This is a genomic window from Geodermatophilus sp. SYSU D00705, assembly GCF_054050135.1.
The window spans coordinates 1-44,833 of record NZ_JBJGYT010000034.1; the positions used below are offsets into that span (position 1 = coordinate 1).

Annotated in this window: 50 protein-coding genes; 34 read left to right on the forward strand and 16 right to left on the reverse strand. The window is 75.6% G+C overall.

Translation table 11 applies throughout. The features are described 5' to 3' along the window. Nucleotides 1–138: 138 nt before the first annotated feature. Nucleotides 139–426, forward strand: a complete 288-nt coding sequence (locus ACI78Q_RS19810) for a DUF2516 family protein (RefSeq protein ID WP_456925157.1) — start codon at nt 139–141, stop codon at nt 424–426. A gap of 3 nt (nt 427–429) precedes the next feature. Here the strand turns inward: ACI78Q_RS19810 and ACI78Q_RS19815 are convergent, their stop codons facing one another. Then, on the reverse strand, nt 430–630 hold the full coding sequence (locus tag ACI78Q_RS19815) for a PspC domain-containing protein (protein ID WP_456925158.1): 201 nt from the start codon (nt 628–630) through the stop codon (nt 430–432). 23 nt (nt 631–653) lie between these two features. On the opposite strand from ACI78Q_RS19815, the gene ACI78Q_RS19820 reads away from it, so the two are divergent. Further along, nucleotides 654–1,166 (forward strand): O-acetyl-ADP-ribose deacetylase, encoded by a 513-nt coding sequence (locus ACI78Q_RS19820; protein ID WP_456925159.1) that lies wholly within the window; start codon nt 654–656, stop codon nt 1,164–1,166. Here ACI78Q_RS19820 and ACI78Q_RS19825 read toward each other — a convergent pair. The 3 genes from ACI78Q_RS19825 to ACI78Q_RS19835 form a co-directional block, all read right to left on the reverse strand. After that, nucleotides 1,156–2,016: a spermidine synthase gene (locus ACI78Q_RS19825; protein WP_456925160.1), complete on the reverse strand. Its 861-nt coding sequence runs from the start codon at nt 2,014–2,016 to the stop codon at nt 1,156–1,158. The two genes, ACI78Q_RS19820 and ACI78Q_RS19825, sit on opposite strands and share 11 nt — an antisense overlap. Then, a complete protein-coding gene (locus ACI78Q_RS19830) occupies nt 2,013–2,771 on the reverse strand; it encodes a maleylpyruvate isomerase family mycothiol-dependent enzyme (RefSeq protein WP_456925161.1) in 759 nt (252 codons plus the stop codon). Before ACI78Q_RS19830 ends, ACI78Q_RS19825 begins: the two co-directional genes overlap by 4 nt. Before the next feature lie 96 nt (nt 2,772–2,867). Further along, nucleotides 2,868–3,728: a class I SAM-dependent methyltransferase gene (locus ACI78Q_RS19835; RefSeq protein ID WP_456925162.1), complete on the reverse strand. Its 861-nt coding sequence runs from the start codon at nt 3,726–3,728 to the stop codon at nt 2,868–2,870. 34 nt (nt 3,729–3,762) lie between these two features. Here ACI78Q_RS19835 and ACI78Q_RS19840 point away from each other — a divergent pair, with 34 nt between their 5' ends. Continuing rightward, a complete protein-coding gene (locus ACI78Q_RS19840) occupies nt 3,763–4,770 on the forward strand; it encodes a UDP-N-acetylmuramate dehydrogenase (protein WP_456925163.1) in 1,008 nt (335 codons plus the stop codon). A 140-nt stretch (nt 4,771–4,910) separates the two neighbouring features. Here the strand turns inward: ACI78Q_RS19840 and ACI78Q_RS19845 are convergent, their stop codons facing one another. Next, nucleotides 4,911–5,696: an SDR family oxidoreductase gene (locus ACI78Q_RS19845; RefSeq protein ID WP_456925164.1), complete on the reverse strand. Its 786-nt coding sequence runs from the start codon at nt 5,694–5,696 to the stop codon at nt 4,911–4,913. Between the two features lie 123 nt (nt 5,697–5,819). Between ACI78Q_RS19845 and mshA the strand changes: the two genes are divergently transcribed. The 3 genes from mshA to ACI78Q_RS19860 are packed head-to-tail and all read left to right on the forward strand — an operon-like array spanning nt 5,820 to nt 9,255. Continuing rightward, nucleotides 5,820–7,130 (forward strand): D-inositol-3-phosphate glycosyltransferase, encoded by a 1,311-nt coding sequence (gene mshA, locus ACI78Q_RS19850; RefSeq protein WP_456925165.1) that lies wholly within the window; start codon nt 5,820–5,822, stop codon nt 7,128–7,130. Continuing rightward, nucleotides 7,127–7,669, forward strand: a complete 543-nt coding sequence (locus tag ACI78Q_RS19855; protein ID WP_456925166.1) for a YbjN domain-containing protein — start codon at nt 7,127–7,129, stop codon at nt 7,667–7,669. The genes mshA and ACI78Q_RS19855 overlap by 4 nt, the downstream gene beginning before the upstream one ends. Beyond that, complete coding sequence (locus tag ACI78Q_RS19860) at nt 7,666–9,255, forward strand: MFS transporter (RefSeq protein ID WP_456925167.1); 1,590 nt, start codon at nt 7,666–7,668, stop codon at nt 9,253–9,255. Before ACI78Q_RS19855 ends, ACI78Q_RS19860 begins: the two co-directional genes overlap by 4 nt. On the opposite strand, the gene ACI78Q_RS19865 is transcribed toward ACI78Q_RS19860, so the two are convergent. Continuing rightward, nucleotides 9,228–9,986, reverse strand: a complete 759-nt coding sequence (locus ACI78Q_RS19865; protein WP_456925168.1) for a class I SAM-dependent methyltransferase — start codon at nt 9,984–9,986, stop codon at nt 9,228–9,230. The two genes, ACI78Q_RS19860 and ACI78Q_RS19865, sit on opposite strands and share 28 nt — an antisense overlap. A gap of 58 nt (nt 9,987–10,044) precedes the next feature. On the opposite strand from ACI78Q_RS19865, the gene ACI78Q_RS19870 reads away from it, so the two are divergent. Both ACI78Q_RS19870 and ACI78Q_RS19875 read left to right on the forward strand, forming a co-directional pair. Next, nucleotides 10,045–10,344: a hypothetical protein gene (locus tag ACI78Q_RS19870; protein WP_456925169.1), complete on the forward strand. Its 300-nt coding sequence runs from the start codon at nt 10,045–10,047 to the stop codon at nt 10,342–10,344. A gap of 34 nt (nt 10,345–10,378) precedes the next feature. Next, nucleotides 10,379–11,140, forward strand: coding sequence for a phosphoglyceromutase (locus tag ACI78Q_RS19875; protein WP_456925170.1), 762 nt, complete (start codon nt 10,379–10,381; stop codon nt 11,138–11,140). A 65-nt stretch (nt 11,141–11,205) separates the two neighbouring features. On the opposite strand, the gene phoU is transcribed toward ACI78Q_RS19875, so the two are convergent. Continuing rightward, nucleotides 11,206–11,862 carry a phosphate signaling complex protein PhoU gene (gene phoU / locus ACI78Q_RS19880; protein WP_456925171.1) on the reverse strand — a complete coding sequence of 219 codons (657 nt, stop codon included), beginning with the start codon at nt 11,860–11,862 and terminating at the stop codon, nt 11,206–11,208. A 273-nt stretch (nt 11,863–12,135) separates the two neighbouring features. Here phoU and ACI78Q_RS19885 point away from each other — a divergent pair, with 273 nt between their 5' ends. Next, on the forward strand, nt 12,136–13,416 hold the full coding sequence (locus ACI78Q_RS19885) for a sensor histidine kinase (protein WP_456925172.1): 1,281 nt from the start codon (nt 12,136–12,138) through the stop codon (nt 13,414–13,416). Next, nucleotides 13,413–14,093 (forward strand): winged helix-turn-helix domain-containing protein, encoded by a 681-nt coding sequence (locus tag ACI78Q_RS19890; protein WP_456925173.1) that lies wholly within the window; start codon nt 13,413–13,415, stop codon nt 14,091–14,093. Before ACI78Q_RS19885 ends, ACI78Q_RS19890 begins: the two co-directional genes overlap by 4 nt. Before the next feature lie 19 nt (nt 14,094–14,112). On the opposite strand, the gene ACI78Q_RS19895 is transcribed toward ACI78Q_RS19890, so the two are convergent. Both ACI78Q_RS19895 and ACI78Q_RS19900 read right to left on the reverse strand, forming a co-directional pair. Next, entirely contained in the window at nt 14,113–14,322 is a 210-nt protein-coding gene (locus ACI78Q_RS19895; protein ID WP_456925174.1) for a DUF3072 domain-containing protein, read from the reverse strand. A gap of 45 nt (nt 14,323–14,367) precedes the next feature. Next, a complete protein-coding gene (locus ACI78Q_RS19900; RefSeq protein ID WP_456925175.1) occupies nt 14,368–14,586 on the reverse strand; it encodes a hypothetical protein in 219 nt (72 codons plus the stop codon). 81 nt (nt 14,587–14,667) lie between these two features. On the opposite strand from ACI78Q_RS19900, the gene ACI78Q_RS19905 reads away from it, so the two are divergent. Continuing rightward, entirely contained in the window at nt 14,668–15,666 is a 999-nt protein-coding gene (locus ACI78Q_RS19905; protein WP_456925176.1) for a helix-turn-helix domain-containing protein, read from the forward strand. 93 nt (nt 15,667–15,759) lie between these two features. Here ACI78Q_RS19905 and ACI78Q_RS19910 read toward each other — a convergent pair whose 3' ends face one another. The 3 genes from ACI78Q_RS19910 to ACI78Q_RS19920 all read right to left on the reverse strand — a co-directional run bounded on the left by ACI78Q_RS19910 (nt 15,760) and on the right by ACI78Q_RS19920 (nt 19,711). Further along, nucleotides 15,760–16,602: a class I SAM-dependent methyltransferase gene (locus ACI78Q_RS19910; protein ID WP_456925177.1), complete on the reverse strand. Its 843-nt coding sequence runs from the start codon at nt 16,600–16,602 to the stop codon at nt 15,760–15,762. A 4-nt stretch (nt 16,603–16,606) separates the two neighbouring features. After that, nucleotides 16,607–18,739, reverse strand: coding sequence for a bifunctional MFS transporter/dTMP kinase (locus tag ACI78Q_RS19915; RefSeq protein ID WP_456925178.1), 2,133 nt, complete (start codon nt 18,737–18,739; stop codon nt 16,607–16,609). Nucleotides 18,740–18,862: 123 nt separating this feature from the next. Further along, nucleotides 18,863–19,711 carry a hypothetical protein gene (locus ACI78Q_RS19920; RefSeq protein WP_456925179.1) on the reverse strand — a complete coding sequence of 283 codons (849 nt, stop codon included), beginning with the start codon at nt 19,709–19,711 and terminating at the stop codon, nt 18,863–18,865. 126 nt (nt 19,712–19,837) lie between these two features. Here ACI78Q_RS19920 and ACI78Q_RS19925 point away from each other — a divergent pair, with 126 nt between their 5' ends. Together ACI78Q_RS19925 and ACI78Q_RS19930 are read left to right on the forward strand one after the other, a co-directional pair. Further along, nucleotides 19,838–20,785, forward strand: coding sequence for a Ppx/GppA phosphatase family protein (locus ACI78Q_RS19925; protein ID WP_456925181.1), 948 nt, complete (start codon nt 19,838–19,840; stop codon nt 20,783–20,785). Beyond that, nucleotides 20,782–21,540 carry a hypothetical protein gene (locus ACI78Q_RS19930; protein ID WP_456925182.1) on the forward strand — a complete coding sequence of 253 codons (759 nt, stop codon included), beginning with the start codon at nt 20,782–20,784 and terminating at the stop codon, nt 21,538–21,540. Before ACI78Q_RS19925 ends, ACI78Q_RS19930 begins: the two co-directional genes overlap by 4 nt. Before the next feature lie 26 nt (nt 21,541–21,566). On the opposite strand, the gene ACI78Q_RS19935 is transcribed toward ACI78Q_RS19930, so the two are convergent. After that, complete coding sequence (locus ACI78Q_RS19935; RefSeq protein WP_456925183.1) at nt 21,567–22,133, reverse strand: type 1 glutamine amidotransferase domain-containing protein; 567 nt, start codon at nt 22,131–22,133, stop codon at nt 21,567–21,569. A gap of 58 nt (nt 22,134–22,191) precedes the next feature. Between ACI78Q_RS19935 and ACI78Q_RS19940 the strand changes: the two genes are divergently transcribed. The 6 genes from ACI78Q_RS19940 (at nt 22,192) to ACI78Q_RS19965 (ending at nt 26,677) form a co-directional block, all read left to right on the forward strand. After that, nucleotides 22,192–22,935 (forward strand): hypothetical protein, encoded by a 744-nt coding sequence (locus ACI78Q_RS19940; protein ID WP_456925184.1) that lies wholly within the window; start codon nt 22,192–22,194, stop codon nt 22,933–22,935. Continuing rightward, entirely contained in the window at nt 22,932–23,756 is an 825-nt protein-coding gene (proC, locus tag ACI78Q_RS19945) for a pyrroline-5-carboxylate reductase (protein ID WP_456925185.1), read from the forward strand. Before ACI78Q_RS19940 ends, proC begins: the two co-directional genes overlap by 4 nt. Before the next feature lie 251 nt (nt 23,757–24,007). Continuing rightward, nucleotides 24,008–24,349 carry a helix-turn-helix domain-containing protein gene (locus ACI78Q_RS19950; RefSeq protein ID WP_456925186.1) on the forward strand — a complete coding sequence of 114 codons (342 nt, stop codon included), beginning with the start codon at nt 24,008–24,010 and terminating at the stop codon, nt 24,347–24,349. Between the two features lie 211 nt (nt 24,350–24,560). Next, complete coding sequence (locus ACI78Q_RS19955) at nt 24,561–24,659, forward strand: 30S ribosomal protein bS22 (RefSeq protein WP_012854759.1); 99 nt, start codon at nt 24,561–24,563, stop codon at nt 24,657–24,659. A gap of 10 nt (nt 24,660–24,669) precedes the next feature. Next, complete coding sequence (locus tag ACI78Q_RS19960) at nt 24,670–25,776, forward strand: NAD-dependent epimerase/dehydratase family protein (protein WP_456925187.1); 1,107 nt, start codon at nt 24,670–24,672, stop codon at nt 25,774–25,776. After that, a complete protein-coding gene (locus ACI78Q_RS19965; RefSeq protein WP_456925188.1) occupies nt 25,769–26,677 on the forward strand; it encodes a lysophospholipid acyltransferase family protein in 909 nt (302 codons plus the stop codon). Before ACI78Q_RS19960 ends, ACI78Q_RS19965 begins: the two co-directional genes overlap by 8 nt. Before the next feature lie 101 nt (nt 26,678–26,778). Here the strand turns inward: ACI78Q_RS19965 and ACI78Q_RS19970 are convergent, their stop codons facing one another. The 3 genes from ACI78Q_RS19970 to ACI78Q_RS19980 all read right to left on the reverse strand — a co-directional run bounded on the left by ACI78Q_RS19970 (nt 26,779) and on the right by ACI78Q_RS19980 (nt 29,699). Beyond that, complete coding sequence (locus ACI78Q_RS19970) at nt 26,779–27,693, reverse strand: HAD family hydrolase (protein WP_456925189.1); 915 nt, start codon at nt 27,691–27,693, stop codon at nt 26,779–26,781. Nucleotides 27,694–27,802: 109 nt separating this feature from the next. Continuing rightward, on the reverse strand, nt 27,803–28,948 hold the full coding sequence (locus ACI78Q_RS19975; protein WP_456925190.1) for a DUF5667 domain-containing protein: 1,146 nt from the start codon (nt 28,946–28,948) through the stop codon (nt 27,803–27,805). A 109-nt stretch (nt 28,949–29,057) separates the two neighbouring features. Beyond that, nucleotides 29,058–29,699 (reverse strand): ECF subfamily RNA polymerase sigma factor, BldN family, encoded by a 642-nt coding sequence (locus tag ACI78Q_RS19980; protein ID WP_456925191.1) that lies wholly within the window; start codon nt 29,697–29,699, stop codon nt 29,058–29,060. 190 nt (nt 29,700–29,889) lie between these two features. On the opposite strand from ACI78Q_RS19980, the gene ACI78Q_RS19985 reads away from it, so the two are divergent. The 15 genes from ACI78Q_RS19985 to ACI78Q_RS20055 all read left to right on the forward strand — a co-directional run bounded on the left by ACI78Q_RS19985 (nt 29,890) and on the right by ACI78Q_RS20055 (nt 44,649). After that, nucleotides 29,890–31,425: an AMP-binding protein gene (locus ACI78Q_RS19985; RefSeq protein ID WP_456925192.1), complete on the forward strand. Its 1,536-nt coding sequence runs from the start codon at nt 29,890–29,892 to the stop codon at nt 31,423–31,425. Next, nucleotides 31,418–31,666 carry a glutaredoxin family protein gene (locus tag ACI78Q_RS19990; RefSeq protein ID WP_456925193.1) on the forward strand — a complete coding sequence of 83 codons (249 nt, stop codon included), beginning with the start codon at nt 31,418–31,420 and terminating at the stop codon, nt 31,664–31,666. The genes ACI78Q_RS19985 and ACI78Q_RS19990 overlap by 8 nt, the downstream gene beginning before the upstream one ends. A 400-nt stretch (nt 31,667–32,066) precedes the next feature. Next, nucleotides 32,067–32,726, forward strand: coding sequence for a redox-sensing transcriptional repressor Rex (locus ACI78Q_RS19995; RefSeq protein ID WP_456925194.1), 660 nt, complete (start codon nt 32,067–32,069; stop codon nt 32,724–32,726). Further along, the gene (locus ACI78Q_RS20000; RefSeq protein ID WP_456925195.1) at nt 32,723–34,084 is read left to right on the forward strand and encodes a glutamyl-tRNA reductase; all 1,362 of its coding nucleotides are present in this window, start codon (nt 32,723–32,725) and stop codon (nt 34,082–34,084) included. The genes ACI78Q_RS19995 and ACI78Q_RS20000 overlap by 4 nt, the downstream gene beginning before the upstream one ends. Further along, nucleotides 34,081–35,031, forward strand: a complete 951-nt coding sequence (gene hemC, locus ACI78Q_RS20005; protein WP_456925196.1) for a hydroxymethylbilane synthase — start codon at nt 34,081–34,083, stop codon at nt 35,029–35,031. The genes ACI78Q_RS20000 and hemC overlap by 4 nt, the downstream gene beginning before the upstream one ends. Before the next feature lie 115 nt (nt 35,032–35,146). Then, on the forward strand, nt 35,147–36,694 hold the full coding sequence (locus ACI78Q_RS20010; RefSeq protein ID WP_456925197.1) for a uroporphyrinogen-III synthase: 1,548 nt from the start codon (nt 35,147–35,149) through the stop codon (nt 36,692–36,694). Between the two features lie 73 nt (nt 36,695–36,767). Then, the gene (gene hemB, locus ACI78Q_RS20015; protein WP_456925199.1) at nt 36,768–37,757 is read left to right on the forward strand and encodes a porphobilinogen synthase; all 990 of its coding nucleotides are present in this window, start codon (nt 36,768–36,770) and stop codon (nt 37,755–37,757) included. 2 nt (nt 37,758–37,759) lie between these two features. Next, complete coding sequence (locus ACI78Q_RS20020; protein WP_456925200.1) at nt 37,760–38,248, forward strand: hypothetical protein; 489 nt, start codon at nt 37,760–37,762, stop codon at nt 38,246–38,248. After that, nucleotides 38,245–39,618, forward strand: a complete 1,374-nt coding sequence (gene hemL, locus ACI78Q_RS20025) for a glutamate-1-semialdehyde 2,1-aminomutase (RefSeq protein WP_456925201.1) — start codon at nt 38,245–38,247, stop codon at nt 39,616–39,618. Before ACI78Q_RS20020 ends, hemL begins: the two co-directional genes overlap by 4 nt. Further along, nucleotides 39,618–40,256 carry a histidine phosphatase family protein gene (locus tag ACI78Q_RS20030; protein ID WP_456925202.1) on the forward strand — a complete coding sequence of 213 codons (639 nt, stop codon included), beginning with the start codon at nt 39,618–39,620 and terminating at the stop codon, nt 40,254–40,256. The genes hemL and ACI78Q_RS20030 overlap by 1 nt, the downstream gene beginning before the upstream one ends. Then, a complete protein-coding gene (locus tag ACI78Q_RS20035) occupies nt 40,253–40,828 on the forward strand; it encodes a TlpA family protein disulfide reductase (RefSeq protein ID WP_456925203.1) in 576 nt (191 codons plus the stop codon). Before ACI78Q_RS20030 ends, ACI78Q_RS20035 begins: the two co-directional genes overlap by 4 nt. Beyond that, entirely contained in the window at nt 40,828–41,673 is an 846-nt protein-coding gene (locus ACI78Q_RS20040; RefSeq protein WP_456925204.1) for a cytochrome c biogenesis CcdA family protein, read from the forward strand. Before ACI78Q_RS20035 ends, ACI78Q_RS20040 begins: the two co-directional genes overlap by 1 nt. Further along, nucleotides 41,670–43,319, forward strand: coding sequence for a cytochrome c biogenesis protein ResB (resB, locus tag ACI78Q_RS20045; protein ID WP_456925205.1), 1,650 nt, complete (start codon nt 41,670–41,672; stop codon nt 43,317–43,319). Before ACI78Q_RS20040 ends, resB begins: the two co-directional genes overlap by 4 nt. After that, nucleotides 43,309–44,253 carry a c-type cytochrome biogenesis protein CcsB gene (gene ccsB / locus ACI78Q_RS20050; RefSeq protein WP_456925206.1) on the forward strand — a complete coding sequence of 315 codons (945 nt, stop codon included), beginning with the start codon at nt 43,309–43,311 and terminating at the stop codon, nt 44,251–44,253. The genes resB and ccsB overlap by 11 nt, the downstream gene beginning before the upstream one ends. A gap of 117 nt (nt 44,254–44,370) precedes the next feature. After that, on the forward strand, nt 44,371–44,649 hold the full coding sequence (locus tag ACI78Q_RS20055; protein ID WP_456925207.1) for a hypothetical protein: 279 nt from the start codon (nt 44,371–44,373) through the stop codon (nt 44,647–44,649). The last annotated feature ends 184 nt before the right edge of the window (nt 44,650–44,833 follow it).

Here is a 44,833-nt window from a genome sequence, read left to right on the forward strand (position 1 = left end):
GCCCCGGAGCGCACCGCGCTCCGGGGCCCTGTGCCGTCCCGTGACCGGTGGTCGCCGGCCCCCCTGATGGGGTGGCGGCGTGCCTGAGAACACCGCGAGTGCCCCGGACGGCGGCCCCGCGGCGGGTACCCTCCGGACATGCTGTCCTTCGACGGGGTCATCTACCTGGGGCTGTACTACGGAGCCCTGGCGCTGACCGCGTACGCGCTCGTCGACGCGCTGATCCGGCCGGCCGCCGGCTACGTCGCCGCTGGCAAGCTGACGAAGCCCGCCTGGGCCGCGATCACCGGCCTCGCCGTCCTCGTCGTGTTCTGGCAGGGCCCGATGAGCTTCCTCGGGCTGCCGGCCATCATCGCGGCGATCGTCTACCTGGTCGACGTCCGGCCCGCGGTGCGCGGGCTGCGCCGGGGCGGCAGCAGCTGGTGACCGTCAGCCCCGGTCCGCGGGCATGACGATCCACAGCACCAGGTAGGCGATGAACTGCGGGCCGGGCAGGATGCACGACAGCACGAACGCCAGGCGCAGCCCGGTGGTCGACAGGCCGTAGCGCCGGGCGATCCCCGAGCAGACACCGGCGATCACCTTGTGCTGGGTGTCGCGGCGGAGCGGTGGGCGGACGGGCGAGGTCATGCGCCCGACCCTACGGTTCGAGCGTGCTCCTGCGGGCGGTCCTCGGCGACATCACGCAGGCCGACGTCGACGTCGTCGTCAACGCGGCCAATCCCGGTCTGCTCGGCGGGGGTGGGGTGGACGGCGCGATCCACGCGGCGGGCGGTCCGGACGTCCTCGCGGAGTGCCGGGCCCTGAAGGCCGGCCTGCCCGGCGGCCGGCTGCCCCGCGGCTCCGCCGTGGCGACGACGGCCGGCCGGCTGCCCGCCCGCTGGGTGGTGCACACCGCCGGGCCGATCTGGTCGGCCACCCGGGACCTGTCGGCGGTCCTGCGCTCCTGCTACACCGAGAGCCTGCGGGTCGCCGACGGCCTGGGCGCGCGCTCGGTGGCCTTCCCCGCGATCTCGGCCGGCGTCTACGGCTGGCCGCTGGAGGACGCCGCCGTCCAGGCGGTCGCCGGGGTGCGCGCCGCCGAGGTGGAGCACGTGCAGGAGGTGCGCTTCGTGCTGTTCGGCGACGCCGCGCTGGCGGCGTTCGAGGCCGCGCTCAGCGGCTGAAGACGCCCTCCGGGGGCTCGGGCGAGGCGACGGCGTCGGCGTCGTGCACCGGCTGCACCTTCCCGGCGAACCGGTCGAGGTCGGCGCCCTCCACCACCCGGCTGGGCATGGGGTCCCCGGCGCAGCGGCGCACCAGGGCCGCGATCGGCAGCTCGGCGTCCGAGGCGACCGCCACGAGGTTGCCGAAGCGGCGGCCGCGCAGCGTGCCGGGCTCGGCCAGCAGGCACACGTGCGCGAACACCGCGCGCAGCGTGGCGGTCTGGGCGCGGGCGAAGCGCAGCGGCGGCCCGTCGGCGACGTTGGCCGCGTACACCCCGCCGGGGCGCAGCACCCGCCGCGCCTGCTCGGCGTACTCGACGCTGGTCAGGTGCGCGGGCGTCCGGGCGCCGGCGAAGACGTCGCTGACCACCACGTCGGCGCTCCGGGCCGGCAGCGCCTCCAGGCCCGCGCGGGCATCCGCGGCGCGGACCCGGATGCGCGCGCCGCGGGGGAGCGGGAGGTGGGCGCGCACCAGGTCGGTGAGCTGCTGGTCGATCTCCACGACCCGCTGCCGCGAGCCGGGGCGGGTGACCGCGACGTAGCGGGGGAGGGTCAGCGCCCCGCCGCCCAGGTGGACGACGTCGATCGGCGCCCCCTTCTCGCCGGCGAGGTCGAGCACGTGGCCCATGCGGCGGACGTACTCGAACTCCAGGTGCGACGGGTCCTCGAGGTCGACGTGCGACTGCGGCGTCCCGTCGACCATGAGCACCCAGGAGCCGTCGCGGTCGGCGTCGCCGAGCAGCTCGGCCGTGCCGCCGTCGACGGGCGTGGGGCCCGGGGGGACGACCTCCGGAACGGGACGACGGCTCATCGGCCGCGCAGCAGGGCCTCGGCGGCGGGCTCCCCGTCGACGGTGACGTCGGCCGGGCGGCCCCACAGCCGGCGGAGCAGGGAGGCGGCGGGCGCCTCCAGCCGGGCGTCGGCGGGGCCGTCGTCGTCGCGCACCTCGACGACGCCGTCGGTGAGGCGGACCAGCCACGTGCGGCCGGTGTCGGTGCTGTGCACGGCGACGCTCGCGGTGGCGGTGGCCAGCGGCTCGGTGTGCGCCCAGCGGGGGACGACGACCCGCAGCAGCTCGTCGACGCCGTCCTCGGCCAGGTCGGGGTCGACGGCGGTGAGCGGAACGCCGGCGGCGCCCTCGAGGTCCATCCGGTGGACCACGAGCTCGTGCGCCTGCCGGCGGGCCCAGGAGGCGGCGGTCTTCTCCGCGGCGGGGCTCATGTGCCAGCACGGGGAGTCCGGGGGCGTGTCGCGCAGGGCGTGCAGCAGGCCGGTCAGGCCGGCGGCGTACCAGTCGACCAGCCCGTCCTCCGGCGGGACCGGCGGCGGGGCGGGCCGGTCGGCGGTGCCGGCGCGCACGATCGCGGTGGCCCACCGGTGCACGGCGCCGAGGTGGCCGACGAGGTCGCGGACGGTCCAGGCGGGCACCCACGGCACCGGGGTGCTCCAGTCTGCCGCTGTGAGCCCGGCGTCGACCTCCTGCACCAGGACGCCGAACCGCTCGCCCTCCTCGACGACGGCCTCGATGCAGCGCTGTCGCAGGGGTTCACCGACCAGGGACGTCACGCTCCCATCGTGCCCGAGCCCGGCGAGATCGCCGATCTCGCGTGGTGGCGGGGGCGCATCGCCACGAGATCGCCGATCTCGCGTGGTGGGCCGGGCTCAGGTGGGGGCGACGGCCGACCAGCGCACGGTGACCTCGCCGTGCCGCCACCGCCGCGAGGAGCCGACGAACGGCCAGCCCTGGTCGGCCAGGGACTGGACGGCGGCGGTCCAGCGCTGGCGCGGGCCGAAGGTGGACAGCCCGGCGGCGGCGGCCCAGGCGGCGTCGAACGCGCGCAGGAACTCGTGCACCGGCTGGCCCGGCACGTTGTGGTGGATCAGCGCCTTGGGCAGCCGTTCGGCGAGGTCGGAGGGCTCGTCGAGGTCCGACACCCGCGCCGACAGCGTGAGGGTGAGCGGCCCGTCGGCGTCCAGGGCCACCCACGCCGCCCGCCGTCCCCACTCGTCGCAGGTGCCCTCCACGAGCAGCCCGCCCGGGCCGAGGGCGGCGCACATGGTCTCCCAGGCGCGGCCCGCGGACTCCTCGTCGTACTGGCGCAGCACGTTGAACGCCCGCACCAGCACCGGGTGCAGCCCGGCCAGCTCGAACCCGCCCACGCGGAAGTCCACCCGCGGCGGGTCGCGGTCGTACGCGACGGCGGCCACCCGCGCGGGGTCGATCTCCAGGCCGACGACCTCCAGGCCGTGGACCTCCGGACCGAGCCGGTCGGCCATCTCCAGCGTGGTCACCGCCGAGGAGCCGTAGCCCAGGTCGACGACGAGCGGCCGGGCGGCGTCGCGCAGCCGGGGGACCTGGGTGGCCAGCAGCCAGCGGTCGATGCGGCGCAGCCGGTTGGCGTTCGTGGTGCCCCGCGTCGGCAGGCCCAGTGCCCGCGCGCGGCCCGCCGCCAGGCGGGGGTTGGCCTTCTTCGGGGTGAGGACGGCCCGGCGCTTGTGGTCCCCGCCTCCCGCCTCGCTCACCGGTCCAGAGCGTAGACCCGGTTAGCGTGGAGCCGTGCACGTCCGACGGAACGCCCCCCTCGCGGAGCTGACGACGCTGGCGGTGGGAGGTCCCGCCGAGCGGCTTCTCGAGGTCACCGACGCCGGTGAGCTGGTCGCCGCCGTCCGCGACGCCGACGAGGCCGGCCGGCCGCTGCTGGTGCTCGGCGGCGGCTCCAACCTGATCGCCCCCGACGACGGCTGGCCCGGGGACGTCGTCGCCGTCCGCAGCCGCGGGGTGCAGCGCAGCGGCGGGCAGCTGGTGGTCCAGGCCGGCGAGCCGTGGGACGACCTCGTCGCCGCCACCGTCGAGCAGGGCCTGGCCGGCATGGAGGCGATGTCGGGCATCCCCGGCTCGACCGGCGCCACCCCGGTGCAGAACGTCGGCGCCTACGGCCAGGAGGTGGCGCAGGTCCTCACCTCGGTGCGGGTGTACGACCGGGCGGAGAAGGCCGAGCGGGTGCTCACCCCGGCCGAGTGCGGGTTCGCCTACCGCGACAGCCGGCTCAAGCGCGAGCCCGGCCGGTTCGTCGTCCTGGAGGTCGGCTTCGCGCTGGAGCCCGGGGCGCTGTCCCGGCCGGTCGGCTACGCCGAGCTGGCCCGCCGGCTGGGCGTCGAGCTCGGGGAGCGGGCGCCGCTGGCCGACGTCCGCACCGCGGTGCTGGAGCTGCGCCGCGGCAAGGGCATGGTCTGGGACCCGGCCGACCCCGACAGCCGCAGCGCCGGCTCCTTCTTCACCAACCCGATCGTGCCCGCCGCGCAGTCGGTCGAGGGCTGCCCGAGCTGGCCGGCCGGCGACGGGCGGGTCAAGCTCAGCGCCGCCTGGCTGGTGCAGCACGCCGGGTTCGGCCGCGGCACCCGCGAGGGCCGCGTCGGGACGTCGTCCCGCCACAGCCTGGCCCTGACGACGGCCGACGGCGCCACCGCGGCCGAGCTGCTGGCCTTCGCCGACAAGGTGGTGACCACCGTGCGGGAGCGCTTCGGCGTCACCCTGGAGCGCGAGCCGACCGCCGTCCGGCCCTGACGCCGGCCACGGACGCGCGGTTCCGAGTGGCGGTCCGGGAACCCTGCCGGGTGAGCAACTCCGGGGACCATGCGCTCTGAGCGGCCGGGCGACCCGCACCGTCCCCGGAGTTGCTGCAGTACCCGGCCGAGGGCGTCAGCTCAGGACTCGCGGTGCACCTTGTGCTGGGCGGCCTGGGCGCGGGGGCGGACGACGAGCAGGTCCACGTTGACGTGGTGCGGGCGGGTGAGGGTCCAGGCGATGCAGTCGGCGACGTCCTCGGCGACCAGCGGCGCGCGCACCCCGCGGTAGACCGCCTCCGCCTTCTCCTGGTCACCCACCCGGTTGAGGGTGAACTCGTCGGTCTTCACCATCCCGGGTGCGATCTCGACCACACGCACCGGCTGGTCGAACAGCTCCAGCCGCAGGGTCTCGGCCAGGGTGTGCACCGCGTGCTTGGCCGCCGTGTACGACGCCCCGCCCTCGTAGCTGATCAGGCCCGCGGTGGAGCCGACGAACAGCAGGTCGCCCGCGCCGGAGGCGATGAGCGCGGGCAGCAGCGCCTTCGTCAGCCGGACGGTGCCCAGCACGTTGACCTCGTAGGTGCGGGCCCAGGAGTCCAGGTCGGCCTCGGCCACCGGGGCGGCGTCGAAGGCCCCACCTGCGTTGTTGACCAGCACGTCCACCCGGTCCAGCGCGCCGGTGAACTCCGCGACCGAGGCGGGGTCGGTGAGGTCCAGGGGCAGCGCCCGGGCGCCGATCTCCTCGGCCAGTGCGGTCAGCCGGTCCATGCGCCGGGCACCGAGGACGAGGTCGAACCCCTCCGCCGCGAGACGCCGCGCGGTGGCCGCGCCGATGCCGCTGGAGGCGCCGGTGACGACGGCGGTACGGCCCTGACCGGGCAGGACGGCGGGACCGGAGGGAGACTGGGGTGAGGGGCCGGGCATGAACCCCATCCTGGCGCTGTTGCAGGATGGAGAGTCGAGCGGGTGCCGTCCGGTGCCCACAGCCGAGGCGGGAGGTCGGACGTGGCCGCTCGCCGACGTCCCCGGTCGGCCGTGCCCCGGCGCGTGGCGACGCTCTCGGTGCACACCAGCCCGCTGGACCAGCCCGGCGCCGGTGACGCCGGCGGCATGAACGTCTACATCGTCGAGGTCTCCCGCCGGCTGGCCGCCCGCGGCATCGAGGTCGACGTCTTCACCCGCGCCACCTCCAGCGACCTGCCGCCGGTGGTCGAGATGAGCCCGGGCGTCACCGTGCGGCACGTCAGCGCTGGTCCGTTCGAGGGCCTGGGCAAGGAGGACCTGCCCGGGCAGCTGTGCGCCTTCACCGCCGCGGTGCTGCGTGAGGAGGCCCAGCACGAGCCCGGCCACTACGACGTCGTCCACTCGCACTACTGGCTGTCCGGCCAGGTGGGGTGGCTGGCCCGCGACCGGTGGAGCGTCCCGCTCATCCACACCGCCCACACCCTGGCCAAGGTGAAGAACGCCGCGCTCGCCGCCGGCGACCGGCCCGAGCCGCAGGGCCGGGTGATCGGTGAGGAGCAGGTGGTCGCCGAGGCCGACCGGCTGATCGCCAACACCGACGACGAGGCCCACCAGCTGGTCGACCACTACGCCGCCGACCCGCGCCGCACCCTCGTCGTCCCGCCCGGCGTCGACCTCGACCGGTTCACCCCCGGCGACCGGACGGCGGCCCGCCGCGGGCTGGGCATCGCCGACGACGCCGTGGTGCTGCTGTTCGTGGGGCGCATCCAGCCCCTCAAGGCGCCCGACCTCCTGCTGGAGGCCGCCGCGCGGATGCTGGCCGACGACCCCGCGCTGCGCGACCGGCTGCAGGTGCACGTCATCGGCGCACCCAGCGGCTCCGGTCTGGAGGCGCCCCGCCAGCTCGAGCAGCTGGCCGCGCAGCTGGGCATCGCCGACCTGGTCCGCCTCCTGCCGCCCCAGCACGCCGAGCGGCTGGCCGAGCACTACCGGGCCGCCGACGTCGCCGTCGTCCCCAGCCACAACGAGTCCTTCGGGCTGGTGGCGCTGGAGGCGCAGGCCTGCGGCACCCCGGTGGTCGCCGCCGCGGTCGGCGGCCTGCGGACGGCGGTCCGCGACGGGGTCTCCGGGGTGCTCGTCGAGGGCCGTGACCCGGCCGACTACGCCGCCGCCATCCGGTCGGTCCTGGGCCGCCGCGAGCTGCTGTCGGCCGGTGCCCGCCGGCACGCCGGCGCCTTCTCCTGGGAGCGCACGGTGGACTCCCTGGTGGCGGCCTACACCGCCGCGGCCGAGGAGATGGCGGTCGCCGCACGGCAGGTGGCGTCCGGCCCGGTGCTGCGCGCGGCCCGCGGTCTGGGGGCGGTGCGCGGCTTCGGCGCCCAGGTGGCCCGGTGAGCGGTGCAGGGGACGTCGCCGCGCTGGACGCGGTGATCGGGCAGACGCTGCAGGACGCCGAACTGGTCCACGAACACCCCGCACCGGGCCGCTGGCTGGTGGACCTCCCCGGCACCAAGAAGCTCAAGACCGTCTGCGGACTGATCGTCGGCGAGCACGCGCTACGGGTGGAGGCGTTCGTCTGCCGCCAGCCCGACGAGAACCGCGAGCAGCTGTGGACCTACCTGCTGCAGCACAACGCCCGCATGTACGGCGTCGCCTACTCCGTCGACAGCGTCGGCGACGTCTACCTCACCGGCCGGCTGCCGCACGCGGCGGTGACCCCGGAGGAGCTCGACCGCATCCTCGGCGCGGTGCTCAGCTACGCCGACGACCACTTCAACACCATGCTCGAGATCGGCTTCGGCACATCGATCCGCCGCGAGTGGGAGTGGCGGGTCAAGCGCGGGGAGTCCCTGCGCAACCTGGAGGCGTTCGCGGACTTCGCCGACCCGCAGCGACGGTCGCGTCCCGCGGCCGGCGCGGACACCGGAGCGTGACGGCGACCGACCGCACGGCGGTCCCGGCCGCGGACGACCGGCCCGGCTACGCGCGCCGCTGGTGGGTGCTGGCGACCATGACGGTCTGCCTGCTCGTGGTGATCATGGGCAACACGACGCTCAACGTCGCGATCCCCACCCTGCAGCGCGAGCTCGGCGCCACCCAGGGGCAGCTGCAGTGGGCGATCGACGCCTACATCCTGGTCTTCGCCGGCCTGCTGTTCTCCTGGGGCGTCCTCGGTGACCGGATCGGCCGCCGGACGGTGCTGCTGCTCGGGCTGTCGATCTACACCGCCGGCTCGCTGCTGGGCGCCTTCAGCGACAGCCCGGTCGAGCTGATCGTCTGGCGCGCGGTCATGGGCATCGGCGGCGCGGCGGTGCAGCCGGCCACCCTCGCCGTCATCACCAACGTCTTCCCGCCCGGCGAGCGCGGCCGCGCCATCGGCATCTGGGCAGGGGCGGCGGGCCTGGCGGTGGCCGGCGGCCCGCTGGCCAGCGGCGCGGTCCTGGAGCACTTCTGGTGGGGCGCGATCTTCCTCATCGCCGTCCCGGTCGCCGTCCTCGGGATCATCGCCACGCTGCTCGTCGTCCCGGAGTCGCGCGACCCGTCGCCGGGCCGGCTGGACGTCCCCGGCGTCCTGCTGTCGATCGCGGCGCTCGTCGGCCTGGTCTACGGGATCATCCACGGCGGCTCGGGTGCCGGCTGGACGTCGCCCGGCGTGCTCGTGCCGCTGCTGGGCGGCCTCGCGCTGCTCGTCGTCTTCGTGCTGCTGCAGCGACGCTCCACCCACCCGGCGCTGGACGTCTCGCTGTTCCGCAACCCGGCGTTCTCCGCCGCCGCCGCCGCGCTGGGCCTGAACTTCTTCGCCCTCATGGGCGCGACGTTCTACCTCGTCTACTACCTGCAGGGCGTGCGCGGCTACGGGCCGCTGGCCAGCGGTGCCGCGCTGATCCCCATGGCGCTGGGCATGGCCGTCATGGCTCCGGTGACCTCGCGGATCGCGGAGCGGCTCGGCGCCAAGCTCGTCGTCGCCGGCGGCTTCGCCCTGATCACGACCGCCGTCCTGGGGTTCCAGCTGCTCGACGGCGACTCGCCGCTGTGGCTGCTGCTGGTCGTCCTCTCGGTGCAGGGCCTCGGCATGGGCGCGGTGATGGCGCCCACGACCGAGTCGATCATGTCCGTCGTCCCGCGGCACAAGGCCGGGGCGGGCGCGGCGGTGAACAACTCCGTGCGCCAGGTGGGCGGCGCCCTGGGCGTGGCCATCCTCGGCTCGCTGCTGGCGGCGTCCTACGCCGCGAACCTCGGGGACGCCGTCGACGGGCTGCCCGCCGGCGCCCGGGCGGAGGCCAGCACCTCGCTGGTGGCCACCCTGGAGGCGGTCGAGGGCGCCCGCGCGACGGGGGACGCCGAGGTCGCGGCGGCCGCGGCCGGCGTCGTCGACCCCGCCCAGGCCGCCTTCGTCTCGGCCATGCACCTCACCGCGGTGGGCACGGCGGCGGCCACCCTGGTCGCCGCCGTCGTCGTCCTCGCCTGGCTGCCCGGCCGCCGGCGGGCGGCTCAGGACGCGGTGCCGGCCCACCAGTAGGTCGTCGAGCCGCGCGGCCGGTCGTCGCGGAAGCGGCGCATCGCCTCGGCCACCTCCGGCTCCCGCTCCACCGGCAGGCACAGCCGGCGCCGGGTGAAGGCCAGGACGACGTCGGCGGGCGCGTCCTGCCAGGGGTCCGGCCGGGACTCGGTGGCCGACTCCGCCGCGACGCCGAGCTCCGCCAGCACCTCCCCGAACAGCGCCGCGCTCGGGCCGGTGGGCCGGTCCTGACCGTGGAAGTGCCGCCACAGCGGCCCCATCGACGTCCAGGGGTGCACGTCGCCGAGCTCCACCACCACCCGCCGGCGGGCGTGGCCGGTCAGCGCGGCCACGAACTCCTCGATGTCGGGCACGTTGTAGACGACGTCCGCGGCGACGACGACGTCGGCCACCGGCACCTCCCCGGCGACGTCGGGCCACGTGCCGCACCAGGTCCGCACCGGGGTGGCTCCGGCCGCCGCGCGGTAGCGGTCGAGCATCTCGGGGGAGGAGTCCACGGCGAGCAGCTCCGCGGCGCCCACGGGGATGCTGGCCCGGCCACCGCCGCAGCCGACGTCCAGCACGCTGGCCGGCGCGACCTCCCGGACGACGTCGACGGTGCGGCCGGGCCGGCGGTCGCTGCCGAACAGGCCGGGCGGGAAGCCGTAGGGCGACTCGGGGGCCCCGGCGAGGATCGCCGGGTCGATGGCCCACGCGGCCAGCTCCTCACGCCAACGCTGCACTGCGCTCATGCCGTGATCCTGCCCGGACCGGTCCCCGCGGCCGTTGTCAGCCGTTAGCGTGGCGACGGTGCAGGACGGGCCCGCGCAGCAGCGCTTCGTCCGCGCCCTCGTGGGCGTGGTGGCCGCCTCCGCGCTGGCCTACCCGATGCTGCTGTGCGCGGTGCAGCTGGCCCTGGCCCAGCTGGTCGTCGTCGACGTCCCCGCGGTCGTGCTGTGGCTGGCCGTCGCGGTGACCTGCAGCGTCGCCGTGGTGGCCGCCCTGCGCTGGGGTGCCTCGCGCCCGGTGCGCAGCCCGTGGCTGCTGGCCGGCCTGCTGCCGCCGGGGGTCTTCGAGCTGTGGGTGGTGTGGCCGCTGCTCACCACCTGAGCCACGACCCCCGGACGTCGGGCAGGATGGCCGTGTGACGAGGACACCCCCCGGGACGCTGGTGCTGCTCCGCCACGGCGAGAGCGAGTGGAACAAGGCCAACCTGTTCACCGGCTGGGTGGACGTGCCGCTGTCGGAGAAGGGCCGCGTCGAGGCCGCCCGCGGCGGGGAGCTGCTGGCCGAGCACGACCTCCTGCCGGAGGTCGCGCACACGTCCGTGCTCAAGCGGGCCATCACCACCGCCGAGCTGGCGCTGGCCGCGGCCGACCGGCAGTGGATCCCGGTCAAGCGCTCGTGGCGGCTCAACGAGCGGCACTACGGCGCGCTGCAGGGCAAGGACAAGGCCGCCACCCTCGCCGAGTACGGCGAGGAGCAGTTCACCGTGTGGCGCCGCTCGTACAGCACCCCGCCGCCGCCCATCGAGTCGGGCAGCGAGTACGCCCAGGACGGCGACCCGCGCTACGCGATGCTGCCGCCGGAGGTGCGCCCGGCCACCGAGTGCCTGGCCGACGTCGTCGTCCGGATGCTGCCGTACTGGTACGACGCGATCGTCCCGGACCTGCGGGCCGGGCTCACCGTGCTCGTCGCGGCGCACGGCAACAGCCTGCGGGCGCTGGTGAAGCACCTGGACGGCATGGGGGAGGACGAGGTCGTCGGCCTCAACATCCCCACCGGGGTCCCGCTGCGCTACGACCTGGACGACGAGCTGCGCCCGGTCAAGCCCGGTGGCGAGTACCTCGACCCGGAGGCGGCGGCCGCCGCGATCGAGGCGGTCAAGAACCAGGGCAAGAAGTAGGACCATGACACGGCAGCGGCCCCCTCTCCCGACGCGAGAGGGGGCCGCTGCCGTGTCCCCCGGGCTCAGCCCGCGGCGCTGATCCGCCGCTCGCCGGTGACGAGGTAGACCACCCGGCGGGCGACGCTCACCGCGTGGTCGGCGAAGCGCTCGTAGTAGCGGCCCAGCAGGGTGATGTCGATGGCGGTCTCGACGCCGTGCGGCCAGTCGTCGGAGAGCACCTCGCGGAACAGCTCGCGGTGCAGGCGGTCCATCACGTCGTCGTCGTCCTCGAGCTCGAGCGCGGCCTCGACGTCCTGCTTCGCGATGACGGTGCCGGCCTTGGCGACCAGGCTCTCGGCGACGTGTCCGGCCTGCAGGAACACCGGCCGCACCTCCTGGGGCACCGCCGACTCGGGGAAGCGCATCCGCGCGACCTTGGCGATGTGCTCGGCGAGGTCGCCCATGCGCTCGAAGTCGCTGGCGATGCGCATGGCGGTGATCACCGTGCGCAGCTCGGTGGCCACCGGCGCCTGGCGGGCCAGCAGCGTGAAGCAGCGCTGCTCGATGCTCTCCCGGGTGTTGTCGAGCGCGTCGTCGGCAGCGATGACCAGGTCGGCGAGGGTGACGTCGGCGTCGAGCAGGGCGGTGGTCGCCTTGGCCAGCTGTGAGCCCACCGAGTTGGCCATGTCCACCAGGCAGCCCCGGATGTCGTCGAGCTCCTCGCGGTAGTTGTCGCGCACCGTCGTCCTCCTCGCCGGCCGGTGAGGGCCGTGTCCGCAGCGCCGGGCCGGCGTCTGCTCGCAGCCCTGGCGCGTCCGGGATCGAGAGTAGGTCGGGATGGGGACCCCATCCGGCCTCCGGGGTGAACGGGTGGGCACGGGAACGTGAACATCGCCGGTACGGCTCCGCGCCGCCACTCCGACGGGGGATGACCGGAGGTCCGGGCCGCCTAGCATCGGCTGTGGGAGCGGGCTCGCGAGCGGTGCGGCCGCACGCGGCGGCGAGGAGGAAACGTGAGTCCCACGGTCGCCCTCGTGGTCGGCCTCGTCATCGGTGGCGCCCTGGTCGCCACCGTCCTGCTGCGCTACAACCGCGCCGACCTCGACCGCTCGCCGCCGCCGCCGGCACCGCCGCTGTCGGAGACCATCCTGGCCCGCCGGCTGGTCGACCTCATGGACCCGGCGGTCGTGTTCCTCGACGCCGACGACGTCGTCCTGCTGGCCAACCCGCCGGCCCGCGCCCTGGGCATCGTCCGCGACACCCGGCTGCTGGTGCCCGAGCTGCTGGTGCTGGCCAACGAGGTCCGGACCGGCAGCCGCCGCCGGATCGAGGTGGACCTGCCCGGCGAGCTGGTCGGCGGCGGCCCGCGGCAGGTGGGGGTGCACGGCATCCGCCTGGAGACCGGCGCCCTGCCGGGGCCGGTGGCCCTCGTGCTGATGGACGTCACCGAGGCGCGGCGGGTGGAGGCGGTCCGGCGGGACTTCGTCGCCAACGTCGGCCACGAGCTGAAGACGCCGGTCGGCGCGCTGCGGCTGCTGGCCGAGGCCGTGGAGGACGCCGCGGACGACCCCGACACCGTGCGCCGGTTCTCCGCCCGCATGACCCACGAGGCCGAGCGGCTGTCCCGGCTGGTCCGGGAGCTCATCGACCTGTCCCGGCTGCAGGGCGGCGAGCCGCTGCCCGAGCTGGAGCCGGTGGAGGTCGACCGGGTCGTCGCCGAGGCGGTGGACCGCACGGGCCTCGCGGCGTCGGCCAAGCAGATCACCATCGCCTCCGGCGGTCAGCACGGCCTGGTGGTCCGCGGCGTCGAGGCGCAGCTGGCCACCGCGGTGACCAACCTGCTGGCCAACGCCGTCGCCTACAGCCCGGAGGGCACCCGCATCGCGGTCGGCGCTCGCGGCCGGTCCGGCTTCGCGGAGATCACCGTGACCGACAGCGGCATCGGCATCCCGAGGGAGGACCGGTCGCGGGTCTTCGAGCGCTTCTACCGCGTCGACCAGTCGCGGGCCTCGGCCACCGGTGGCACCGGCCTCGGGCTGGCCATCGTCAAGCACGTGGCCAGCAACCACGGCGGCTCGGTCAGCGTGTGGAGCGAGGAGGGGCTCGGCTCGACGTTCACGCTCCGGATCCCGCTCGCGCGGCCCACGGGCCCCGAGCCGGCCGCCGCCCCCGCCGGCCCCAGGTCCTCCCGCACCGGCGACGCGGTCGCCGGCCCCCAGCCCACCGGCGGCACCGTCGCCGGTCCCGATGCCGGCGACGTGGTCGCCGGTGACGCCCCGAAGGGACGGTCATGACGCGAGTGCTCGTGGTGGAGGACGAGGAGTCCTTCTCCGACGCGCTGTCCTACATGCTGCGGCGGGAGGGCTACGACGCCGTCGTCGCCCCCACCGGGCCGGAGGCGCTGGCGGAGTTCGACCGCGGCGGCGCGGACATCGTGTTGCTCGACCTCATGCTCCCCGGCCTGCCCGGCACCGAGGTGTGCCGCTTGCTGCGGGCGCGCAGCAGCGTGCCGATCATCATGCTCACCGCCAAGGACTCCGAGGTCGACAAGGTCGTGGGCCTGGAGCTCGGCGCCGACGACTACGTCACCAAGCCGTACTCCGCCCGCGAGCTGGTCGCCCGGATCCGGGCCGTGCTGCGCCGCCACGGCGACGCCGATCCCCCCGTCGACGGCGCCCTGGAGGCCGGTCCGGTCCGCATGGACGTCGAGCGGCACGTCGTCTCCGTGGACGGCGAACAGGTCGCGCTGCCGCTGAAGGAGTTCGACCTGCTGGAGCTGCTGCTGCGCAACGCGGGGCGCGTGCTCACCCGGGTCCAGCTCATCGACCGGGTGTGGGGCTCGGACTACGTGGGTGACACCAAGACCCTCGACGTCCACGTGAAGCGGCTGCGGGCCAAGATCGAGCCCGACCCCGCCAACCCCAAGTACCTGGTGACCGTCCGGGGCCTCGGCTACAAGTTCGAGGCCTGAGGCGTCGGCCGGGCGGGGCTCACTGGCCCCGCCCGGTCTCCTCCTGCAGCTCGTCGATCTTGCGCGAGGCGTCGGCCTTGTTGATGTCCTCGGGGACCTCCTCGCCGGCCTCGCGCGCGAGCGTGTTCAGGTAGCTCTTCTGCGCGCCGGTGGCCGGCTCGTCGCCGGTCACCCACTCCGACGGGTCCTTCTCCGTGCTGCGGTCGGGGTTCGCGGTGGATTCGCTCATGTGTTCGAGCGTAGGGCCACCCGTACCGGTCCGCAGGTCGAGCGGTCAGGTGCGGGCCAGCTCCCGGGCCAGGGTGGCCGGCGCACCGGCCCGCTCCTCGCGGACGGCGTCCCACCGGCGGCCGGTGCGGTAGACGTGCACCGTCCCGCAGGAGGGGCACTCGACGTGCATGGCGATGTGCGTCGGGTGGTTGACCACCGAGCGGATGCGCCGGTCCGCGACCAGCTCGTCGGTGGAGGTGACGGGGCAGGTGATCAGGAACATGGGACGAGCGTGCTCCCGGCCACACCGCCGGACGAGTGGCAGGACTGACCGCAATCGCAAGTTCTCTGCCATCATGGCGGCATGGCAGGAAGCGACCGTCCCCTCGTCGTGAGCACCGTCGTCGCCGACGGTCTCGTGGGCAGCTTCGGGCTCGGCGTCGCCGCCGAGGTGTTCGGCTACGACCGCCGCGAGATGGGCCTGCCCCGCTTCGACTTCGGCCTGGTCACCGAGCAGCCGGGCGTCGTCCGCACCGACACCGGCATCCCGATCACCGTCGAGCACGGCCTCGAGCGGCTGGCCGCCTCCGACATCGTGACGATCACCGCGTGGGAGCTGTTCAGCCGCGTGCCCACGCCGCAGCTGCTCGACGCCTTCCGCGCCGCGCACGCCAACGGCGCGCTGATCGTCAGCCAGTGCACCGGGGCGTTCGTGCTGGCCGCGGCCGGGCTGCTCGACGGGCAGCGGGCCACCACGCACTGGAAGTACGCCGGCGAGCTCGCCGCGCGCTACCCGGCGGTGCAGGTCGACCCGATGGTGCTCTACGTCGACAACGGCCAGATCATCACCGGGGCGGGCACCGCGGCCGGGGTGGACACCCTGCTGCACGTCGTCCGCCGGGAGTGGGGCGCGGCCGCGGCCAACGCGCTGGCCCGCGAGATGGTGGTCCCGCCGCACCGCGACGGCGGGCAGGCGCAGTTCATCGACGCCCCCGTCCCCGCGTGCGAGGACGACCTGCTCGGTGCCGTCCTGGAGTGGGCGTCGGCGCACCTCGCCGAGGAGATCAGCGTCGAGGTGCTGGCGCGGCGGGCACTGATGAGCCCGCGCAGCTTCGCCCGCCGCTTCAAGGCCACCACCGGCACCACCCCGCACGCCTGGCTGCTCGGCCAGCGGCTGGCCGCCGCGGAGGAGCTGCTGGAGAACAGCGACGCCCCGGTCGAGGAGATCGCGCGGCTGGTCGGCTTCGGCACCGCCGCGGGGCTGCGCGAGCAGTTCGGCCGCCGCCGGGGCGTCTCACCGCGGGCCTACCGGCAGACCTTCCGGGCCGCGGCCCTCGTGGGGGACGACGACCGCGCCGCCTGAGGAAGGACCCCGTGCCCCCCGCCACTCGCGAGCTCCCGGCGGGCCCCTGCACGGGGCCGCACCCCACCCGAGGCGTGAGAGCGTCGCGTGCGCTCAGGCGCCGGGGATGGGGCGGGCGACGCCGACCAGCGAGTCCAGGCGGGTGGCGTTGGCGGGGGCCAGCGGGCTGCGGATCACCTCGGTGAGCGCGAACCCCGCCCGGGCCAGGAGCAGTGCGTGCGTGCGCGGGGTGAAGTGCCAGATGTGCTCGGTCGGCTTGAGCGTCCACCAACGGGTGCCCAGCAGCCGGGCCGGCAGGGACGAGTAGTACGGCGTGGAGAACAGGACGACGCCGTCGTCGGCCACCAGCGAGCGCGCCGTCCGCCAGAAGGCCAGCGGGTCGGGCACGTGCTCGACGGTGTCCCAGGCGCACACGACGTCGAACCCGGGGGTCAGCGGGGCGTCCTCGACCTGACCGCAGAACACGTCGAGCCCGAGGGTGTCGCGGGCGTGCGCCGCGCCGGTGCGGGAGAGCTCCACGCCTGCCGTGCGCCAGCCCGCGTCGCGCGCCGCGGCCAGGAACAGGCCGTAGCCCGCGCCGACCTCCAGCAGCCGGCCGCCGGTGGAGGCGCCGCCGTGCTCGCGCTCGATGAGCCGCAGCCGGCCCGCGGTCCAGGTGCGCTGCAGCAGCATGGCGGGGGAGAAGCGCCCGGCGTCGGCGCCGTCGTCGCCGGTGAGCGCGCTGCCGTAGACCCCGCCCTCGAAGTAGCCGGCGTCGTCGTAGAGCCGCTGCAGGGCCTCCGGGCGCAGCCGCGGGCTGATGAACACCAGCGCGCACTGCGGGCAGCGCACCACGCCGAACGGCGCGACGTCGTGGACCAGCGTGCCGGGCACTCCGCACAGACAGCAGACGACGTCCTCGGTGTCCTGCGCCGTCCACGTCGCCAGCTCACTCACCGGGTCAGCCTACGGAGCCCTCCGCCGGGCCCGGGGAGGCGGGAGCCGCCGCGCCGACGGGCGGGTCGGCCGCACCGGAGCCGCCCTCGGCGGCGGCCGGGTAGCGCAGCGCGAGCAGCGAGGCGACCCGCTCCCGGACCGCCGCCGACACCAGGCTGCCGTCCTCGCCGGGCGCGAGCAGCTCACCGGGGACGACGACGTAGCGGTCGGGCGCGGCGTCGGCCAGGGCCAGGAACGCCCGGCGCACCGCCTCCGGGTCGGCGCCGTCGGGTGCCGAGGTGACCGGGGCGTCCACGACCACGGTCAGGTCCGGCAGGAGCCCGCGGGTGGCCCACAGCGAGGTGCGGAAGATGCGGTCGCCGTCGAGCCCCTGCCCGGCGCCGTGGAAGGCGACGGAGGTGTCCACGTAGTGGGTGTTCACCACCACCTGGTTGCGCTCCAGGGCCGGCCGGATCACCGTCGCCACGTGCTGGGCGCGGTCGGCCGCCGCCAGCAGTGCCGCCGTGTGCGGGCCGACCGCGCGGTCGTCGTCGTCCGGGACGGGCTCGGTGGGCGGGAACCCGGTGCCGGTGCCCGGGCCCGGCGGGAACAGCACGCCGCGCACCTTGCGGCCCAGCTGGGTGTCGCTCGGCTCGGAGGTGACCAGCACCGGGCGGCCGTTCTCGCGCAGCACCGCGGCGAGGTCCCCGGCGTACCGGTGGGTGAGGTCGCGGTCGGCGCCCTCGACCACCACGAAGAGCCCGACGCTGCTGGCCGAGGCCGACAGCAGGTCCGACCGGCCCCACAGCAGCCGCAGCACGTCGCGGAACCGCGTGCGGGAGCGGCCGGGCGAGACCTGCCGGGTGGCGTACGCGCTCACCAGGAGCGCGATCAGGCCGCCGACCATCAGGGTGAGCCCGGGGCCGGTGGGGCTGAACACCAGGCCACCGAGGCGGACGTCGTGGCTGCCCAGCAGCCCCGCCAGACCCGGGCCGACCGCCACGGCCAGCAGCAGGACGATGCGGACCGAGGAGACGAGGAAGGCGTAGACGCGGCCGCGCAGCCGGTCCTCGACCTCGAAGCCGATCAGCGTGTAGCCGATGATCCAGCTGACGCCGGCGAACAGGCCGACCAGGAAGGCCACGCCGGTGGCCAGCACGAACTCCCGCAGCACCGACATCGCCAGCAGCGCCAGCCCGGCCAGGCCGATCGACCGGGCGAACAGGACCCGGCGCGGCACCGTGGGCAGGATGCGCGGCCCGGCCAGCATGCCGATCGCCAGGCCGGTGAACACCACGCCGAAGACGACGGAGTAGCCCGCCGTCCCCGCGTCCAGCGTGGCGACGTACAGCTGGGCGACGCCGATGATCAGCCCGCCGGCTCCGAAGGCCCCGATGACGCCGACGTAGAGCGCCCGCATCACCGGCTGCCCGCGCAGGAAGGACACGCCCTCCACCACGAGGGAGAAGACGTTGCGCTGCCCGCCGTCCCGGTCCACCGGCGTCCCGGGGATCAGCCTGCGGGAGAGCAGCACGGTCAGGGAGCTGACGCCGAAGGTCGCGGCGTTGAAGACCAGTGCGACCACGATCGCGGTCCGGGCCTGGCTGCCCTCGCTCTCGCCGAGCAGGCGGCTGGCGGTCGACAGCAGCGCGAACACCAGCGCGGCCACCGGGACGGCGCCGTAGACGGAGAACAGCGAGATCTGGTTGGCCACGGCCAGCCGCTCGCGGGGCACGATCGCCATCCACATCGCCTGCTTGGCCGGGTTGGTGAACAACCCGACCGCCTCCACGAGGAACTGGGCCACGTAGAGCCAGGTCAGCTCGTAGGTGACGGCGATGGACAGGTAGAGCGCGAGCGCCAGCAGCTCGCCCACGATGACGGTGGTCCGCCGGTCCAGCCGGTCGGCAAGCGCCCCGGCGAGCGGGCCCAGCAGCAGGTCGGGGAGCAGGCGGGTGAGGATGACGCCGGAGATCGCCGCGCCCTGCACCGCCAGCGACTCCTCGCGGGTGAGCTGCTGCGCCATCGCCGTGGTCGCCAGCAGCCCCAGCCAGTCGCCGAGGCTGGAGAGGGTGATCGCCGCCCACAGGCGGCGGAAGACGGGGATGCGGACCAGGACGAGGAAGGCGTTGTCCGGGCGGACGGAGTCCGGCCCCACGGCCCCGCCGCGGAGCCGCTTCCCGGCCGCCGGAGGGCCCGCGGCCGCGCGCTCCTCGATCACAGTCCCCGCCGTCCGCTCGTCGACCCGTACCGGACGAGGGTAGTGGCGGGGCGCCGGAGGTCAGGCCTGCCGCACCCCGTCCGGGTGGTCCGCCCCGGGGCGGCGCCGGTGCAGCACGACGGGGACCGGTGCCGGGCTCGCCGGGTGCGGGGCGACCAGGCCGGCGTCCAGCCGGGCCTCGGTGAGCCGGCGCAGCTCCTCGTACGCGGGGCCGCCGAGGAGCGCGGTCAGCTCCGCGGCGTAGGTGAGCACCAGCGGCTCGGGGGAGACGTGCGCGGCGGGGGAACCGGTGCACCACCAGTGCAGGTCGTGCCCGCCGGGGCCCCAGCCGCGCCGGTCGAACTCACCGATGCTGGAGACGAGGACCTTCGTGCCGTCGGGCCGCTCCACCTCCTCCTGCTCGCGGCGCACGGGCAGCTGCCAGCAGACGTCGGGCTTGGTGAGCAGCGGGTGCAGGTCCTCCCGGAGCGCCATGCGGTGCAGCGCGCAGCCGGTGCCACCGGGGAACCCCGGCCGGTTGAGGAACACGCAGGCGCCGTCGACGCGCCGGGTGCGCAGGGAGCGGACGCCGCCGTCCTCGGGGGCTTGCCCCTCCTCAGCCCAGTCCTCCTCGGTCCAGGCGCCGCGGCCGACGGGGGCGAGCTGCCAGTCCTCGTCGGTGAGGTCGGCCACGGCGGCGGTCACCCGGGCCAGGTCGTCCTCGTCGGTGAAGAAGGCGCCGTGGCTGCAGCAGCCGTCGTCCGGCCGGCCCTCGACGACCCCGGCGCAGCCGCGGCCGAACACACACGTCCAGGCCGACGTCAGCCAGGTGAGGTCGGCGCGGACGAGGTGGGCGGGGTCGGCGGGGTCGGGGAACTCGACCCACTCGCGGGTGAAGTCCAGCGGCACCTCGGGAGGGACGTCCTGCACCCGGCCAGCGTAGGAGCCGCGGCGCGGACGCCGGGCGCCGTCGCCGCGCAGGCCGCCCGGCGCCGACCGAGGGGCCGACTGCCGACCGGATCAGCCCGCCCGAGCCGCGACCGGCAGACTGACCGCATGCGGCTCGGGGTGCTGGACGTCGGATCGAACACCGTGCACCTGCTGGTGGTGGACGCGCACAGGGGCGCGCACCCGACCCCCATGCACGACGACCGCGAGGTCCTGCGCCTGGCCGAGCACGTCGGCCCCGACAACCTCCTGTCCAAGGAGGGGGAGAAGGCGCTGGTCAAGGCGGTGCGCAAGGCCTGCGACCAGGCCGAGGAGCGGGGCTGCGAGGAGCTCCTGGCGCTGGTGACCTCGGCGATCCGCGAGGCGGACAACGGCCTGGAGGTGCTGGCCCGGGTCCGGCAGCGGACCGGCGTGGACCTGCAGGTGACCAGCGGTGAGGAGGAGGCCCGGCTGACCTTCCTCGCCGTCCGCCGGTGGTTCGGGTGGAGCGCCGGCCGGCTGCTCGTGCTCGACATCGGAGGCGGGTCGCTGGAGCTGGCCAGCGGGTTCGACGAGGACCCCGACGTGGCACTGTCCCTGCCGCTGGGTGCCGGCCGCATGACCCGCCGCCACCTGCCCGAGGCGCGCACCGGCGGCCGCCCCGACCTGCGCGCCCTCGAGGAGCTCGACGCGTACGCCGCCGACCTGATCCGGCCCGCGGCCAAGAAACTGCTGGCCGGCGGCCCGCCGGACCTGGTGGCCGCGACCAGCAAGACGTTCCGCACGCTGGCCCGGCTGACCGGCGCGGCGCCGTACTCCGCCGGGCTGCGCGCGCCGCGGCAGCTCACCCTCGACGGGCTGGTCCAGCTGATCGGGTTCGTCTCCCGCATCGAGTCCGCGGCACTGGCCGAGCTGCAGGGCGTGTCCCCCGACCGCGCCCACCAGGTCCCCGCCGGTGCCGTCGTGGCGCGCGCGGCGATGCGGGCGCTCGACGTACCGTCCGTCCGGATCTGCCCGTGGGCACTGCGGGAGGGCGTCATCCTGCGGCGACTGGACTCCTTGGAGGAGCAGCTGTGACCACCTCCCCCGGGGATCGGGGCACCTCCCGCAGGGACCCGGAGACCGGTGGCCGGCCGCTGGCCGACATCCTCCGGGAGGCCGGGCTGGAGTCCCCGGCGCGGGGCCGGCGGCGCCGGGAGGACGACACCGACACCGGCGTCCGCCAGCGGGGGAGCGGAGGTGAGCGCCCCACCGACACCGGCCGGGGCGGTGAGCGCGCCCCCTTCGGCCGCCGCGCCGTCGACCGCACCAGCGACCTCGCCCGCCCGACGCCCACGCCCGACCGCCGGCGCGCCCGGCCGGAGCCCTCGACCGCGGCGATCCCGGGCCTGCGCCCGTCGCAGAAGCCCGGCGTGCCCGGTGCGGCGACGTCGGCCACCGGGTCACTGCGGGCCCAGAAGCCGGCCGACGCCGGGCCCTCCACGGGGCCGATCCCCGTCGTCCGGTCCGACGACGACGCCCCGCTGCTCGACGAGGAGGCCCTCGGCCCGCGCGAGGGGGCGATGGCCTGGCTGCGCTTCGCCGGCGAGCTCGTCGTCGCCCTCGCCGCCGGCGTCGGCATCTACTTCCTGTTCACCGTGCTGTGGGAGCTGCTGCCCTACCTCGCCGTCGTGCTCGCGCCGCTGGCCGTCGCCGCCCTCGTGGCCGGCGTGGCGGCGTGGCGGCAGCGGCAGGACAAGGAACCGGCCGGCTTCCGGCTGGTCGGCGTCCTGGTGTTCGCCGGGACGGTGCTGACCATCGCGCCGGCCGCCGGCCTGCTCTCCGGTAGCTGAGGAGCGCTCCCCAGCGGGGGCCTGCCTCAGTCGTCGTCGGCGTCCTCGTCGGGGCCGGCCGCGAACTGCTCGACCATCGCGGCGGTGAACGCGTCGAGGTCGTCGGGCTTGCGGCTGGTCACCAGGTTGCCGTCGACGACGACCTCCTCGTCGACCCACTTCGCCCCGGCGTTGCGCAGGTCGGTCTGTAGGGAGGGCCACGAGGTCATCCGGCGGCCGCGGACGACGTCGGCCTCGGCCAGCACCCACGGAGCGTGGCAGATCGCCGCCACCGGCTTGCCCGACTCGAAGAAGGCCTTCACGAAGGCGACGGCGTCGGCGTCGGCACGGACGAAGTCCCCGTTGATGACACCGCCGGGCAGCACCAGCGCCGCGTACTCGTCGGGATCGGCGGAGCTCACGGCGACGTCGACCTTCTTGGTGTCGGCCTTGTCGATGTGGTCGTAGGCGGTGATCTCCCCGGCCTCGAGCGACACCAGCTCCGGCTCCGCTCCGGCCTCCTCCAGCGCCTGCCACGGCCGGTCCAGCTCGACCTGCTCCACGCCGTCGGTCGCGAGGACCGCCACCTTCATCCCGTCCAGTTCTCCTGCCATGCGGCCGCCGCTACCCCGGCCCCGACGGCGACACACGCGGCCGCACTACGTTCGGCACGTGAGCTCGCAGACCCCCTCGCCGGTGCGCCGCCTGCTGGGCCGGCGCCCGGACGCGCGTCCCGGAGCCGGCCGGCGGTCCGGGGACCCGGTGCCGACCGCGGCCGACCTGGCGGCGTCGGGGTTCGCGGTCGCCCTCGAGCACCGGCCCACCGCCGACGCCGTCGACCCCGCCGCCGAGCTCCGGGAGCTCGCCGCGCGGGTGGCCGCCGCCGGGATCGCCGGCCGGTGCGAGCTCACCGTCCCGGTGGACCGGCTCGGCGCCGCGGGCGCCGCCGCGGTGGCGGGCGCCGCCGCCGACGCGGGGCTCGGCGTGGCCCTGGCCGGCGACACCGCAGCGGTGGACGCCCTGGCCGCGGACCTGCCGGCGCCGGTCGTGGTGGTCCCCGCGGACCGCCCCGGCGCCGAGCAGCGCTGCCGCGACCTGGCCGGCGGTCGGGTCCGCCTGGTCGCCGGGCGCGGCGCCGCGGCCGACCTGGCCTTCGTGCGCTGCCTCAACGTGCTGATGGCGGGGCCCGGGCGCCCCGCGGTCGGCACTCCCGACCCGCGGCTGGTCGCCATCGCCGGCGAGCGGGCCGCCTGGAACGAGCGAACACCGGACAGCTGGGAGTACGTCATGCCGTGGAGAGTCCGCACCGAGCAGCAGCGCCGGCTGGTCGCCGGCGGGTACGGGGTGCGGGTCGTCGTCCCGTCGGGGGAGGCGGCCGCGGTCGCCACCCTGCGCCGGCTGGCGGGCCTGCGATGAGCGCGGGCGGGCGCGAGGGCCTGGCGATCATCGGCGGCGGCAAGATCGGGGAGGCGCTGCTGTCGGGCCTGGTCCGTCGCGGCGGGCCCGACGGCATCGTGGTCTGCGAGCGCAGCCCCGAGCGGGCCGCGGAGCTGACCGAGCGCTACGGCGTCCCGACCCTCGGGCTGACCGAGGCGGCGGCGCGGGCCCGGGTGCTGCTCCTGGCGGTCAAGCCGCAGGACATCGGCACCCTCCTCGGCCTCCTGGGCGGCGCGGTCGACGCCGACCACCTGGTGGTCTCGGTCGCCGCCGGCGTCCCGACGTCCACGATCGAGGCGGCCCTGCCGGAGGGCGTGCCGGTGGTGCGGGTCATGCCGAACACGCCGGCCCTGGTCGACGAGGGCATGTGCGTGCTCTCGGCCGGTGCGCACGCCGACGAGGCGCACCTGGACGAGGCGGAGGCGCTCCTGGCCGCGGTCGGGCGGGTGTGCCGGGTGCCGGAGAGCCAGCAGGACGCCGTGACGGCGCTGTCCGGCAGCGGTCCGGCCTACTTCTTCTACCTGGTCGAGGCGATGATCGACGCCGGCATCCTGCTCGGTCTGCCGCGGACGCTGGCCGCGGACCTCATCGTGCAGACCGCCCTGGGCTCGGCGGTGATGCTGCGCGACTCCGGGGAGCACCCGGTGCAGCTGCGCGAGGCGGTCACGAGCCCCGGGGGGACGACGATCGCGGCGATCCGGGAGCTGGAGCGGCACGGGGTGCGCGCGGCGCTCATCGCGGCGATCGAGGCCGCGCACGCCCGCTCGGTCGAGCTCGGTCAGCGTGCAGAGGATCGGTGACCCTACCGCTCAGGGACGGCGATTTGTCGACGATCCGTGACCGGATGCGGACGTGTCGTCGACGACGCGCCCAGACACACGTCGACCTGGTGACATAGGTGTAGTTCTGCCCAGGACGGACCGGTCCGCATGTCCGTTTCTTCCATCGCTTCTGTCCCACCCATCCCCCTACTCTCTGTATCAGCACGTGCGTGTCCCGTAGTCGGTGGGGAAGCCGGCGCCCGACACGTGCTAGGTCCGGAGATGAAGTCATGACCATGCCTCAGCGCACCGCCACCGCCTACGCCCGTCCCGGCGTCCCGGCCCCGCGTCAGGTCGGCCGCCCGATGGCCGCCGCCCAGATGGCCCGCCCGATCGCCCCGGCGCACCCGGCCGCCATGCCCGTCGGCCGCCCGGCCGTCCCCGCGCCCCGCGCGTCGGTCACCTTCCTGACCGTGGCCGAGGTCGCCAGCATGATGCGGGTCTCCAAGATGACCGTGTACCGCCTCGTGCACGCCGGCGAGCTCTCCGCCGTCCGCGTCGGCCGGTCCTTCCGCGTCCCGGAGCGTGCCGTGCAGGACTACCTCCGCGACGCCTACACCGACATCGCCTGAGAGAGGACCTCCCTCCCGGGGAGGACCCGCTGTGCCGGCTCCGTTCCCGCGGCAGCGTCGCCGCGGGGGTGCCGGGTACGCTCGGGCGCCGGGCGACGCCGGGTCGATGCAGTACCGGCCGTCGCACACGAGCTGATCACCTCGCGCGGCGGCCGACGGGACCCTGGTCCCCTCTGGACGTCGCGCGGCGACGACACCAGGAGCACAGGGCATGGGTTCGGTCATCAAGAAGCGCCGCAAGCGGATGGCGAAGAAGAAGCACCGCAAGCTGCTGAAGAAGACCCGCGTCCAGCGACGCAACAAGAAGTGAGCTGACGCTCGTGCCGCCCGCGGTCGTCCTGGTCACCGGTGTGAGCCGGTGGCTCGGCGGTGCGCTGGCGGCCGAGCTCGCTCGCGACCGCTCCATCGGGCGCGTCATCGGGGTCGACACCGTCCCCCCGTCGACGGAGATGCTCCGGCAGCTCGGCCGCACCGAGTTCGTGCGTGCCGACATCCGCAACCCGCTGATCGGCAAGGTCATCGCGACGGCCTCGGTCGACACGGTCGTGCACATGAACATCAGCTCGACGCCGGCCGGCTCCGGCGGGCGGGGGCCGATGAAGGAGCTCAACGTCATCGGCACGATGCAGCTCCTGGCGGCCTGTCAGCGGGCGCCGTCCGTGAAACGGTTCGTGCTGAAGTCGACCAGCGCCGTCTACGGCGCCTCGTCGCGTGACCCCGCCGTCTTCACCGAGGCCATGCAGGCCCGGCGGGTCCCCTCGGGCGGGTTCGCCAAGGACAGCCTCGACATCGAGGGCTACGTCCGGTCCTTCGCCCGCCGCCGTCCCGACGTCGCGGTGGCCGCGCTGCGGTTCACGAACTTCATCGGCCCGCGCATCGACTCACTGCTCACGCACTTCCTGCGCATGCCCCTGGTGCCCACGGCGCTGGGCTACGACGCGCGGGTGCAGCTGCTGCACGAGGACGACGCCCTGGCCGTGCTCGCCCGTGCCACGACCGGCGACTTCCACGGCACGGTCAACGTCGGCGGGGAGGGCACGCTGCTGCTGTCGCAGGCCATCCGCCGGTTGGGCCGCCTGCACCTGCCGCTGCCCTCTCCCACGCTCGGCTCGCTGGGCCGCCTCACCCGGCGGTTCGGGTTCGTCGACTACTCCCCGGAGCAGATGCGCTTCCTCAACTTCGGCCGGGTGGTCGACACGACCGTGCTGCGCGAGGAGTTCGGCTACACCCCGCGCTTCACGACGGCCGAGGCTCTCGCGGACTTCGCCAGCACGGTGCCGCCGGTGGTGCCGCCGGACCTCGTCGGCGGGCTGACCTCGCGGACCGAGGCCCTCGTGGACCGGGTGGGCGCGACGGCCGGCGCGGTCGGGCGGCGGCTGCGCCCAGTACCGGCCGCCCCAGGACTGCGGGCGGTGCGCGATGCCTGAGGCACGGGTCATCCCGCTGCGGCCCGAGGACGACGATCCGCACGTGTCGCGGTCGCCGTCCCCGACCTGGGAGGAGCAGGTCGCCGGCGGCCTGGAGTTCCTCCGCCGCCGGCTGACCGGCGACTACGAGACCGATGAGTTCGGCTTCGACCCCGACCTCACCGACCACGTGCTGCTGCCGCTGCTGCGCCCGCTGTTCTCCCGCTGGTTCCGGGTGGAGACCCACGGGGTGGAGAACGTGCCCGACACCGGCGGTGGGCTGGTGGTGGCCAACCACTCCGGGACGCTGCCGGTCGACGCGCTGATGACGACGGTGGCGCTGCACGACGACCACCCGGCGCGGCGCCGGCTGCGGCTGCTCGGTGCCGACCTGGTCTTCGAGATGCCCTTCGTCGGCACCGTGTCGCGCAAGATGGGCACCACGCTGGCCTGCAACGAGGACGCCGAGCGCCTGCTGACCGGCGGCGAGCTGGTCGGCGTCTTCCCGGAGGGCTTCAAGGGGATCGGCAAGCCGTTCCGGGAGCGGTACACCCTGCAACGGTTCGGCCGGGGTGGTTTCGTCACGGCGGCACTGCGCACCGGCGCGCCGATCATCCCGTGCGCCATCGTCGGCGCCGAGGAGATCTACCCGATGCTCGGCAACGCCAAGACCGTCGCCCGGCTCCTCGGGCTGCCGTACTTCCCGATCACGCCGACCTTCCCGCTGCTCGGCCCGCTGGGGCTGCTGCCGCTGCCCTCGAAGTGGCTGATCGCCTTCGGGGAGCCGATCGAGACCGCCTCCTACGGCCCCGCGGCCGCCGAGGACCCGATGCTGGTGTTCAACCTGACCGACCAGGTGCGGGAGACCATCCAGCAATCGATCTACCAGCTGCTGCTGCAGCGCAGGTCCGTCTTCGGCTGAGGCCGCCCGGCCCGGCCGCCGGGTGCACGGTCTGTGCACCCGTCGTCATCTGCCGGGAGTGGAGCCCACGGTCTGTGCACAGATCGCGCGGGCGCCGCACGTCACCAGGGCCAGCGCTGGCGGCGGCGGAGGGCCAGCGCCCCGCCGACCAGGCCGCCGGAGAGCGCGGCGGCGGCCACCGTCGGGACGCCGATCTTCGCGGCCTTGCGCCCGGTCCGGAAGTCGCGGACGTCCCAGCCCCTCGAGCGGGCGACGGCGCGCAGCTCGGTGTCGGGGTTCACGGCGACCGCCGTCCCGACCAGGGTGAGCATCGGCAGGTCGTTGGAGCTGTCGCTGTAGGCGGTGCACCGGGTGAGGTCCAGGCCCTCCCGCTCGGCCAGGGCCCGCACCGCCTCGGCCTTCGCCTCCCCGTGCATCAACTCGCCGACCAGCCGGCCGGTGTACTGCCCGTCGACCACCTCGGCCACGGTGCCCAGGGCGCCGGTGAGGCCCAGCCGGTGGGCGATGATCCGGGCCAGCTCCACGGGGGTGGCGGTGACCAGCCACACGCGCTGACCGGCGTCGAGGTGCTTCTGGGCCAGGACGCGGGTGCCGGCCCAGATCCGGTCGGCCATGAGCTCGTCGTAGATCTCCTCGCTCACCGCGACGATCTCGTCGACCGGGCGGCCCGCGACGAACGCCAGCGCGTTCTCCCGGATGGTGTGCATGTCGTCGGCGCTCTCGTTGCCGGCGACCCGGAACTTGGCCTGCTGCCACACGAACTGGGCGAGGTCACGAGCCCGGAAGTACTTGCGGGCGGCCAGCCCGCGGGCGAACCAGAACAGTGACGCGCCCATCATCATCGTGTTGTCGACGTCGAAGAACGCCGCCGAGGTCAGGTCGGGGACGACCGCCGGCGCCGGCTCGACCTCGGCGGCCGCGGCCGACGCGGCACCGGCGACGTGCGCCCGGGTCTCCTCGTCGGGCATCTCGCCCGCCGTCCGCGCGCGGCGGCCACGGAAGGGGAGTCCCGGCACGACGACCTCCCTGTCGACCCGGTGCGGCCGGCGGGCGGCCGGGCAGCGGGGTGGTGGTGGACCTGGTCCCGAACCCTAGTTGGGCCCCGGTGGGGTCGCCGTCGCGGGTTCAGCAGACGAGGAACGGGATGCAGATCGGCAGCGGCGTGTCGACCAGGGGCGGCGGCGGGGTCCGCGTCGGCACCTGCGGCGGCAGCGAGGGGGTCGCCGGGACGGGCGTGCCGCCGCGGGGCGCCGGCACGGGGACGGTGGGCGCGGCCGGGGCCGGTGCCTCGGCGCTCGGCGGGGCCGAGGGTGTGGCGGAGCCGGCGCCGCCGGGTGCCGCGGGCGCCGACGTGGGGGCCGGGGCGGTCGTGGGGGTCGCGGCGATGCCGGGGTCGGCGGTCCGCCGGGCGCCCCCGGGGGCGGACGGCTGCGGCGTCGGGTCCGCCGGCGGCGCGGCACCGGGTTCCTCGGCCGGGCAGGGTGCGGGCACGGGGCCCAGGACGTCGGTGCCGTCGGTCGCGGCTCCGCCCGGGCAGCCGAGCGCCGTCGCCAGGCCGGTGGCGCGCTCGGTCACCTCGATCAGCAGGTCCGCGGACTCCCGCGCCGCCTCGGCTGCGCCGTCCGGCAGCCGCGGCCGCAGGTCCGTCAGCCCGGCGGCCTGCTCCGCGGCCCAGTCGCCCAGCTCGCGCAGGAGTGCGGCGTCCCCGCCGGCGACCGCCTGGCCGGCCAGCAGGGCGGCGCCCTCGGACGCCTGCGCGTCCATGGTGTCCAGCAGCGCGACCACGACCTGGGGCGACCCGGTGCCGTCCAGCGCGTCCAGCTCCGCCAGCCGGGTGCCGGCGAACTCCAGCAGGGTGAGCCCGCGGGAGTCCCCGGCCAGGGCCAGCCGGCTCTGCTCCGTGCCGCGCTTGACGCCGTAGAGGACGTCGCCCGGTGCGGCGTCTGCGGCGAGGGCGACCAGGGCGCCGAGGGTGGTCACGGTGAGCGCGGCCCCGGCCAGGCCGGCGGTGAGCCGGGTGCGCCACGGGCGGGTGGCGGCGTCGCCTGCCCGGAACGCCAGTGCCCGCCGCGGCCGGGACGGCGCAGGCTGCGGCGCGCGCACGGCCGCCATCGCCACGAGCCGGTCGCGGGTCGCGGCGCGGAAGGCCGGGTCGGGTGCGTCGTCGAGGCCGGCGGCCAGCGACTGCAGGCGGGAGACGACGGCGTCCTCCCGGTCCCGGACGGCGGCACGCCGGCAGGCCGCGGGCGCGGCGCCGTCGTGCGTGCTCACCTGGGGCCTCCGGGGGATCGGGTGCACGACGGGGTGTCGTGCGTCCACTCCGGCAACGACATCGGCGGGCGGGCCGTTACGGCGTACCGGCGGGCATCCGGGGTGGCGTTCATCGCAGTCCCTCGGGCAGCAGGGCGGCGAGGCGGCGCACCGCGCGGTGCTGGAGTGCCTTGATGGCGCCGTCCTTCTTGCCCATGACGGCCGCGGTCTCCGAGACCGACAGCCCCTGCAGGAAGCGCAGCGAGATGCACTCCTGCTGCTCGCCGCCGAGCTGCCGGATGCAGGCCAGCAGCTGCTCGTTGGTCAACTGCTGCACGACGGCGTCCTCGGGACCCTCGGTGGCGAGGTCGGCGTCGCGCATGTCCGCGGTGGTGACCTCGAGCCGGAAGCGGCTGCTCTTCACGTGGTCGAGCACGAGGTTGCGGGCGATGGTCACCAGCCAGGCGCCCACGTCGCGGCCCTGGAACGACAGCGAGTCGATGCGCCGCAGCGCCCGGACGAAGGTCTCGCTGGTGAGGTCCTCGGCCAGCGCCTGGTCCCCCACGCGGTGGTACAGGTACCGGTACACCATCGTCACGTAGTGGTCGTAGAGCTGCCCGAACGCCTCGGCGTCCCCCTCCTGGGCCCGCCGCACCAGCTGCCAGACGTCGAGCGGCGCCTCGACCTCCGCGGGAGGGGCCGACCGCGGGTACGGGGTGGGCCGCGGTCCGGCGGCGGACGGCCGTTCGTCCACCGGGTGCGGCTGCGGCATGCGGGCGTTCGTCTCCTCGTCGGCCCGCCGAGTCCTCCGGTTCCCGGGTGCGCGCCGGCGGGGCGCGCGGTGCTGCGGGGCAGCGCCCATGGTGACAACATCGTCGCGGCCCGTCCACGCCACCCGGTCACCCGCCGTGTCGTGGCCCTTCCCGCGGGTGGCCATGACCGCTCCACCGGAGGAGATGCGCATGACCGACGTCGGAGCGTCGCTGTCCGATCTCGTGCGGACGGCGGCCCGGGAGCGTCCGGGAGCGCCGGCGGTGGTCGCGGGGGAGGAGCGGCTGACCTGGGCCGAGCTGGACGCCGAGGTGGACCGGGCGGCCGCCGGGTACGCCGACCGTGGCCTCGCACCCGGGGAGCGGGTCGCGGTGCAACTGCCCAACGGGGTGGACTGGCTGCGGGCGGCCCTGGGCGCGCTGCGGGCCGGGCTGCCCGTCGTCCCGGTGAACACCGCCTACACCGACGCGGAACTCGAGTACGTGCTCACCGACTCCGGCGCGTCGCTGCTGGTGGCCGCGCACGAGCGCGCACCGCTGGCGGGGGTCCCCGTCGCGACCGGCCCGCCGTCGGGGGACGGGCCGCCCCCGGACGTGGCCGACGATGCCACGGCACTGTCCTTCCTGGCCTACACGAGCGGCACCACCGGCCGGCCCCGCGGCGCGATGTTGTCAGCGACCGCCCTGCGCGCGAACCAGGAGCAGTGCCTGGCGATGCGGCCGGTGCCGGTCCGGCCCGACGACCGGGTCCTGCTCGTGCTGCCGCTGTTCCACGTCTACGGGCTCAACGCCGGCTTCGGGCTGGTCGCCGCGACCGGCGCCTGCGCGGTGCTCATGGAGACGTTCGACCCGGCGGCGGCGCTGGCGCTCATGGCCCGCGAGGAGGTCACCGCCGTCCCGGGTGCCCCGCCGATGTACCAGGCGTGGCTGGCCGCGGCCGACGCGGCGGGCTCCGACGCCGGGCTGCGCCGCGCCTTCGCCGCCGTCCGGATGGCCTCCAGTGGCGCGGCGCCCCTGCCCGCGGAGGTCTGGACGGCGATGCGGGAGCGGGCCGCGGTGACGGTGTGGGAGGGGTACGGCCTGACCGAGGCCTGTCCCGTGGTGGCCAGCACCCTGGCGACCGGGCGGGCGAAGCCGGCCTGCATCGGCGGCCCGCTGCCCGGCGTGGAGGTGCAGTTGCGCGACACCGCCCTCCACGAGACCGGCGGGGACGGCGCGGGTGGCGAGCTCGCCGAGGACGGCCCCGGCGAGATCTGGGTGCGCGGGCCCAACCTGTTCTCCGGGTACTGGCCCGACGGCGCCGACGGGCCCGACGCCGACGGCTGGCTGGCCACCGGTGACCTGGCCTACGCCGACGAGGACGGCGACCTGCACCTGGTGGACCGGCGCAGCGACCTCATCCTGGTCAGCGGCTTCAACGTCTACCCAGCGGAGGTGGAACGCGTGCTCGACACCCACCCGGCTGTCGCCGAGAGTGCCGTCATCGGGGTCCCGGACGCGCGCACCGGCGCCGCCGTGCGCGCCGTGGTGGCGCTGCGGCCCGGCGCCGACGTGACCTTCGAGGAGCTGCGCGACCACGCCGCGGCGTCCCTGGCGCGCTACAAGGTGCCGACGTCGGTGCAGGTCCTCGCGACGCTGCCGCACTCGATGACCGGCAAGGTGAGCCGGGCGCGGTTGCGTGAGCTGGGGCTCACCGAGCCGCAGCCGGCGGGGGCCGGCGATGACTGAGCCGGCGCGGCTGCAGCTGCTCACCCGCCAGGGCTGCCACCTGTGCGAGAACGCGGCGACCACGCTGGAGCAGATCGCCGCGGAGGCCGGGCTGGTCACGACGTCGGTCGACGTGGACGCCGACCCGGAGCTGCAGGCGGAGTTCGGCGACCGGGTGCCCGTGGTGCTGCTCGACGGCCGGGAGCACTCCTACTTCACCGTCGACGTGCCGCGGCTGCGGCGCGACCTCGGGCTGTCCTGACGTCGGCCGCGGGCCGCGGGGCGGTGTGTGCACTCGTCGTGGTCTCGCGCCGCCCGTGACGACGGGGAGTGCACACACCGCCTGAGCTGCCCCGGGGTCACCCGGGCGGGTCGATCCGGGAGGCGCGGGGTATGGTCTCCACCACAGCAGGCCCCGTCTGCGCTGGAGATGAGCCGTCCACGGCCCCCAGCGACTTTGTTCCTGCGTTCACAAGCGGTTACCGTGGCTGTCGCCGGGCGGCAACCCGCCCGCGTCCCCGATGTCGATCGACCGCTTCCGGCACCCGCCGGACGTACGGGCGCGACTGCTGTGGAGCAGGAACATGACCGAGCTGGCGAGGTCGTGCGGCGACCCAGCTCCCCAGGGCACGGGGTCCACGAGCGCCAGCGAGGAGAGGCCCGTGTCCCACCCGCGGCCCCGGATCCCGGAGGCCACCGTCGCTCGCCTCGCCGTCTACCTGCGGGTCCTCACCGGGCTCGCGGACGGCGGCCGCAGCAACGTCTCCTCGGGTGAGCTGGCCTCCGCGGCCGGCGTCAACCCCGCCGGCCTGCGCAAGGACCTCTCCCACCTGGGCCCCTGCGGCGTCCGCGGCGTCGGCTACGAGGTGGCCACGCTGCGCGACCGCATCGCCCGCGTGCTGGGCGTGGAGCGCTCGCGGGCCTGCGTGCTGGTCGGCATCGGCAACCTGGGCGCCGCGCTGGCCGACTACGCCGGCTTCGGCAGCCGGGGCTTCCGGTTCGTCGGCCTGTTCGACGCCGACCCGGCCCGGGTGGGCCAGGCGGTCGGCGGGCAGCCGGTCCGCCCCATGGAGGACCTCGACGAGGTGGTCGCCGCCGCGGCGGTCACCATCGGGGTCATCGCGACACCGGCCGAGGTCGCCCAGTCGGTCTGCGACCGGCTGACCGCGGCCGGGGTGAGGAGCATCTTGAACTTCGCACCGGTGGCGTTGTCCGCGCCCGCGGGGGTCGACGTCCGTCAGGTCGACCTGTCCGTGGAGCTGCAGGTCCTCGCCTTCCTCGGTCACCAGCGCGGCGCCGCGTCCGTGGAGGTCCTGGCATGAGCCTGCTCGCGGTCGGCGTCAGCCACCAGAACGCGCCCGTCGCGCTGCTCGAGCAGTTCGCGATGGGCACCGACGACACCGTCAAGGCGCTGCACGAGCTGGTCGGCACCGACCACGTCAGCGAGGCGATCGTGCTGGCCACCTGCAACCGCGTCGAGGTCTTCGCCGAGGTGGACCGCTTCCACGGCGGCGTCGCCGAGGTCAGCCGGGTGCTCGCCCGGCAGGCCGGCGCGACGGTCGAGGAGCTCTCGCCGTACGTGACCGTGCACTACGAGGAGCAGGCCGTCACGCACCTGTTCACGGTGGCCGCCGGGCTGGACTCGATGGTCGTCGGCGAGACACAGGTCCTCGGCCAGCTGCGCAACGCCTACGCCCTCGCCCGCGAGCAGGGCACCGTCGGCCGGGCGCTGCACCCGGTGGCCCAGCGGGCCCTCCGGGTGGGCAAGCGGGTGCACTCCGAGACCGGCATCGACCGGGCGGGGGCCTCGCTGGTGTCGGTCTCCCTCGACCGTGCCGAGGACCGGATCGGCGCGCTGGAGGGCCGCTCGGTGCTCGTGGTCGGCGCCGGCTCGATGGGTGCGCTGGCCGCGACCACGCTGGCCCGCCGGGGTGCGGCGGTCACCGTCAGCAGCCGGACCCCCGAGCACGCCCAGCGGCTGGCCACCTCCGTCGAGGGCCGCGCCGCGGACCTGTCGGCGCTGCCCGAGGAGCTCGCCGCCGCCGACGTGCTGGTCACCTGCACCGGCGCGCGCGGGCTCGTCATCGTCACCGACGTCGTGGCCGCGGCGATGGCCCGCCGCTCCGACCGGCCGCTGGTCGTCATCGACCTCGCCCTGCCCCGGGACGTCGACCCCGGCGTCGCGGCGCTGCCCGGCGTGCACGTCGTCGACCTGGCCCTCCTGCAGGGTGAGCGGACGGCGGCCGGCGAGCACCCGGCCGGCCCGGTCGCCGCCGACGACGTCGCCGCGGCGCACGCCCTCATCGACGCCGAGACCGCGCTGCTGCGCGCCGAGCGGCAGGCCGCCGCGGTGGCGCCCACGGTCTCCGCGCTGCGCAGCCAGGCGGCCGAGGTCGTCGACGCAGAGCTGCTGCGGCTGTCCACCCGCGTGCCGGACCTGGACGCCAGGGCCCGCGCCGAGGTCGCCCGCACGGTGCACCGGGTCGTGGACAAGCTGCTGCACGAGCCGACGGTGCGGGTCAAGGAGCTGGCCAGCGCGCCCGGCGGCGTGGACTACGCCGACGCGCTGCGCGCCCTGTTCGGCCTCGGCATCGACGCCGAGGTCGCCCCGGAGCGGACCAACCTGGCCGAGGCGGTCACCGTCGACCCCGAGGAGCTCGGGTCCGGGGGCCTCACGTGACCACCACCACCGGCACCCTCCGGCTGGGCACGAGGGCCAGCCAGCTGGCGACCACCCAGTCCCAGGCCGTCGCCGACGCGATCACCGCGGCCAGCGGCGTCCGCGTCGAGCTGGTGCACATCAGCACCGAGGGGGACCGCTCGTCCGCGGCGATCGCGCAGCTCGGCGGCACGGGCGTGTTCGTGGCGGCGATCCGCCAGGCGCTGCTCGAGGGCGCCGTCGACGTCGCCGTCCACAGCTTCAAGGACCTCCCCACGACCCCCGAGCCCGGGCTGACCGTGGCCGCCGTCCCGACCCGCGAGGACCCGCGCGACGCGCTGGTCGCGCGGGACGGGCTCACGCTCGGCGAGCTGCCGCCCGGGTCCCGGGTCGGCACCGGCGCCCCGCGCCGCGTCGCCCAGATCCGGGCGCTGGGCCTCGGGCTGGAGGTCGTGCCGATCCGCGGCAACGTCGACACGCGCATGGCCCGGGTGCTCGGGCGGGCGGGGGAGAGCGCAGATCTGGACGCCGTCGTGCTCGCCCGCGCCGGGCTGACCCGCCTGGGCCGGCTCGACGCGGTAACCGAGACCCTCGACCCGCTGCAGGTGCTCCCCGCCCCGGCGCAGGGCGCGCTGGCCGTGGAGTGCCGGGCCGACGACGTCCGCACGCGGGAGCTGCTCGGCGCCCTCGACGACGCCGCCACCCGGGCCTGCGTGGTCGCCGAGCGCACCACCCTGGCCGCGCTCGAGGCCGGTTGCAGCGCGCCGGTCGCGGCCTACGCCGAGCTGGCCGAGGGGGAGGACGGCCCCGAGCTGTTCCTCCGCGCCTCGGTGACCGCGCTCGACGGCAGCGACGGCGTCCGCGGCTCGGTCACCGGCCCGCCGGCCGAGGCCGAGCGGCTCGGGCGCGAGCTCGCCGCGGAGCTGATCGACCGGGGCGCCGCCGCCCTCATGGCGGCCTCCAGGTGACCGCGCTCGCGAGGTCACCCCGACGACCCAGCACCCCCACCCCGGCCGGGCAGACCGTCCCGGCCACTCCGACCCCCGCACACCAGCCCTCACGGGCCAGGAACAGGAGCACGCGATGACGCGCTTCCGCAAGCAGCACGGGACGGCCGGCAAGGTCGTCTTCGTCGGCGCCGGCCCGGGCGACCCCGGGATGCTCACCGCCCGGGCGACCGCGGCGCTGCGCGAGGCCTCCACGGTCCTCGTCGACACCGCCGTCCCGGCGGCCATCCACGACGCCGTCCGCGAGGAGCGCCCCGAGCTGGAGCTGACCCCGGCGGTCGGCGAGCCGGCCGAGGTGGCCAAGGCCGCCGTGGCCGCGGCCAAGAACGGCGGCACCGTCGTCCGCCTGGTCGCCGGTGACCCGTTCACCGACGACGCCGTGGTCAAGGAGGTGCTGGCCGTGGGCCGCACCTCGGTGGGCTTCGACGTCGTGCCCGGCGTCGCCCCGGCCACCGCGGTGCCGGCGTTCGCCGGTGTCGCCCTCGGCGGCACCGCGCTGAGCGCGGACCTGCGCGGCGGCGAGGCCGACCTCGCGGCGCTGGCCGCCGCGGCCAAGAGCCTGGACGCGCCGCTGGTCCTGTCCGGCAACGCCGAGGAGCTCCCCGACGCCGCCGCGCGGCTGGTCGAGGGCGGCCTGTCCGGCACCACCCCCGTCGTGGTCACCACCGGCGGCTCGGGCACCGGGCAGAAGAGCGTGGTCGCCAAGCTCGCCGCCGTGGCGGAGAAGACCGCGGGCCTGGACGCCGTCACCGGTCCGGTCGTGGCCACCGTCGGCTCGGCCGTCGACAAGCGGGGCAAGCTCTCCTGGTGGGAGAGCCGGCCGCTGTTCGGCTGGCGGGTGCTGGTGCCGCGCACCAAGGACCAGGCCGGCGAGATGAGCGACCGGCTGCGGGCCTACGGCGCCGTCCCGGTCGAGGTGCCGACGATCGCCGTCGAGCCGCCCCGCAGCCCCGCGCAGATGGACCGCGCCATCAAGGGCCTGGTCACCGGCCGCTACGGCTGGATCGTGTTCACCTCGGTGAACGCGGTCAAGGCGGTGCGGGAGAAGTTCGCCGAGCTCGGCCTCGACGCCCGCGCCTTCGCCGGCGTCAAGGTGGCCTGCGTCGGTGAGCAGACCGCCGAGGCCGTCCGCGCGTTCGGCATCGTGCCGGAACTGCTGCCCACCGGGCCGCAGTCCAGCGAGGGACTGCTGGCCGACTTCCCTGAGTACGACGACGTCCTCGACCCGATCGACCGGGTGCTGCTGCCCCGCGCCGACATCGCGACCGAGACCCTCGCCGCCGGCCTCAAGGAGCGCGGCTGGGAGATCGACGACGTCACCGCCTACCGCACCGTCCGTGCCGCTCCGCCGGCCGCCGCGGTCCGCGAGGCGATCAAGGGTGGCGGCTTCGACGCGGTGTGCTTCACCTCGTCGAGCACGGTGCGCAACCTGGTCGGCATCGCCGGCAAGCCGCACGCCAAGACCGTCGTCGCGGTGATCGGCCCGCAGACGGCCGCGACCGCGCAGGAGTTCGGCCTGCGGGTCGACGTCCAGCCGGAGACCGCCGCCGTGGCCCCGCTGGTCGACGCGCTCGCCGAGTACGCCGAGTCCCTCCGCGAGGCGGAGGACGGGGGCGAGAAGTGAGCGAGCTCGCGAGCTCATCGGTGGAGCCCGCACGCCCGGTCGCGCCGCCGACGAGCGCCGGCGAGGAGGAGGCGTGACCGCCGGGTTCGCCCGGGGGCGCCGGCTGCGGTCGACACCCGCGCTGCGGCGGCTGACCGCCCAGACGCGGCTGGCCCCGGCGGACTTCGTGCTGCCGGTCTTCGTCAAGCAGGGCATCAGCGAGCCGGTGCCGATCCGCTCGATGCCGGGCGTCGTCCAGCACACGCTGGACTCGCTGCGCAAGGCCGCCCACGAGGCGGCCGAGGCCGGCGTCTCGGGGCTGATGCTGTTCGGCATCCCGTCGGAGAAGGACCCGGTCGGGTCCCAGGCCGACGCCGCCGACGGCATCGTCAACGTCGCGCTGCAGCAGCTGCGCGCCGACCTCGGCGACGAGCTGGTGCTCATGGCCGACCTGTGCCTGTGCGAGTACACCGACCACGGGCACTGCGGTGTCGTGACGCCGGCCGGCGTCGTCGACAACGACCCGACCCTCGACCGCTACGCGGCGGTGGCGATCGCCCAGGCCCAGGCCGGCGCCCACCTGGTCGCCCCCAGCGGGATGATGGACGGGCAGGTCGCGGCGATCCGCGCCGGCCTGGACAGCGCCGCCTTCACCGAGGTGCCGATCCTGGCCTACGCCGCCAAGTACGCCTCGGGGTTCTACGGGCCCTTCCGGGAGGCTGCCGAGGGGGCGCCGCAGTTCGGCGACCGCTCGACCTACCAGATGGACCCGCCGAACGTGGACGAGGCGCTGCGCGAGGTGGCGCAGGACCTCGCCGAGGGCGCCGACGCGGTCATGGTCAAGCCCGCCCTGCCCTACCTGGACATCGTCGCCCGCGTCGCCGACTCCGTCGACGTCCCGGTCAGCGCCTACCAGGTCAGCGGCGAGTACGCGATGGTCGAGGCGGCCGCCGCCAACGGCTGGGTCGACCGGCAGCGGGCCGTCCTCGAGACGCTGACCGCCATCCGGCGGGCCGGTGCCGGCACCGTGCTGACCTACTGGGCAGTGGAAGCGGCGCAGTGGTTGTCCCCCACCCGCCCCTAGCGATGACGTACGACGAGCCCGGGGGCTCCTGGCGGCCGTTCTGGCTGGTCGCCGGGGTCCTCGGGCTCCTCGTCGTCCTGGGCCTGGTGCTGCCGGGTCCGGACCTGCCGCCGCCAGCGGCCGCCCTCGGTGCGCTCGCCGTCCTCGGCGTGGTGGCCGCCGGGGTGCTCTCGGCCCGCCGCGCCTGGACGGTCCGGGTGGACGACGAGGCGCTCACCGTCGGCCGGGAGCGCGTCCCGCTGGCCGACGTCGACTCCAGCCACCTGCGCGCGGTCGGTGCGGGGACGGCGGGGGTGGACGCCGGCGCCCCGGTGCTCGGCGGTGGCTGGTCGGTCCCGCGCGGGCGGGCCGGGCTGCCCCTGCGGCTCACCGACGGGCGCACCGTGCTCGTGCCCACCCGCGACCCGGCGGCGCTGACCACCGCGCTGCTCGCCGCCGTCCCGGACACCCCGGACGGCTCCACAGGTTCGAAGGGGACACTGGCGTCGTGACCTCGCTGGACTCCACGCTGTACGACTACGAGGCCCCCGCGTCGGCCGGCCTGTTCGCCCGCGGGCAGCGGGTCACCCCGGGCGGGGTGAACAGCCCCGTGCGCGCCTTCCGCGCCGTGGGCGGCACCCCGCGGTTCATGGCTCAGGGCTCCGGGGCCTACCTCACCGACGCCGACGGACGCCGCTACGTCGACCTGGTCGCCTCCTGGGGCCCGCTGCTGCTCGGCCACGCCCACCCCGCGGTGGTGGAGGCGGTCACCGCCGCCGCCCGCCGGGGCCTGTCCTTCGGGGCGCCGACCGAGGGTGAGCTGGAGCTGGCGGAGGAGATCATCGCCCGCGTGGCGCCGGTCGAGCAGGTCCGGCTGGTCAACTCCGGCACCGAGGCGGTGCTGTCGGCGGTCCGGCTGGCCCGCGGCGTCACCGGCCGCCCGCTGGTGGTCAAGTTCGCCGGCTGCTACCACGGCCACGTCGACGCGCTGCTGGCCTCGGCCGGCTCCGGCGTGGCCACCCTCGGCCTGCCCGACACCCCGGGCGTCACCACGGGCGCGGCCGCCGACACCGTCGTCGTCCCCTACAACGACGTCGCCGCGGTCGAGGCCGTGTTCGCCGAGCGCGGCGACCGGATCGCCGCGGTCATCACCGAGGCCGCCGTCGGCAACATGGGCGTCGTCCCGCCGCTGGACGGGTTCAACGCCGAGCTGCGCCGGATCACCGCCGCGCACGGCGCGCTGCTCATCGTCGACGAGGTCATGACGGGCTTCCGGGTCTCCCGGTCGGGCTGGTACGGCCTGGACCCGGTCGACGCCGACCTGTTCACCTTCGGCAAGGTCATGGGCGGGGGGCTGCCCGCCGCCGCCTTCGGCGGTCGCGCCGACCTCATGCAGCACCTCGCCCCGGCCGGCCCGGTCTACCAGGCGGGCACGCTGTCGGGGAACCCGGTGGCCGTCGCCGCCGGCCTGGCCACCCTGCGCAACTGCACCGACGCGGTCTACGCCCGCTGCGACGGGGTGGCCGCCACCCTGCGCGGGGCGGCCAGCGCGGCGCTGTTCTCCGCGGGTGTGCCGCACCGCGTGCAGCAGGCCGGGTCGATGTTCTCGGTCTTCTTCGTGCCCGACGAGCGGCAGGTCCGCGACTACGACGACGCCCGCTCGCAGGACGCCGCCCGCTACACCGCCTTCTTCCACGCCATGCTCGCCCGCGGGGTGTACCTGCCGCCGTCGGCGTTCGAGGCGTGGTTCGTCAACGCCGCCCTCGACGACGGGGCCGTCGAGCGGGTGCTCGAGGCGCTGCCCGCGGCCGCCCGCGCCGCCGCCGCGGTGGAGCCCGCCGCCGCGCCGGCCGCCGAGGACCCGGCCGAGGTGAGCACCTGATGGCCGAGACGACGGTGGTGCACGTGCTGCGGCACGGCGAGGTGTTCAACCCCGAGAAGGTCCTCTACGGCCGGCTGCCCGGCTACCGGCTGTCGGAGACCGGCGAGGCCATGGCCCAGGCGGCCGCCGAGTGGTTCGCCGAGCGGCGGCCGATCACGCACCTGGTGTCCAGCCCGCTGGAGCGCGCGCAGCAGACCGCCGCGCCGATCGCTGCGGCGCTCGACCTGCCGGTCGCCGTCGACGAGCGGCTGATCGAGGCGGGCAACGCCTTCGAGGGGCTGCGGGTCGGCGTCGGGGACGGCGCGCTGCGCCAGCCCCAGCACTGGTGGAAGCTGCGCAACCCATTCCGGCCGTCGTGGGGCGAGCCGTACGTGGAGATCGCCGCGCGCATGGTCGCCGCGGTCGAGGCCGCCCGCGACGCCGCCCGCGGGTCGGCCGCGGTCTGCGTCAGCCACCAGCTGCCGATCTGGACGCTGCGCCTGCACCTGGAGGGACGCCGCTACGCGCACGACCCGCGACGGCGGCAGTGCGGCCTGGCCAGCGTCACCTCGCTGGCCTACGAGGGCGACCGGTTCGTGGGGCTGTCCTACGCAGAGCCCGCCGGCGCCACCGACCCCGACGCGGTCCCCGGAGCATGAAGCGGGCGGTCGGCGTCCTGCTGGGCGCGGTGTTCCTCGCGGGCTGCTCCACCGGCTCCTCCGCCGTCGACGTCAACAACGGCGGCCAGTTCCGCTTCGTCGCCGGCACCCCCGCCGGGGAGGTCATCTCCGCGGACGAGCGCGCCGCGGCACCCGACTTCTCCGGCACCCTCCTGGGCGGCGGCGACTTCTCCTCGACCGAGCTGGCCGGCGACATCGCCGTCCTCAACTTCTGGGGCTCGTGGTGCCCGCCCTGCCGGGTGGAGACGCCGCAGTTCCAGGAGGTCTACGCCGACGTCCGCGACCAGGGCATCGCGTTCCTCGGGCTGAACGTCAAGGAGACCAGCGAGCAGTTCGCGCAGGCGTTCGTCGACAGCGAGGGCATCGAGTTCCCCTCGCTGTACGACCCCCGCGGTGAGGTGGCGCTGGCGTTCCGGGACTACCCGGCCAACGCCATCCCGTCCACCATCGTGCTCGACCGCGACGGCCGGGTGGCCGCCGTCTACACCGGTGAGGTCGCCCAGGAGGACCTGCGCGCGGTGCTCGACCGGCTGCTGGCGGAGGAGGGCTGATGGGGGAGACCTTCAGCGGCCTGGTCACCGACGGCCCGCTGCTCGTCGCCGCCGCCGTCGCGGCCCTCGTGGGGCTGGTCAGCTTCGCCTCGCCGTGCGTCCTGCCGCTGGTGCCGGGCTACCTGTCCTACGTCACCGGTCTGGCCGGGGCGGGCGCCACCACCCCCTCGCGATCATGGGGCCGCGACCAGCCCGGGGGCTCCGGCGGTGGTCGGGGCGCCGTGATCGCGGAGAGGGTGGCGGCCGACGATCGCTCCACCCGTGGCCGCATGGTGCTCGGGGCGCTGCTGTTCGTGCTGGGCTTCACCGCGGTCTTCGTCGCGTTCGGCGCGGCGTTCGGCGGGCTGGGCCGGCTGCTCCTCCAGCACGCCGACGTGCTCACGCGCGTCTTCGGGGTGGTCACCATCGTCATGGGGCTGGCCTTCCTCGGCTGGCTGCCGTTCCTGCAGCGCACCGCCCGCCTGTCCGCCCGGCCGGTCGCCGGGCTGGCGGGGGCGCCGCTGCTCGGCGTCGTCTTCGGCCTCGGCTGGACGCCGTGCCTGGGCCCGACGCTCGCCGCGGTCAACTCGCTGGCCTACGTCGAGGCGACCGCCGGCCGCGGCGCGCTCCTCGGCGTCGCCTACTGCCTCGGCCTCGGCGTGCCGTTCGTCCTGGTGGCCCTCGGCGCCCGCTGGGCCCTGGGTGCGACGTCGTTCCTGCGCCGGCACGCCCGCACCGTCACCCGCGTCGGCGGCGCGCTGCTCGTCGTCGTCGGCGTGCTGCTGGTCAGCGGCGCGTGGACGGAGATGATGGGCTGGCTGCGCTCGTGGCTCGCGACCACCGGCTTCGGGGAGTCGGCGCTGTGAGCGTCCAGGCCCCGCCGCGGCCGGACGCCGCGCCGCAGCCGCCTGCCCGCCCCACCGTCGGACGGCGGGCCCTCACCCTCTGGCTGCGCTGGTGGCGCCGGCTCACCGCCATGCGGACGGCGATCATCCTGCTGCTCCTGCTGGCGCTGGCCGCGATCCCGGGGTCCCTGCTGCCCCAGCGCTCGCTGAGCCAGAACAACGTCACCCAGTACTTCGCCGACCACCCCACGCTCGCGCCGTGGCTGGACCGGCTGTACCTGTTCGACGTCTTCAGCTCACCGTGGTTCGCCGCGGTCTACCTGCTGCTGTTCATCTCCCTCATCGGCTGCGTCGTGCCGCGGCTCGTCGAGCACGTCCGGGCGCTGCGCGCGACCCCGCCGCCCGCGCCCCGCCGGCTGCTGCGGCTGCCCGACTCCGGCGAGCTGGCCACCCCGCTGGCCGGGCCGGCCGCCCTCGACGTGGTGGAGGAGGAGCTGCGCGTCGCGCGGTTCCGCGTCGTCCGGCGGGAGACCGGGGCCGGGCCGGAGCTGTCGGCCGAGAAGGGCTTCTGGAAGGAGTCGGGGAACATCCTGTTCCACCTCTCCCTCGTCGCCCTGCTGCTCGGCCTGGCCGGCGGCAAGCTCTGGGGGTACGAGGGCAGCATCCTGGTCACCGAGGGCCAGGGGTTCTGCAACTCCTTCCAGCAGTACGACACCTACTCCGCCGGCCCGCTGGTCGAGGGCGCCGACCTCACCCCGCTGTGCGTGGACCTCGACGACTTCCGCGCCGAGTACGAGGAGGACCTCACCGCCTCCTCCTACACCGCCGACATCACCTACGGCGCGCCCGGCGAGGAGGGCCGGACGACGACGATCGGCGTCAACGACCCGCTGCGCGTCGACGGCGACCGGGTCTACGTGACCGGCCACGGCTACAGCCCCCGGTTCACCGTCACCCTTCCCGGCGGGCAGGTCTTCGAGGGCGTCTCGGCGCCGTTCCTGCCCGCGGACCAGGCGACGATGTCCAGCCAGGGCGCGCTCAAGCTGCCCGACCTCGGCGCCGGCACCGACGACCAGCTCGCGCTCGAGGGCTTCTTCGCCCCGACCGGGGTGCTGCAGGGCGGCATCCTGACCTCGATCGACCCGCGGCCGCTGAACCCCGAGGTCGCGATCATCGCCTACCGCGGCTACCTGGGCCTGGACTCCGGGCTGCCGCAGTCGGTGTACTCGCTGGACCAGAGCCAGATCGAGCGGGGGCGGCTCAGCGAGGCCGGCCGGACCAACCTCGCCGTCGGGGACTCCCTGACCCTCGACGACGGCACGGTCATCACCTTCGACGGCTACGCCCAGTTCGCCGCGTTGCAGTTCTCCCACGACCCCGGGCAGCTGTGGGTGCTGGCGTCCGCCATCAGCCTGCTGCTCGGCCTGCTCGCCCTGCTGCTCCTGCGCCGGGAACGCGTCTTCGCCCGCGTCGGGCCCGCGCCAGGTGGCGGCGGTACCGTGCTGACGATCGGCTCGCTGACCCGCGGCGGCGGCGAGAGCGCCACCCGCTTCGCCGAGCTCACCCACCGGCTGCGGACGGCGCTGGACGCGCGGTCCCCCCAGCTCCCCGCCCCGTCGTCCGTCGGGGCCGCACCGGAACCGGAGGCTCCCCCGAGTGACCGTTGACCAGTCGCTGGCCGACCTGTCGGACACCCTGTTCTCCATCGCCGTCGCGCTCTACTCGGTCGCCGTCGTCGCCTTCTCCGCGCAGCTGGCGTTCGGTCGCCGTCCGGCCGCCCGGGAGCTGGTCGGCGCGGGCGTCGGCGCCACCGGGGGAGCGGAGGCCCCCGCCTCTCCGCCGCGCGGCTCGCGGTGGGCGTCCATCGGGCTCGGCGTCACCGGTCTCGGGGCCGTGGCACACGCCGGCGTCCTGGTCACCCGGGGGCTGGCCACCGACCGGCTGCCCTGGGGCAACATGTACGAGTTCGCCACCGCCGTCGTCCTGGTGGGTGTGGTCGCGTTCCTCGTGCTGGCCGTGCGGATCCCGGCCGTGCGCACCATCGGTGCGTTCGTGCTCGCGCCGGTGGTGCTCAGCCTCGTCGCGATCGGGCTGTTCCTGTACGCGGAGGCCGGTCCGCTGGTCGCCGCGCTGCGGTCGAGCTGGCTCGCCGTCCACGTCAGCACCGCGATCATCGGGTTCGGCGTCTTCTTCGTCAGCGGGATCGCCAGCGTCCTGTACCTGCTGCGGGTCCGGCACGACACCCGCGGGGACGACGCCGGCACCTCGGTGCTCTCCCGGCTGCCCGGCGCGGCGACGCTGGACCGGGTCGCCCACCGCACCGCCGTCTTCGGCTTCCCGATCTGGACCTTCGCCGTCATCGCCGGGGCCATCTGGGCCGAGAGCGCGTGGGGCCGCTTCTGGGGCTGGGACCCCAAGGAGACCTGGGCGTTCATCGCCTGGGTGGTCTACGCCGGCTACCTGCACGCCCGGACGACGGCCGGCTGGCGCGGTCGCCCGGCGGCGTGGGTCAACGTGGTGGGCCTGGCCGTGATGGTGTTCAACCTGCTCTACGTGAACATGGTGTCCACCGGGCTGCACAGCTACGCCGGCGTCAGCTGAGCCCTCGGCAGCCCCTCCGTCAGAGGGACACGTTCACCGCTCCGGTGCCCAGCAGCGTGACGAGGGACACCGGCGCGTGCTTCCATGCGCGCATGACGCGAAACTGGGCGGTCCGCCGTGGGTAGGCACTCGGCCGCCGACGGCGCGGCGGTGCACCCGGTCGTCGCCGCGGCGCTGGCCCGGCGTGCGCCGGGGGAGCCGGCCGGGCGGCACGGTGACCTGCGCGCCGACGCGACCGAGAGCGGGCTCGGCTGGCCGGGCGAGTCGACCACGCACGAGGGGCTCGGTTGGCCCGGCGGCATGTCGGCCGACCCGGTCCGTCAGGCCGCGGCGGTCGCGGAGGCCCAGCCCCCGGCGCGCCCCCGCGGCTGGCGCCGCTTCTTCCGGGCGGCCTGACGGAGGACCCCCACCGCTCATCCCGTCCGGGGCACCGCCCGAGGGGTGGGGAGGACCGGGTCAGCCCTCGGTTCTCGGCCCCGTCCAGGGCACCGCCCCGAGCGTGCGAGGGGTGGGGAGGACGGGGTCAGCCCTCGGTTCTCGGCCCCGTCCAGGGCACCGCCCCGAGCGTGCGAGGGGTGGG

What these genes read in the sequence shown, in the direction of transcription:
- ACI78Q_RS19810 (WP_456925157.1), top strand. Translation starts at nt 139, where the DNA reads ATGCTGTCCTTCGACGGGGTCATCTACCTGGGGCTGTACTACGGAGCC.
- ACI78Q_RS19815 (WP_456925158.1), bottom strand. Translation starts at nt 630, where the DNA reads ATGACCTCGCCCGTCCGCCCACCGCTCCGCCGCGACACCCAGCACAAG.
- ACI78Q_RS19825 (WP_456925160.1), bottom strand. Translation starts at nt 2,016, where the DNA reads ATGAGCCGTCGTCCCGTTCCGGAGGTCGTCCCCCCGGGCCCCACGCCC.
- ACI78Q_RS19845 (WP_456925164.1), bottom strand. Translation starts at nt 5,696, where the DNA reads ATGCCCGGCCCCTCACCCCAGTCTCCCTCCGGTCCCGCCGTCCTGCCC.
- ACI78Q_RS19865 (WP_456925168.1), bottom strand. Translation starts at nt 9,986, where the DNA reads ATGAGCGCAGTGCAGCGTTGGCGTGAGGAGCTGGCCGCGTGGGCCATC.
- ACI78Q_RS19890 (WP_456925173.1), top strand. Translation starts at nt 13,413, where the DNA reads ATGACGCGAGTGCTCGTGGTGGAGGACGAGGAGTCCTTCTCCGACGCG.
- ACI78Q_RS19895 (WP_456925174.1), bottom strand. Translation starts at nt 14,322, where the DNA reads ATGAGCGAATCCACCGCGAACCCCGACCGCAGCACGGAGAAGGACCCG.
- ACI78Q_RS19900 (WP_456925175.1), bottom strand. Translation starts at nt 14,586, where the DNA reads ATGTTCCTGATCACCTGCCCCGTCACCTCCACCGACGAGCTGGTCGCG.
- ACI78Q_RS19905 (WP_456925176.1), top strand. Translation starts at nt 14,668, where the DNA reads ATGGCAGGAAGCGACCGTCCCCTCGTCGTGAGCACCGTCGTCGCCGAC.
- ACI78Q_RS19925 (WP_456925181.1), top strand. Translation starts at nt 19,838, where the DNA reads ATGCGGCTCGGGGTGCTGGACGTCGGATCGAACACCGTGCACCTGCTG.
- ACI78Q_RS19935 (WP_456925183.1), bottom strand. Translation starts at nt 22,133, where the DNA reads ATGGCAGGAGAACTGGACGGGATGAAGGTGGCGGTCCTCGCGACCGAC.
- proC (WP_456925185.1), top strand. Translation starts at nt 22,932, where the DNA reads ATGAGCGCGGGCGGGCGCGAGGGCCTGGCGATCATCGGCGGCGGCAAG.
- ACI78Q_RS19950 (WP_456925186.1), top strand. Translation starts at nt 24,008, where the DNA reads ATGACCATGCCTCAGCGCACCGCCACCGCCTACGCCCGTCCCGGCGTC.
- ACI78Q_RS19955 (WP_012854759.1), top strand. Translation starts at nt 24,561, where the DNA reads ATGGGTTCGGTCATCAAGAAGCGCCGCAAGCGGATGGCGAAGAAGAAG.
- ACI78Q_RS19965 (WP_456925188.1), top strand. Translation starts at nt 25,769, where the DNA reads ATGCCTGAGGCACGGGTCATCCCGCTGCGGCCCGAGGACGACGATCCG.
- ACI78Q_RS19980 (WP_456925191.1), bottom strand. Translation starts at nt 29,699, where the DNA reads ATGCCGCAGCCGCACCCGGTGGACGAACGGCCGTCCGCCGCCGGACCG.
- ACI78Q_RS19985 (WP_456925192.1), top strand. Translation starts at nt 29,890, where the DNA reads ATGACCGACGTCGGAGCGTCGCTGTCCGATCTCGTGCGGACGGCGGCC.
- ACI78Q_RS19990 (WP_456925193.1), top strand. Translation starts at nt 31,418, where the DNA reads ATGACTGAGCCGGCGCGGCTGCAGCTGCTCACCCGCCAGGGCTGCCAC.
- ACI78Q_RS20000 (WP_456925195.1), top strand. Translation starts at nt 32,723, where the DNA reads ATGAGCCTGCTCGCGGTCGGCGTCAGCCACCAGAACGCGCCCGTCGCG.
- ACI78Q_RS20010 (WP_456925197.1), top strand. Translation starts at nt 35,147, where the DNA reads ATGACGCGCTTCCGCAAGCAGCACGGGACGGCCGGCAAGGTCGTCTTC.
- ACI78Q_RS20020 (WP_456925200.1), top strand. Translation starts at nt 37,760, where the DNA reads ATGACGTACGACGAGCCCGGGGGCTCCTGGCGGCCGTTCTGGCTGGTC.
- ACI78Q_RS20030 (WP_456925202.1), top strand. Translation starts at nt 39,618, where the DNA reads ATGGCCGAGACGACGGTGGTGCACGTGCTGCGGCACGGCGAGGTGTTC.
- ACI78Q_RS20035 (WP_456925203.1), top strand. Translation starts at nt 40,253, where the DNA reads ATGAAGCGGGCGGTCGGCGTCCTGCTGGGCGCGGTGTTCCTCGCGGGC.
- ACI78Q_RS20040 (WP_456925204.1), top strand. Translation starts at nt 40,828, where the DNA reads ATGGGGGAGACCTTCAGCGGCCTGGTCACCGACGGCCCGCTGCTCGTC.